Here is a 50,333-nt window from a genome sequence, read left to right as displayed (position 1 = left end):
GTTTCACCAACTCCTGGTCCTGTTGGACCTGTTACTCCCGTTGCTCCAGTTGCGCCAACTCCTGGACCTGTGGGACCTGTTACTCCTGCTACGCCCGTTGCTCCAGTTGCGCCAGTCGCTCCTGTAATTCCAACTCCCGTAGGTCCTGTGACTCCTGTGGCCCCCGTTGCACCTGTAGCACCTGTCGCTCCTGTCGCTCCTGTGGCTCCTGTGGCTCCTGTGGCTCCTGTGGCTCCTGTGGCTCCCGTAGGTCCTGTCGCCCCTGTGGCTCCTCTAGTAAATAACCCAAGAGCTAAAGAAATAGATATCTGAATGAGTCTGATTTGTTCAACTAGCTCATCCTTACAAGCTCGGTCTACACACAATTGAAGAACAAAAGCTAACAATTGTGCCAGTAACTGTTGTAGGTTTGTTCCAACACTTATAACTGAGAATGGAGTTACCTCCGTGGACACAATAGTCATTTCCAATATTGATAGAAGTTCTGTTGGATCTGGTTCTTCACATTTTGTTTTTTTCAAGAACTTTCTAAGTCGTTGCAACACTCTTTGTAGGTTAGCAATATTGAATGGCGTTGGATTCGTAAGCGCAGGAGGTACCACCTCACCGAGCTTAATTATGATGTGTAACAAATCTTTAGCTTCTGCATCATCATGACATGGTTCACATTCTTTCATATGTCTGTATCTCCTCCTATGTTTTTTTTAAAATCACCTAGAAGATTGAGTCATGCCAAATCTTCAATAGTATCAACATATTCCGAGGAGAATTATTTGGTGTGTGCAAACAAGCTAAATATTTTGTCGGTAATATAATTATTCAAAAAAACATACAGTCTATATATGTTTATATTCGGAGGGATTTTATGATAACGATAAGTCTCTGCTTAATTGTGAAAAATGAAGAAAAAACCCTTGATCGTTGCTTATCTTCTGTATCTAATTTAGTAGACGAAATCATCATTGTGGACACGGGTTCGACAGATCTCACCAAGACGGTTGCAAGAAAATATACGGAAAAGCTATATGATTTCAAATGGATTCAAGATTTTGCAGCAGCACGTAATTATGCGTTCGCTCAAGCCACAAAGGACTATATTCTGTGGTTAGATGCAGATGATGTCGTGAAAGAGGAAGATGCCATTCGATTTAAAGTATTAAAGGAAACTCTGGACCCTTCTGTAGACTCCGTTACCATGAAATATCTTTTAGGTTTCGACTCTTTTGGAAATGTCACATCTAGCAACAGACGCAATCGACTTGTTAAACGGAGTAACCATTTCCGCTGGATTGGCGCAGTACACGAATACCTCGAAGTAAGTGGGAACATCTTCAATAGTGATGTTGCAGTAACGCATAGTAGCATTCATCATGACAGCGATAGAAACCTTAATATTTATGAGCAACGTTTATCTAAGGGCGAACAATTCTCTCCACGCGATCTTTATTATTTCGCCAACGAGTTATTAGACCATCGTATGTACGAACGGGCAATTACGTTCTATGAGAAATTTCTGGATACGAAAGAAGGATGGATTGAGGATAATATTTCAGCATGTGGGAAATTGTCGGATTGCTACAATGGTCTAAATAATAAGCAAAAGGAATTAGAATCCGCCTTAAGATCATTCCAGTATGATTCGCCTCGCGCTGAATTCTGTTGCAGAATAGGTTATCATTTCTTACACAAAGGCCAAATAAACAATGCTATTTATTGGTATGACACGGCAACTAAGCTTGAACCGGCTAGCAATAATTTAGGTTTCCAAAACCTTTCTTGTTCGACTTGGCTTCCTCATTTACAGCTGTGTGTTTGCTACGATCGAATCGGTAATTATCAACTCGCCTATGAACATAATGAAGAAGCTCGGAAATACCGTAGTGACGATCCTAGCATACTTCAGAATAAAACGTATTTAGAAGCCATTCTTTGCAAAACAGAAGAAGCTCCACCTGGTGAATCACTATGAATCAACCCAAAATACGTGTATTAGTCGGTAGTCCTATTCACCAAAAACCTGCCATTTTACAAGAATTCCTCTCCTCTCTTCTTCATTTGAAGCAGCATCGTATTGAACTGAACTATTATTTCATCGACGATAATATAGATCAGGATTCATCCCTTATTCTTCAACAATTCTCCCAACAATCCGAACACGTAACCCTTCAATCCTCTGGAATTTCTGACGACTATATTCGAGATGATACGACACACCTTTGGAACACCAATCTAATTTGGAAAGTAGCCAACTTCAAGAACACAATAATTCAGCACGCCGCCAAATTGAATTATGATTTCTTATTTCTCATCGATTCCGACCTCATTCTCCATCCGGATACCATTGAGCATTTAGTTGCGACGAATAAAGATATTATTTCTGAAATATTCTGGACACAGTGGCAGCCTAATGCCATGTTCCAACCTCAAGTATGGATGCGCAACGAATATGATCAATGGGAACAACAACTTGGTGAACGACTACCTGATCAAGAGATCGCTATCCGATTCGCACAATTTATAACGAAACTGAAAGAACCAGGATTATATGAAGTGGGCGGCTTAGGAGCCTGTACTTTAATTAGTCAGCAAGCGATACAAGCAGGCGTCAATTTCAATCCCATTCATAACATCTCCTTTTGGGGGGAAGATCGCCACTTCTGTATTCGTGCCGTAGCATTAGGTATCCCACTATATGTAGACACACATTATCCTGCACTCCATCTATATCGAGATTCAGATCTTGATAAAGTATCATCTTTCAAGAAAGAATCTGGAATCATTCTAATTGAAGAGCCAGATTCTGTCACTGTCATTCACAATCCTCCCCATATAGAGGTAATTCATGAACACCCGAAATTAACACTAACGATGGTTGTGAAGAATGAGAGTACCCGCTTTCTTAGACAAGTACTAGAGGAACACCGTAAATACATTGATGAAGCGGTTATTATTGATGATGGCAGTAGTGATGGAACAATCGACCTATGTTATGAAGTTCTTGAAGGTATTCCTGTACGCATGATTCGAAACGATGTCTCTAAGTTCTCGAATGAAATCGATCTCCGTAAGCAACAGTGGGAAGAAGTTATCAAAAGTAACCCCGATTGGATTCTTAATCTGGATGCGGACGAAATGTTCGAACCCAGATTTGCAACCGAAATCCGTTCATTGCTTCGAGATGCCGATGTAGATCTATTCTGCTTTCGTCTCTTCGATTTATGGAACCAAGATCATTACAGAGAAGATCAATATTGGAAGGCTCATTTCAATTACCGCCCCTTTCTCGTTCGATATAAAAAAGACTTTGTATTCCAGTGGAAAGAAACTGCTCAGCATTGCGGCAGACTTCCAGAGAATATCTTCGCATTACCACACTCTTTATCCGACCTGCGATTGAAGCATCTTGGATGGTCACGACCTGAATACCGTCTTGAGAAATATTTAAGATATCTTGCGCTAGATCCTAATGGCGAATTCGGTTGGAAGGAGCAATACGCCTCCATTCTAGATGAACAACCAAATTTAATCCCTTGGATAGAATAAGAATGAATTCTACTCGTCTGGAAAGGAGGGTCTAATGAGAATCATTCATACGATGCCTTTGCTTATACGTAGTGAACCTTTAAACATTATAGAGGATATGATGATGGCTTCTGCATGCTTTGAGAGCTTAGCTTTATCTGAGGATGCATTAGTCATCATCTACAATCAAGGCGGACTGAGCAATGACCAATTGAAACAGATGTGTACCACCTTCAAACTTACTGCCGTCATACTTGGTGAGGGGGAGAATGTCGGGATTGCTCGTGCACGACAGCGTTGCTTCGAGTATATTTGGGAGCATTATTGCGATACATCTTATGTATCTGAAATTCATGTCGATATGGTATTTACTCCGAACTGGCATACACCTCTAATAGACTATTTAGAGAACTCTGATGAGCCTATGATTTCTCCCGGAATTATTACAATCACTGGGGAGTTACAGCCCCTCGGACAATATACGACCATTCCTTCGACCTATCGCGAATTAATTACACACTTGGAGAGTTTAAGCGTAGATGAAGTTCATTTGGGATTTGTACACCCCGTGATACACCGAGCGAATGCTCTACAATCTGTCGGTGGGTATGACACACAGTTTTTAAGTGGTAAACAAGGTTATGAGGATGACAGTCTACTCATTGGTTACGTCTACTACATGGGAACTAAGAACAACTGGCGTCCTAAGTGCTACTTAAAATCATGGGTATATCATGCCACCCTGGCCCAGCGTATGTCTCTTCCTGACAGACATATAGATTTCGCCATAAACGAGAAAGGGCTGTTTCAACAGTATGGAGCATACGGATTGAAGCAATTATCCGAAATCCATTCAAATTCCGCTGATTTTGAGCAGTTGATCCATAGATATATTCTTGAGGAGGAGTAATATGGTCGATAAACAAAAAGAAGTATGGGATAAATTATGGTCACATAAGGTTTCTTATCGCTGGGATCCACTCAGTCAAGTCATTTACGATACCATCCACAGATGGGTTAATCCAATTCAGAATTTAAATATTCTAGAAGCCGGATCTGGCACCGGCAAGATTTCATTACGACTCGCCTCAGAGGGGGCTCAGGTAACACTAGTAGATTATTCGGAGAAAGCACTGGAGAATAGTCGCGAGGCATTCGGACAAGAAAGTTGCCAAGGAACGTTTATTTTGTCAGATATACGCAATATCCAAGCACCTGACCATAAATATGACCTCACATGGAACGCTGGAGTATTAGAGCATTTTACTTTTGATGAGAAAGTAGACATCTTAAATGAAATGGCGAGGATCACGAAACCAGGTGGCATCATTCTTATCTTAACGCCCTATTCAAAGTGTCTACCTTATCGTGTGGGTAAAGCTTTTGCCGAGAAACAAGGTGTCTGGATGTATGGTGTAGAAGATCCAGTAACCACCCTAGCTCAAGAATTTGAAAGTAGTGGTATTCCTCTACTTGAGGAAACGGACATTGGCTTTGTGAACAGCTTAGATTTCCTTGACTTTATTCCCCAATCTGACATCATCAAACAAGCCATTATTCAATGGTATCAGGAGCTTTCAGATGAGGAACAAAGCTTCTTTCCTGGGTACCTGCTTGTCAGTGTCGGTAAAAAGGAAGGCTAACTACATCCTTACTAATAGATTCGTATCCATGATCCATAACAAGCCAAATATAGTGTGCTGCTGTAGGGTTACTGCTACCCATTGCTGCACACTATTTTTCTTTTCAAATTCTGAATATATGATCATTAAACTTCCCACCAATAAAAATTCAAAACAGACGTCATCGTCAATCCAATCGCAGAACTTGAGGAAGAAACCGTTGCGGAAATAGCATTACCCGGTGGAATTATTATGCTTCCTCTAAAATGTTGTGCGAATGGACCTGGAGCTAGTTGGAAAGAAGCCACGGTTGTACCGCCCGTTATGACCGCTGTAGAAGATTGCGTTGTCGACGTACTGGTTGTGGTGTTGCCAAGATTATTATTAGCAGGCGTTAAGGTCGTTGGAGTTGTTAATGTTCCCCCTTTTACAATACTCATATTTCCCGTTAATGAAGATAGTAATGATGAACCACCAATACTCCCATTGATCTGAGATAAATAGACGGTCCTACCACTCCCACTTGGATTAGATAATAGAATTGAGATGGTCGCGGAGGTAAGACCAAGAACCACCAATGACGAAGTAGAGCCAAATATTGAAAAAAGTCTTCCAGAATTACTAGCATTGTTCTCGGGAGGTGCGATAATACCTGGGTTCTGATACGTATTCGTCATTTGAACATTTACAGGACTGGTGTTTGTATCAAATACATAATAGTTCGGCATATTCGTTATCCCTTCTTATTGAATTAGTATTCCCACCAATTAATGCTTGCTGTTGACGCAGAAGTTCCTGATGAAATAGTCGCGGAAACCGTTAATGAATTATTCGGGGGTACTATGATACTGCCAGTATAATTAATAAGAAATGGACCCGCAGACAATAACATGGATGCAACCGTAACAGGAGTTCCTGTAATGGCTGTCGTAGCACTCTGTGCTGTCATCACACTTACCGTCGCACTACCAAAATTTAAATTCACCTTCGTCACTACTGTTCCACTTACTGTTCCATTCTTTATAATTGTTAAGATGACAGCCGCTGCTGCTGCACTACCTGCAACACGAGAAATATACATATTCTTACCACTGCCTAATGGGTTGGTTACTTGAAGAACTAACGGCGCTGTTGTAGTTACTGTAGATGCAAAATTCACACCAAACAATACTCCAGCTTTGGAAGCAGCTCCTTCCGGAGTAGAATCTATTCCCGGCGCGATATAAGTATTTACCTGCTGTGTATATAAAGGATTCTCTATCTGATTAAATACAGAATAGTTCGCCATCATCTCTGCCCCTCTCTTTACATTTACTATAGTAATTAAATTGTATATTGCATTCTCCTACACTATATGCAAATTTATCGTACAGGTTATATAGGAGAATGCGTATTTAAATAGCCTCTTCAGCCTTCTTGAGGTTGGAATATAGTATAAATGACCAATTATATTACGTGTCCAATCATGAATAAGCTCTCCTCATATATTGTTATCAGCAACAAACTCATACGAACTCAACATGATACATCTTGCCTGCGTGTGGCCGCAGAGAATCTGTAACCAATGTATATATGAATGTTGGCCCCGCCGATGGCAAGGGCCTTTTATTTATGCGTATATTCCGATTGCAGCGACCTGCGTAAAAACAACAAAATCACAATAAAATGGATTTACTTTTAGGAGGTGAATGAACATCTGTGATAAGCAAATCCAAATTAAAACAAGAAAAGTCAAACCACGTAAGCTCAAACCATGTAAACCTAAGAAATGCAAACTCAAAAAGAGAAAAAAGACATGCCTTTCCATTAAAAAAACATGTTTCGTCAAACAAATTAATTACTACAAAATTATAAAACCTGTACGTATTGTTCGACCTGTCCGGGTCGTTGCAAAGGATTTAGATATAAGAAACTTAAACCCAGTAAGAGATAAGGTAGAAATATTCGGGTCAGATGGCCAAGAACTATTACCTATACGAACCGATGCCATGGGACGACTTGAAGTCATATCTAGCTCGAGTACCAGCACCATTTTTATGGAAGAAGAATTCTTGAATGTCAATGTTTCACACGCTACTACATCACTTCCTGCACAGGACTCTAGAACTAAATCTATGACCTCTTATGCCGTTGCAAACCGTGGAGATGAACCCATAATCGTAAGAGTAGAGATTAGTCCCAATGCCCTTGATTATGCCAAAGACATGCAAGAAACTGTCCCCCCTCAATCCATGCGTGTATTCGTTCCCAACCGATTTCTTAAATGGACACGGGTATCCATAAATACAGAAACACCAACAAGTGCAAGCATTGTCGATGTATATTTCCAATCCCAAACTACAGGAAGCGAATACAACAATCCAGAATGAAAGGAAGAGATGTCTTGCCAAACTTTAGCGCTTTTCAATCAGATCCAGATAATCTACGAACCCTTATTTTTGGTCGAGATTCAACATCTGTTGATAGAGCAATAGCAACAGATTCTAGCGGTAATATTTCAACCAATATCTTAAACGGGACCATTACTAGTGTACTTGGCGCTACCATTACTGCAGGTACTTTGTCTTCCGCCGGTACTGTAACTAACATCTTGAACGGGACCATTGACAGTGTACTCGGTGCCACCATTACTGCAGGTACTTTATCTTCCGCCGGTACTGTAACTAACATCTTGAACGGGACCATTACGAGCGTACTCGGTGCTACTATTACTGCCGGTACTTTATCTTCCGCCGGTACCGTAACCAACATCTTGAACGGAACCATCGATAGTGTACTTGGAGCTACCATTACTGCAGGTACTCTGTCTTCCGCCGGTACTGTAACTAACATCTTAAACGGGACCATTGACAGTGTACTCGGTGCCACCATTACTGCAGGTACTCTATCTTCCGCCGGTACCTTAACTAATATCTTGAACGGGACCATTACCAGTGTTCTTGGAGCTACCATTACAGCAGGTACTCTGTCTTCCGCCGGTACTGTAACTAACATCTTGAACGGGACTATTACGAGCGTACTCGGTGCTACTATTACTGCCGGTACTCTGTCTTCCGCCGGTACCGTAACCAACATCTTGAACGGGACCATTACGAGCGTACTCGGTGCTACTATTACTGCTGGTACTCTGTCTTCCGCCGGTACCGTAACCAACATCTTGAACGGGACCATTACCAGCGTACTCGGTGCTACTATTACTGCCGGTACTTTATCTTCCGCCGGTACCGTAACCAACATCTTGAACGGAACCATTACCAGCGTACTCGGTGCTACTATTACTGCCGGTACTTTATCTTCCGCCGGTACCGTAACCAACATCTTGAACGGAACCATTACCAGCGTACTCGGTGCTACTATTACTGCCGGTACTTTATCTTCCGCCGGTACCGTAACCAACATCTTGAACGGGACCATTACCAGCGTACTTGGAGCTACCATCACGGCCGGTACGTTAAGTAGTGTCACTTCTATTTCGCAACGAAGCTTTATTGAACAGTCTACGCTAGGTGTTGCAACGAGTAATGTTCTAACCGCTTTACCAGCGATCACCACAAGCGTACTTGGAACATATTCATTCTTTATACAGAACACCGGTGCCAACCCTGTCAATACACAACTTCAAATCAGTGCAGACGGAACCAATTATTACGTTGATACTAATGGTGATAATCCACTAGCAGCAGGTGCCATCGATGTACTTGTCCCTTCTCGATTCTTGAAATATACTCGCGTCGCATACGTTTCAGCGAATCCAGCAACTGCTTCAACCATCAACGTTATTTTCAACGCACAGGGAACCTAATTAGGAATAATTTCATAATATATTATGAGTCTTTAGAGTACATGGTCTTCCATGTACTCTTATTCGTGCATCCTAAACGTTATATCTCTTTTCAATAAAGACTCATATTTCTCGCAGAAATTGCTCCTAATATGACCGGTTAGAGCGTGAGGAGGAACAACACCCATGAATGAACATTCTATTGGCGTTCATATCATTACAAAAGATGAAGCCGAATTATTACCACAATGTCTAGAAAGTGTGCAGCATGCAGATGAGATCATCGTAATCGATACCGGTTCGAAGGACTCGTCCGTTCTTATCGCTCAGTCTTATGGAGCCCATGTCATAACCATGGATTGGGAGAATGATTTCTCCAAGCCCCGTAACGAAGCGTTGCGCCATGCGCATACGGAATGGATTCTGATGTTGGATGCAGACGAACGCCTTTTAACCCCACTTCATATCGTAGAAGAACAGTTGACTTCCATCGATTCTCATATTCAAGCCATCACGGTTATTGTTGATAATTTGGTTAGTAAACAGCCTGAGAATCGAGTTACACATCAAGCACTTAGACTATTTCGAAATAACGAGAATTATGAGTTCCGAGGGATCATTCACGAGCAAATCGAAGCATCTATTATTGAGAAACATGGACTCTCTTCCATATCTAACTCAGATATTCAAATCATACACTTGGGTTATTTACCCAAATACTTATACAATAAGAACAAAGTAGCACGTAATCACACTTTACTCCAACAGGCTTTAAAGGAAATGCCCGATGATCCCTTTCTTCTTTATAATATGGGTATAACCCATTGTCAGGCAGGTCAATTAGAACAGTCACAACATTATCTCGAACAAAGCTTATTACTTGCTCCCCTTAATCAGTCTTACCGTGCAAACTTGATCCGTGATCTATGTAAAATTTATCTAGAACTGAACCTAACACAACCTTTGGATATTCTGTTGATTCATGAATTGAATCGTTACTCTAATTATCCCGACCTCCACTTCTTACTTGGTCAATCTCTCGAACGTCAGGGTTTACTTGAAAGAGCAAACGATGCTTATCAGAATGCTACTTCTTGCACAATAGGTACACTGAACCCGCGCTACATCACCGAAATGGGCGTGGCACATTTCCTTCCGCATTGTCACATGGGAATGATCGCGCAACAATTAGGCAGAATGGAAGACGCTGCCCGCCATTTCCATCTATCTCTTCAATTCAATCCATTATATATTCCCTCACTGAAAGGTATTACTTCAAGTTTTCATCAACTAGACGTGCCCGATAAGGACATTCACACTTTACTACAACAGCTTGTGAATCCCCAGACAACAGAAGATCACCATCTAATTATAGAGGCACTGAAAGAAATACAAGCACATCAGTCTATTGTAAATTACTCACAACAATCATATATCTCTAACCCAAGAATCCTATTAGATGTTTGCACCTCACTCATAACAACTTCCCGCTTAGAAGAGGCATCCCATCTTTTCAATCAGCAAATGCCTCATCTTTCGTATGATGATCTTACAGTGGCAAGTCAGATGTGGGCTATTTGTCAATGGCAACAAGATCCGGGCGATCTTCAAGATAACTTCTACGTAAATATGCCCCTAGATATGTGTAAAAGATATGAGTTTGTGGATCAAATCTTACAAGTACCTTCAGATACGACCAAACATCATTACCCAACAGACATATTAGAACTTGTTATCTCTCTTGTTCGCCATTCCGTATTATTACACCAACTAGAAATAGCCCAGCATCTTATCGAACATTTCCCAGAGGCGAAACTTACCTATGCTTCAACGTTGTATGCGCAGGGAGATACGATGACTGCGGCGGATATACTACTATCTTTATTACAACAAGATCTACTTGATGATGAAGCTCGCATTTACTTAGGCGAAATTCTGATTGATAAGGGCCATTATTCGCAAGGTGCTGCATGGTTCGAACAACTTCTTCAGACTCATCCTAGAAATGAGAAAATAATAACCGCGATATCCATCTGTTACCTTCATCTCGCAGAGTCATATATTACAGAAGCACTCGAGTTAACTGATAACCAACACAACAGTCCTCTACAAGAAGATCTTCACTCTATCCGATCGGCTATTCTTATATTGAATCGTACAGGATGGCATACCACAATAAATCTCAATAGAACGACAAAAGAGGTCAGCCATGATTGATACCCATCATCCTCTAATATCCCTATGTATGATTGTAAAGAATGAAGCTGAGCATTTAGCCACCTGTCTGGAAAGTGTTCAAGAGGTTGTTGACGAGATCATCGTCGTAGATACCGGATCTACGGATTCTACCATTCAAATTGCACAGCATTATGGAGCAAACGTCATCTCATTTCCCTGGACTTCAGACTTTGCAGCTGCACGTAATGTAGGAATTACCCAGGCACAAGGAACATGGATTCTTATCTTGGATGCGGATGAAGAACTGGATCATAGTAGCAAGGAAGAGTTAAAGCTATGTGCTATACATTTGGAATATGAGGGGTTTTTCTTACGAATTCATAACCATACAGGAAAAGAAAAATCATCACCTACAGCAACCGTTAATCCCATTCTAAGAATGTTTCGCAATCGACCTGAGCATCTTTTTCGAGGCATTATTCATGAACAAATTGCGGCTTCCATTACTGAATTTCGTCCGAATGCTGCCCTTCACCTCTCAACAGTCATGATTCACCACTATGGATACGCAGATCATACAGTCAGCGAGAAAGATAAAATACAACGTAATGTGACATTGCTTACGAAAGAGCTTCGTCGATCTCCGAACGACCCTTTTCAACATTTCAATATGGCCGTTGAATATATGCGATTGGGTGAACATCAGAAGGCATTGGATCATATTCACAAGTCGATGGCACTTATCGTGCCAGATACGAGTTATGGTCATTTACTGCACAAGTATGAAATTCGATGCAGATATGCATTAGGTCAAATCGATGAAGCACTGAATTGTTGCAATCAAGCGATAGGTATTTATCCTGAATACACCGACATATTTCATCTCAAAGGAGCTATATTTTTTGCGAATCGAATGCTCTATGAGGCTAGATCAACGCTAATGAAAGCAATTGTATTAGGCCCCGCTCCCACGCACTACCACACAGAAACTGGGCTTGGGACCTACCTTTCATGCAATATGCTAGGTCAAATAGCCGAAGAAGTGGGTCATGATTCGGAAGCCATAACATGGTATACGAAAAGTGCTTTATTTCAACCAGACTGGGTACAGACTTCGAATCGAATATTGCGAATGATGAAATGTGTAGATCGAGAGCAAGATATCCCAGAATTATTAGCTAATCATTTCCCACTTCACATTCAAGACACTGAGATAAGGAACGAGGTCATCAAATGGTTAGCCTTAGATGGTTCCTATCAAGCAGCTCAGTCATTAATCTCACAATTGGATACGTTCAAGACAGATGAATCTGAGGCGTCATGGAGAAGTCTAATTTCTTCTGACCACCCGTTTATTTCGGACATTCCTCAGGAAACCCTTACCTTAGCCATTCCCTACGCATATCAATTCGGACAGGAGAATAAAGCATTTAATCTTCTTCGACAATGGGAACATCGCTATCAGAATGAATCACGTAACAGTACTGATATATTACATTCTACGGAACAGATCCAAGATGAAGTTCTCGAACCTAAGCAACCTACGGAGTCATTAATGAATGAAGCTTATCATCTCGGTCGTACTTGGATCGCTCTTACAGACGCTATACTTAGCCGAAATGAACCAAGCTCGCCCCACTATTCGGCCATCCACCGCGTGCGACTCATGCTACCCTTACCACGAATCAAGTAAAAGGGGACCTCATCACATGCCAAAATTAGATATTTCCCTATGTATGATTATGAAAGATGAAGAACTTCATTTAGAGCGATGTTTATCTTCTATTCAGCATCTCGTCTCTGAAATTATTATTGCTGACACAGGCTCCCATGATAAAAGTGTCAGCATTGCTAATAGGTTCGGAGCACAAGTCATTCAGATTCCTTGGGAAGATGATTTTGCGAAAGCAAGAAATACCGTACTGAAGCAAGCATCCTGTTCATGGATTCTGGTGTTGGATGCTGATGAAGAAGTGGATAACTGGCAATTAGAAGAGTTACGTAATTTGCTTAACAACCCTGATAACCAGGGGTACTTTTTATCTTTGAAAAATTATGTAGGTGAGACAATAGATCACAGCTATGTTACCGATGCGGTATGCCGATTATTTAGAAATGATAAACGTATCACTTTCTGTGATCGCATTCACGAAAGTGTAGCTCCGAGCATATGGGAAATACCTGATGCTAATATTGCATTCTCATCGTTACGTATTAAACATTATGGCTATTTACAGCATGAGCTTGTTCGTAAAGAAAAAGGTACCCGTAATTTAAATATCATTCAACATAGCTTACAACAGCGGCCGGGTCATCTACCACTCCTATATGCACTCGGCACAGAGTATTATCAATTGGCAGATTATGAATCCGCCTCCACAATCTTGATCCCACTTTTACACCAAATCCCTGCCACATCTGGGTTTACATCTGACTTATATTTAAAATCTGCTTATGCTTTATACATGTGTCGCAAGCTTAAGCAATCAGAAGCGATCCTACTAGAAGGTAGCATTCTGTTCCCTGATTTCACAGATTTACTTGAAACTTATGCCATCCTTTTAGCCGAACAAGGTCGCTTCTCTCCAGCATATGAATATCTTCAAAAGGCACTAAATGCCGGAGACGTGTCCATCAAGTATAGTTCAACTTCTGGGAGCGGTACCTATCGAACTCATTGGGTCGCTGGGACGATATGTGAACAGATGCTTTTATTTGAAGAAGCATTAAGACACTATGAACATTCTCTGGAATTTCGCTCTGATTATATGCCTACTTGGAGAAGCATCGTCCCTCTATGTCTGTTATCTAACCAAATCCCTCGTCTATTACTCATCACCGAGAGATACCATACATCACTAACCTCTGATATTCTAATGTTCCTTACCCCCTCCGCACTTAACAGCAGGTCTTTGCCTTGGTTATCTCAGCTGAGATCATACCTTCCAAGTGAACCCGCAACCATTGTTGATGCCATGCTGTTTCAACAGACAGGTGATCGTCATGAAAGTGCCCAGAGGCTAGAAGTATTACTTCACACTTTTCCTAATCATCCAATGATTCTCTCCTATCAATGGGCAGTAACGCACGAATCGGAGGTGTCTCAATCCGCTATTCGATGGATGAATGAATTAATACATGTCAAACCTGATATGAACACCATACAGCAACGATTAGAAGATCATCCTGACACTTCCCTCAATCCACCCAACCCACAGATGCTTGAATATGCTTTACAATTATTTATCCAGACAGGTTCTTGGAACACATTACTAACCTTATTCCGGCATTCAAGTGCTGATATTCGTTGGTCTGCGCTCCCTCAATCCACGCTGGCAGGTTTACTACAATCGCCACACGCTGTTCAACAACAATGGTGTCATATCTTCTTGCAGCAACAAGAACACCATTTTTCCGACGATCAATCCCATGAAGAAACAATAATATCCTATGATATATCCGAATGGTTATACTATGCTTCTATTGCACAAGCCTGTGGGGAATTACCTGAACTGAATGAGCAAATGGAAGAACGATTATGTCACTCCGGTGAACCGATTCCACTTGTAGCTCTCGCCTACTATCAACTACTTCGTGTCTATTCACTTCATACGTCACATACTCCGAAAAGTTCAATCTGCTGGCCTCTGCTCTTTCGATCCTATATCAACATCTGACATACTTTGGAATAACTTCATCCATTGCCGCTTCCACACGTTCTTATCAAAGGCACTAGCCGTTCTCCGCGCATTAGATCCCAAATATCGTCGTACATCAGCATGATCTAACAATCTAGATATTCCATTAAACAAAGGATCTTCGAACGGATCAACTAATACACCGTTATATCCATCCACGATAAAATCGTTAATCCCACCGCGATTACCAGCAATTACTGGAATACCACAACTCATCGCTTCAAGACAGGAATAGGCACTCCCTTCCTTAACAAAAGAAGGAATCACAACGATATTAGCCTTCCGATAAGCTTCAACCATTTTACGAAACGTGTATTTTTCATTAACAATACGTTCTTTATATGGATGATCCTTCAGCCAGAGTCTAAACGCATGGGTGTATGCATTCTCTTCTTCCGAGTCATTCGCAAATTCAACGATTACTTCAGGATACGCTTGTAGAATTCGATCAATCAAGAGAAGCGTGTTAACGACCTCACGACCTTGATCCAGTGCCCTTGGAAATACAATACGTAAAGCGTTTCTTAGCTCAGACCAATGCAGAACTGGTTTGAATTTCAATATATCCACGCTCTGACGAATAACGATACCTTGAGTCCGCTCATTCGAATGCTGATAGCAACGAATCCCACCGAGTGCGAGAGTACTCACTACTACGATTTGCTGTAAACGATCATAAGTAGTGTGCTTAAGTTCCTCTTCTAATGAACAGTCAACTACACTTCCTTGAGCAAATGACATACCATAGCTAATCCCAATACTTCCGATTTGATATGGAAATGCAGGGCCTAACTTCTCTATCCCCGCATAAACAATAAGTCCATCGATCGTATCTGACATCTGCATTATCTTATTAACTCTCTCTTCTTCCTTTACTTGATGTCCTATGATCTCTATATTTCTTATTTGCTTGTGAAAAGAGCCTAAGGGTGTCAGTTGATGAACCGTTACCTTCATTCCTATCTCTTGGATCGTCTCGCATAATTCCCATATGTAACGCTCCAATCCGCCTCCTGGGATCACATACGGGCCATCACTATTCAAATTAAACAAATGAGATGTGAGTATACTGATCACTTTCATAAGGGATCCTCTTTCCATTCGATCAATGTTGGATACTCATCGAGAATCGATTGGTACTGTTCTAGACTTCCCCATTCTCCATTGGGGTCGCTTGACATATAGCGTAAATATTTCTCATATCGTTCTTCTTTAGACACCGCCCATCCATAATGCTTCACCCTAAGTTCCGCTTGAAATCCAGGTAATACAGCATAAGAAAGCGGCAGTCGCGGAACATGATGATCCATTCGCGGATAGAAATAATAGAAATCAGGTAAATATCGCACGAGTAAACGTGTATGCCGCTGATGAATCATCCAAAGTTCATCCTCTCGATAATGGGTCAACCCTCCCCAGAAATCATAGATACGAAACCCTACCCAATCATACTGATCCTGATTAATTAGATCCCTCATGTGTACCTTGGCAAGATCTTCGTAGAATTCATCTGCATCAACAGCTAAGAGCCAATCAGGATCTGTAGAAATGGCTAATTCCCACAATCTTTGTCTTAATTGCCACTCATGGATGAATTCAGACTTTTCCAGCTTTATAAGTCTTGTTACCTTGGCAAAAGATTGACATAATTCAAACGTTCCGTCGGTACTGGCATCGTCAATAATGACAATTTCATCTACGAACTCGCTCAAATCGTGTAACACAGATTCAAGATAACGATTCGCCTCGTTACGAACTTGCAACATGGCCGTTAGTCGATTACCCGACGTCTTACGAATAGGCTTATGATTCATAGGCTATACTCCTCAACATTCGCTCTGCAGACTCTTCATACGAAGACATTTCAGATAGCCATCGCAAGGCACTCAGCTCTACTGTCGTTGCTGTAAGGATAGCCGTTACGGCTTCATAAGGTCTGTTATGAAGCATATGGATCGTCCCTCGTATCAACAGGCTATCGACCAAACTTATTTCACTGTCCTTCTCATGGCTTAAAGACCCTTCCTCTTTCAATCTCAGAACATCCTCATAACGATAGGTCTGCACATAATTGTCCCTTAATAACGATTTCGATTCAGAAGTATTTAATGGCTTTAGCGTCCGAATCGCGGATGCATAGTCTTCATTCAGTCTAAATATCTCAGCTTTTACTAAATCGTCTTTTCCATGTTCTAGCCAGTTCCTCATCTCAATCACCTTCATTTGGTCCTCTTCAGAATATACTGAAACAGCATATATTCGGATTGCTTTCTCCAGATCACCCACTTGAGCCGCCATGCTGGAGAGAAATCGATAATGGGATTCTAAACAGTCTAAATAATCATGAAGAACCATCTGTTCAAATGAATTGACTAAATACATACCCGCATCTGAACTTCTTCCTAACAAATACAGATAGGTTGCAGCCAGATAACTAATCGTGGCATGGAAGGGATACGTTGCAACCAAATCAACGTAATACTTGCAACGTATTTCCCATTGCACAGAAGTCCATTGTTCAAACCGTTCTCCCTTATTCATACTCGACAAAGCTTCGAACCAGATCATCTCATAATCGTTGAGAAATAACGTATCGTGCCGATGATTTACCATGCCATAAGTGAGTAGGCTTTCACCACTTAACAGGAATATCCCCTCTCTTCTAAGACACTGCTCCAAATATATCCGCTCCGAGGCCGTACCTACGATATCTGCCTGGGCTGCCAGTAGTTCACTATATTTATTCCACATCTCTGCATCTTGGTCATCAGGGCACCTTTCTAGAAGCGCAATCATGTAGCGGGGATGAAGCGAGTTGACCGTCTTCAACCAATAAGGAGAACACACGATAGTCGTATACTCCGTTAGATCTAGTGACAACATGTTGGTTAAAGATATTGAACAGACATCATAATCTTGTTCATCCTTCTCCATCACTTCACCAACAACGAGAACCTCATCACGGTCAGGTAATAGTTTCAGCATTCTTTTGTAAGAGAAATCACCCCAACCATTATGACAAAATATCATATATTTCATGCCGAACCCCCCATTCTTCGGAAATCCCTATCTATTCATCCTCCGTTCCTTTTGTCCAATACACCGCTCGAAGTGAAGCGCGAGGGATGAAATAATACTCTTCAAGTGACCTCACGTAAGATCCCACTTCTTGTATACGGCGATGTGCAGTTAGTGAAAGAGGAACGGGTAATGGCTCCTTGGGAATGTGAACCTGGGCTTCTAAGTTCGGAATATCATGTCCTGTATTGACAACAACATCAGCGGATTCACGATACATGAAGTCCACCACCCAGGTTACATAGTCCGATTCGTAAGTTCTGGTATCGAACATAAAAGTGATAACTTCTCCTTTGACTAACATGAATGCCGCTTCTAATGCCTCATGCCATTGTTCTACTTCACGTACCTTAATCAAGGCGTCCAACCTACCCCAGATTCCTTGTTCATCACAAGGGTGTTCCTCATGCTCTCCTATTAGAATGCCAATCCATTGGATTCGACTGTACGACTGTTCAATCTGTATTGGATATCCGGGTTCTAATGTGGTATCCAATCCCTCACTGACTACAACTAGCACAGTTATAAACACTGGTTCATGGTGGATCGATATGAACGGTTGAATTAAACACTGAGAAATATCCAGTTCAGATATGCTCGTTAATGGATATGAATCCCTCTCTATTCCCCATTTCGAACAAAATAGATGCCATTCATCGGAGAGAATCTTCTCTCCACGTCTCGGTTTCAAAGAATGAAGGGCTTGCACATACACATCTTCACACAACGCTAACTGTGCTGTAAGCAGCCGGGCTCTCAGACACCAGTCTGCAACTTTCAATTCACGTGAGCGAAGAAGTGGGTCGAAACCCCCTACATCATCAAGCAACTCTCTACGAAACAATAGACAGGATCCAGTGAGCATCGTAACTTGGCGCCACAACCCTTGATTTCTTGGGTGGTGCTCCTCAGCATAACTTACGAGGTCAGCATGAGATTGAAACCATAAGTCAAGCTTTCCATCGAATTGTTCCGTAGATGACATGGGGGACACGATCATGACACGTTCTTCATCCATACATGGCCAGATAAGACTAGACAACCACCTTGGTGTTACCATGATTCTATCTTCCATAAGCACAACAAATGGCGTCTCAATCGTTACAAATGCTTGATTAACTCGATCTATTCCTGCCTCGTAAGGCCAGAACTCAATGGGCTCCTCTTTTGCAAAATATTGCTGTATCGAGGGGAACTCTAAGCTACCCGGGAGTGCGATAATTCGAATTGGATGTTCTGAATGAAGCAGTAGCAGCTGTATACTATGAACCGCCCATACTGGATCAGTCATTTCCAAGATGATCGTTACTTTATCAATACTTGGCAAACCAATGAGCCCTATGTGATCCAAATGCGTGAATCTCTTCGCAAGATGCTCCGTATTTTTTTCGATGTTATCCCTGTTAGACATGATCCGTCACGCCCCATCGTCATACTATTCTATATGTATTGTATGATCGCTCTGGATTCATATCCCATAATTATCCTCTTGTTTGTCCTTTATGAGGTGAACACAACAAAGGACTGAACCGATGATTATCATCAGGTTCAGTCCTTTGCCTTAAATAGAACTATTTTATGGAATAAATTGTTGAACAATTCGTACAACCACACCATCTTGTATCGTCAAATGATAAGGGAACTGACTGAGATCCATCATTTCTGTGTTCGCGAACACTTTTTGGAATTTATCTAGTGAAATAGGTTCATTCCAGTTGACGTCCATACCTTCGTAGGTACCATCACGATCATAAATTTGCATCAATACTTCCACATTGTCAGACACTTTGTATGTTGTTAAGTCTTCGTTGTCATTGACGATGTAATATCCATCTGGTGGACCCTCTAAGTCCCCAATATCTTGTTCACGTTCTAAGAATATCTTGTTAGCAGCTTCACCTTCATACCACTGAATATCATCTGCCTGAATGAATAGCTGTCCATCTTTATGTTCAAGCTTTGAAATATAAGCCGTGACTGTTTCATTGTTAACTTGTACTGGCTCATACCCCACTGCACTTGCGGATGTGATAAAAGTTAAAAGTACAACCATCATAATCGTCATGATTAAAGCTGATTTTTTTCTCATGGAAATTCTCCTTTTATTACGTAATCATTACGCAACATTCAACTTCTATAATATACAATTACCCTTTGGAAAAGTGATTCAATCACTTCTTATTCCCTTGAATGACTCTTTCATAACTATAGACGATTCTTACTGGCAAAACGTTGCAATAAAGTTACAACAAAATTTAAATTTTGTACTTTTATTCGGCGAATGATTCATCACATATAACCCTCCATACAGTGGAGGGTTTGTGAAGATTACTCTATTTTTTCACGATAGGTAACGTGATGTCTAATGCAGGGAAATAAAACCTTTTTATTTCACCATTTGCCTCAAACTCAAATTTGCTTTTGTCTCTTTTATCATGAATATATTTGAATGTCTTAATCGTAATCGATTTAGGCATCGTTGCAAATGGTTCATAACCGTAATCACTTGATATAACATTACCACGGCCCGTTGGATACGATCCGGTACCACTAATTTGCTTCAGCTCATTACCTTTATCATCATAAATAGCATAGCCTAAATCCGGTTGCGAAGATCGTTGTCTCATCGTTTCTGGAAACTTAATAAGTGTGGTTATACTCGTTGTAATCGGTGTGATTTCAACCTTCTCAAGTGTCATGCTAATACTTTCATATTTCCGTGTCATAGAAGGAGTCATATCCACGTTATCCTCAGGTATTTTATTCACCGGGATATTAAACTTAAACGGTTCCGAAATTCCTGACACTGTCATCGTTAATGTTAATTCAAATTGATCAGGGAAAGCCTTTCCTCCTTGATTACGTAAATCTGAAATGTGTAAAAAGGATGTATTATCATTTTCACCCGGATTCATAATTGAATCAATGGATTTGCCATACGGGGCAAAAGATTGGGTAGACTTCCCGTTAATCAATAGGTCCCAAACGATTAAATTTTCTGTTACCGTATCCTCTAACAACTTTTTCTCTGAAGTCTGACGTTCTATACCAACGGATACACGAATACCATCGTATACGACAACGGGCACCTTCAATGTAAAACCCTCATGAGTAACACTTCTATTAAGTGTTGTAACAAGACCTTTCTCATCCGCATTTTTCAAGCCATAGTCACTTGAATACTTTAAAATTGTACCCATTACTGGACCCTGTTGTATGGAAGCAGTCGTTGTTGGAGAAGTAAACTTTGTACTACCTATAACCAGAGTAATTACCGCAGCTGCTGTTGCCAAAGTTATCATTATTCTACGCAGTACATTTCTCCGATGAGAGCGATTGTATAAGGAGTCTTTCATGCTGGTATTCTCAACTAGCTTCATTGTCCGTTCAACCGTATCAACACTTGTGTCTTTCAAGTTGCTGCTTTCGACCCGCTTCATCGTCTTCTCAACCAAATCAACTCGTAAATGCGTTTCCCTGATTAACTTCTTCAAGTGATTGAACTCTTTATCCTCCAATTCTGAACGGTTGTTCATATACTTTCCCTCCCTTATTCATTTGCTTTATTAGTTTTTTACGAAGTCGTTCATATTGTTTCCGAACCGTTGCTGGTTTGAGATCCATAATGGCTGCGATCTCCTCAAAACTGTATTCTTCAAGGGATCGCAACAAGAGTATTTGTCGTTCTTCCACATGTAGATGTTCTAATAAGTCATGAATCATATCCGTATATCCGTGATCCTTCTCCTGCTCTCTGTTAGCTTTATACGCCATTAAAGATTGATGATTCTTATTTCTTTTCTTAATGAGATCTACACAATGATTGTGAGCAATTTTATATAGCCATGCTGACAAAGAGACCGTATGGGAGTAACGATGGATATGCTCCAACCCTTTTATAAATATATCCTGAGCAGCATCTTCTGCCTCTTCTTGACTCTTAAGGAGATAATAGCAGTACACAAGTATCCGTCTTTGGAACCTTTGAATAATGAGGGCATACGCCTGCTTGTCCCCTGTTTGTACCTTATCCACCAAATATCTTATTTCTATATCGAAGTCCTCATCTGAACAACGTGATTCATTCATTTAATCCCCTCCTTTCTGCCTATATAACTGAAAATAATAGGGCTTTGTGACAGATGAGATGTTTTTATTTTCCACTTAGTTAACTTAACAAATAAAAAGCTATAATACCAAAAAAAGAATAAGCAAAAAGAGCCTAGCTCTGGCAGTAGGCTCTACATGTGGTTCATATGAATCAACACATCACGTATATACTCATTATGATATCAGAAAGGGTTGCTCATCTAACGAGATTCCTAATTTACAATCATTCATTAATTTATCGTAAATTGCATTAACCGTGCGCGAACTCGGCATACATTGATTGCATTTATCCGGAATAAAATACTCAGAGAGAGAATCAGCAACTTCAGAAAGTGATTGCTCTTTGAGATTTCCCAAATTGTAATTACTCGAAGCAAACCGAGGTTCAGCTTTTAAATCACAAGGAGCAAATATGCCATACGGACTAACGGTGGGTCTTGTATATTTCACATAACATTGACTCACTCTTGATTTGTTTGGCATAAGACCATCCATCCATGCCACAAGTTCATCCGAAATATCTATTGTTGTATTGCCATAGAAACCGTTATTATTTCGTTCTCGTATTTGTATAAGTTGATTACGAATAATTTCAAATTCTATCTGCGAAAATCCCTCTGTAACGTCTACTTCGTCTTTTCGAATGCATAGAAAATCAACGCCTAGATCTCTTGAAAAATCACACATTTCTAATATTTCACTATAATTCATAGGTTGAATAACAAAGCCAATTCCTATTCTGAGCAAGGACCCTTCTTCTCTAGCATTTCTAAGCTTCGCTACATTATTGCTAACGTTCTCTAAGGCTTGTACTTTCTCTGGCATACCGGTGATTTGGTTATACGTAGTGGGTCTAGGTGAATGTATGCTGAATCTAAACTGTTCCGCTTTCTTCAAACTTTCCCAGATATTATGATTTAATTTCTCTAAATTAAATCCGTTAGAATAGATATGGATTGTCATTCCTAGACTAGATACGTAATCAATCAGATCACCCGCATCACGATTCTGAAAAAACTCTCCGCCCCCAGAGAACACGATCGTCTTTACCCCTAGTATGTTAGCCTCGTCAAATAATTGTTTCCATTCGTCAAATGTCATCAGTCCTTGAATATCCAAGCCTTTGGATGTATACGTTAATTCATTCTTATCAGACCACAAACACATGGTACAAGAATAATTACAAGTGCCTTTCGTAGAATGAACTTCTAGAACGTCAGGTACAATCGGTTGGCCCGAGATCAACTTGCTAAAGTTGTCTGGGTTAGTTAACCAGCCCTTAATGATTGTATTCGCGCTCTGATAGAATAGCCGTTTATGATAATACAAAGAATGGATATAGTCTACAATTGCTGTGTCTTCCTTAATTAACTTATAGGCGTGTTTCACTTCTTCAAGAGATACATTTAACTCTTTCATTAACACTTCCGAACTTTTCTCAGGCGATGTTAGATGAGTATAGATCACAACTCTTTGTGATTCAGAAATTTGTTCTTTCATAAGCAGCTCATTCATATCTGGTAGTACTGAAGTTAATGCATGATCTTTCATTGCTATCAGCCTCCTATTTTTAGAATAATATATGCTCCTACTGAAGCATTTATATCAATTGGAGAACTAATAGGAAAATAAAAAGAGAGTATGAGTTTCCTCATACCCTTTTAGGCAAGTTCATTATTTAATGATAAGAATTCCGCCACATGATGACTTCTGAATATATTCGACCTCTAGTCCCTGTGCTTCTAGTTGAGGAACAATGCTATCCGCAACCATGTAATATTCATCATGATCCCAATGGTCTCCAGATACAATCTTGCATTGATCATGATCTTCCTGAGTTCTAAAGGAGACATCGGCTATAACAATGACACCGGAATCCTTCAAGTTACCTTTCATTTGAACGATGAAGTTAATCTTCAATGGGTCTTCAATATGATGAATGGCATAAGACGACACGATATAATCATACTTATGACAACCCACTTCACTCGGAAGTCCATGTTGAAAATCAACTAAGAAAAACTCCCCATTCGGCATCTTTGCCTTTGCTAACTCAATCATTTTAGGTGAAAAATCTAGCCCGTGTATTTGCACCCCTTTTTTGTAAATTTCATAAGTTAGCGCTCCAGTACCAATTCCGATATCCAAAACATAAGTATCTGGATTAATCTCGACGATATTCTGCACATAAGCCAGAAGATCATAGTAACCATCGAATGGGTATCCTGTACTATTTAATATGGATTCTTCATAATCCCCAGCCCAAGTATCAAATCCTTCGCTTGTTAACATCTTATTCCTCCATATATATCATTTTCGATAATGTCTTAATCATCTCTTCATATAAGAAAAGCAATATACAACGCAGTAACTGATCAAAGTAACCGCAAATATCATTCCCGTAAATGGCAAGACATGCTGTAGTTGTTCAGGATCTGTTAGCAGAAGTAATGTATCTTGAAAGATCTTAGATGGTTTCAACAGCACATCCCAGCTATTCCATCGAACAAATCTCCCAATATATATCCCCAGACTACTGAGCATTAGAATTATAAGAGCGAATATCCATCCAGTGATCTCACCAAATGTTCTACGCACTAGCCCATGAACTGAAAATAAGGAAACAATACTTAGTAATAATCCTATTAAGGCTGCTGAGAAGAATAGGATTAGATGGTACCAAAATTCAAGATCCTGTGTAAAACGTTCCCCTGCTTCAGGTTTATAATGTACGAACGGGTGCAACATATCGGTAATTAAGTACGCTGAATTGGGATAGAAGAATAGCCATGCCAATCCTATCAAAAGTAATGATATCCATCTAAACGTACGATTCTTATTCATATATACATATACAATGTTCATCAACAGGGTTAACCCAACAGGTACCCAAGCAAGGAACACATCCCAGTTCAAATATAAATATAGTTGCCTATTCGTATATTCTCTTAGATACACCGCTAATGATAGACATCCTATCGTTGCAATCAATAGTAGAACTAGAATAGCGATATTAGGCTGTACATTTCGTTGTTTTAACCTTCTCAAGTTGCCACCTCCTCGATCAAGCCAATTTCAACTCACAACGTCGTAGTCATATAAATTGTCGCAATCTCACCATATCTCTACACTGTAGTCCATTCTCGAATATCGGCTCATCATAATGCTGTATGAAATAATCCTTATCGATGCCTACGATTCTAAACCCACATTTCTGGTACAGATACAACTGTGGAATACTAGAATTGCCTGTGCCAATCTCGATACTTGTATAACCTAATTCCTTTGAAGTATGAATCGCATGTTGAATTAATTGTTGGCCGATTCCCTTGCCTTGTAAAGACTCTTCCACAGCAATATTCATAATCTCTATCGTGTGAGGCCGGGTTGGAAGTATGACATAGGTTCCTACAATCTTCCCATCAAGTTCCTTTACATAACATTTACTTCTTGTGATATAAGCTTGTATGGCTTGTTCCTCTGGATCAGCAAGTAATAATAAATCCATCGGATACGTCGTTACTTCGGTTATGGTCATTTTATTTCATCCTTACTTCTTCGCAGAAATGATACTTTAATTCTTCTACCGTCTTAACAATATATGTTGGTTTACTCTCCGTCAGTTCCTCTTGACTTCCATATCCATATTCAACAGCTATGGATGAAATGCCGCTCTTATGAGCCCCAATAATGTCGTGCTTACGATCGCCGATCATAACCGTTTGCGACTTGTCTAAGTTATTCTCTTCAATAGCAGCTTGAATGATCTCGCCTTTATCTGACCGCGTACCGTCTAGATTACTACCATAGATTTGTTTGAAATACGAGGTCATTCCGAAGTGCTGAATAATCTTATCTGCGAACACTGTTGGCTTCGATGTAGCTACAATTAATGTCCTACCCTGATTAATTAATGACTGTAGCAATTCAGGAATACCTGCATACACCTCATTCTCATACAAACCTCGATCGGAGAAGTATTCTCTGTAATATCCAACGGCTTTCTTACAATCCGATTCTGAGAATCCATAAACCTCTGCAAAAGAAATAGCTAAAGGAGGGCCTATGAAAGGTTCAAGATTGTCTAAATTATCTTCGAAAATGTCAAATCTGGTCAAAGCATATTGTACGGCTTGTGTAATACCCATCTTAGGATCTGTTAGCGTACCATCTAAATCAAATAGTATATTTTTAAATTCCAATCTCAGCACCTTTCCGTCTATACTTCCAGAAAATAATGATAATACACTTCATCTTGTACATAACCATTCTGCTCATATAATCTTTGTGCTTGTATATTATCTGATGCGGTAGCTAGCTCAATTCCCTTAGCCTTCGTTGTACGTGCAACATTCGTTGCCTCATCTAATAGTGACTGGGCGATACCCTGTCTTCTGTATTTCTCAATGACAAACAAGTCGTTAAGAATCCACATTTTCTTCATCGAGATCGACGAGAATGAGGGGTACATTTGTGCAAAACCTACCGCCTTACCTTCCTCTCTTTCTCTGGCTAACAAAATAACCGATTCATTGTGTTCCAATTTATCAGAAATAAAGATACGCGCATTCACTATGTCTGTGGCTTGCCCATAAAAAATTCGATATTGATCAAATAATAATGTAACTTCTTCCAAATGTTCTGTCGTAGCTTGAATCGTATTCATACCTTCACGCCCCTTCATACCCATAATATATCATACCGAGAATCTATTTCCATTTGAATTCATTATACTAATGCATCCTCTGAGAGACCATTGAATTTTGTGCTGTTTATTTGTATCTTTATCCAATCACTTCCTACTCTCTCAACATATATTGTTTGGAGAAAGGAGGTTGATATAAATGGTTGATTCAAAAAAAGTAGTTGCGCAAGTCGTCTACCCACGCCTTACCGTCTATTCTGAAGAGAATTTCCGTGGATTACGCAGAACTCTCAGAGGCAATTTAGGTATTCGAAATCTGGAAAATCTTCTAGGTGGAGTGGATAGTCTTAGATTCTTCTCTACAAATCCGAATGCAACGTTAGTATTATTCTCACGCACAAGATTTCGTGGCGAATTCCGCGTCCTTCGTGGGAACCGTAGCATCCGTGATTTAGATGATTTACTTGCTGGACGTGATGTAGAATCCTTAATCTCATCTAATCAAAGATTAACCTTCGCACAAGTTCGAGAAATTCGCAGAACTGGCATATTACCACGCGGATATAGAACAATCTAATCATTTGATTCACCATGATTAAAGAGGCTGCTATTCTGTGAAATTTAACAGAATAGTAGCCTCCTTTTGTGTGATAGATGATGTTATGTAACCCATTATTCTTAATGGCGTGCAATAAAGTCATTCAATTGGCTTATATGATGCTGATCATGCCATACGAAATCTTGTAGATATTGTGGAATATGAAATGGTTCTCCACTATCCATATAACTTGCGAGATAGGCCTCTTCAGATAACTTACGAATATGCCGAATGATCTGTTCTCTAATGTCGATGGATTGTGCACCTAATTCCTCGATGCTCGTTCTCTTCCCATATTCCTTTGCGTTGTCGTTAAATTCATCGAAATCCTGATGTGTTATCGTCAGTGTCTCTTCCTTATAAATCTTCTCAATGGCTGCTTCGAAGAAATACTTATCCCATAACATCATGTGGCTAACGATTTCACGTAGTGACCATTTGCCCTTTGCTATTTCTTCATTCCACACCTCTTCATCATACTCATTAAGTTTCTTTACACAACTTATCCACTCGCTAAATTGTTCTAATAATTGGTCTTTACTTTCAATGACGTCCGACATATCCAACCTCCTAAATTTATTGTCCTCGGAATGAATGTATCTGAAATGCATCTCGACTCATATGCTGTATTTCACTTCTGAAAAGTTATGTACAATAAGTTCAGCGTTCCTTGTTAATCCTGTTCTCTTATCTACTTCCTTTCTCCATATTTCATTTTCTCTATAATTCTTATTCTTGCTACAATGAAATTGATGATTTCTTTCTTCAATATGATAGGAATATGGCCATTCATGATCACTTAGGATAGAACCTTTTAAATGAGTATCCGTTAACCATACGTTAAGTTGGAACTTCTGTGATGTAGGATTATGAAACCGAAGATCAACATAATTAAAGAATACACTTGCCCCACTCCCAAATGGAAGTACGCGTTGCTCATCTGGAAATGGATCAAAACTATGATGATGCCGTTCTGTAATTTTCATTGGCGTATGTATAGCTAACCAAAACAATAAGTTCGCTAATTGACATAACCCACCACCAACGCCAGTCTTCACTTCGCCCTGCGATAATTGCATTCCTTCAATATATCCCTTTCTCATAGTAGGCTTCCCTACCAAATCCCAGAAAGAAAAGGTCTCTCCTGGGTTAATTTCAATCTTATTAATTTTCTTTAACGCTATACTCAAGTTGGTTACTTTATTTTCTTGAAGTTGAGGATCAGAGGTTCCTAGTTTCCTTCTAAGAAGAGATTGATGCCGTTTCAATGAATAGGGTAAATCAGCGCTCGATTGATGTCTTGCAAATTTCACAAACACGTTGTTAAATCTTCTTTTTGTCCTCAGCTGACTAACTCTTATTTTGTAAATGAACGGTATTCGGATTAAAATCGTTTTGATCACATTCATCCCACCTAGTACATAATAATTCTAATTTCCATTCCTTTACGGGTACCTATTATACAGTCCATTGATTATGAAGAATAGCGACTAAGACCCAAGTGTCAGCTTCCTTCTCAAACACAAGACGTAAGCTCTTCCAATCCATTCCATCATACACTGGATCAAATCCATTGAAATAGTATTCAACAACGATACTTTCCGGATAAATCATACGCACGTTGTTAAGTGAATTTCCTAATCCTAACGTCTGATTGTACCCAACCTTAGGAGCACTTGCAAAGTCTTTACTATATACGAATCGTTTGTAGTAAGATTCAAATGTCATAGAAATAGGATCTCCAGTCCCATCTTCTGTTCCCCATAAATAGGTCTTCGTGTTATCGAATCCTTCGGCAATCTTCTCATGAGGTATTACGATGTTTCGCTTCTGATCAATATAACTATAAGGTGCGAATAGAATTCCTTGTTCTCGACTCGACATCTTAGAGAGCTTTGTGAAATCCTTATTCTTAATAGCCAGAATTGTCTTATCAGCGATTGACGCAATTTGCTCTTTAGCATCTGTTGGCGAAAGGAATGACTCAATCGCAGCGGTATGATTAGGTGCATCCCATCGGATGGTTGCCCCCATACTTTCTATGGCGATTCGAAGTGGTATGAATACTTTTCCTTCTCTAATCTCAGGTCCCTTTGGCATTTCTTCTTCATTATTATTTATCAGTGCTTGTTTACTTCCAACTAGAAATTGTACATTGCGTTGTCCCTTGTTCACAATAATCTTTTGCTCTTTAGGATCCAGCTTACAGTAGCCCCGATAGCTTCAGCTACGACTCGAATAGGTATCATTATGGTCCCATTACGTTGAAAGGACGTTCCTTCTCCCTGAATCCATGCACCATCTACTGTAATTTGAAAAGGTTGGCTGGTCGTATCCGCATGGACTACTGAAGTAGCTGAACCCATACTAACCAGCAATAATAAGCCTAGTGATGCTACATTTCTTAAGCATTGGCGAAGATGACTATATTGTTCCATTGATAATCTCCTCCTTAACACCATATTACGCTATTTATAGTGTGATATGAGTTAATATTTTGTCACTTTAACTGTATATCCTGCGTGATCAACAGATGGCTTTTTGAATAAATACATATACAAAAGAGAGCCACAGAATAAACTCCGGGCTCATTGTTCGTCTAGCACTATGTTAAATTGTTAGGAGACAGCTTTACATTCCTCACTGGTATGTTTTGCTTTACAGGAATGACATACCCCCTGGAAATCAAGTCGATGGTCCTCCACAGTAAATCCAAATTCGAGCAGAACTCGATTCTCTAAAGGAAGTAACCAATCCTCCAAAATTTCCTGCACCGCCCCACATTCCGTACAGATTAAATGATGATGGAAATGAGCTTGATTCTTTCTTCGTAGATCAAATCGATACACCCCATCACCAAAATTAACTTTTTCAATGACATGTAGCTCTTTTAATAATTCTAATGTCCTGTAGACGGTAGCAATCCCAATTTCTGCAACTCTATTTTTAACAATCATATAAATTTCTTCAGTCGTTAAATGATTATCTTCATTCTCAAGCAATACCTTGACCGTTTCTTCCCGTTGAGCAGTAAGCTTAAATCCTTTGGCCGTCAATTGCTTTCTGATCTCATCAATACGTGCATCCATCATTTCATTAACGCCTCCTTCTATTCTCTTTGTAACCTGTGTTTTTTTATTTTCTTATTTATAATTATTATCATTAAATAATAACTTAATTTATGAATAAGTTCAAGTCGAAAATAGCTGTAAGATCTATACATTCGATCATTCAATACTCCGGATTCTTTAGCCTATACCTCATCACAAGTTGAATAAGGATCGCAGCAAGCAAAATAGCTAAATTAAAATAGAAGGCAACATACAATGAAAAAGACGATACCAACATTCCTGCAATAACGGGAGATACAATAGCACCAAGCTCAGAGAAGGAAATCACATTCCCTATAAATGAACTTCGTTGCTCTTGACGAACAGTATCCGCAATATGAGCAAAGAAAGAATCCAGATAACATGCCCCTCCAATTCCACCAATCAACATACCCATGTAAACGATCCAATGTTGATCAAATGCTAAGAATAGAATAACCTCTACTGCAATCAGAGACAATCCAATCATACAAATCATTAATCTATCCTTTAATCGATCTGATATCATCCCCACAAATGGTGCTGAAATAAACGTAGATACACCCACCACCGTAAAGGCGGCACTCGTACTAAATGAGCTCCAGCCCATAATATGAGTAGCATACAAAGCAAAATAAGTAAGGAAAACAGCAAAAGCGCTCATTTCCAAGAAATGAACTGTCGAATAAAAAGCTAATTTGTGATTAACGTTGATATTTCTACGCTTCTCCTTTACAACGATCTCTTCAGAACGCTGCTCAAAATATTTGTCTTTTATTTGTATTAACGCAACTAATGCTATTCCCGAACAGAGGGCAACGAAGTAAAAAGGAACATTCAAGGCTAAATATATAGACATCCAGCCACTAATAACCGGTCCTAGAACCATACCTGCGCCATCACTGCTACTAATATAACCATTGAAAGTTCCGCGATTGTCTTCCGTACTCCATTCATTTATAGTACTTCTAACAAATACAGTCAATCCTGTTGCAATGGCTCCTTGAATAAACCGCAATCCACATAGGAACAAATAATTTGTTGTCAATGCAAATCCAATCATACTGATAACCTGCAGAGCTAATAGACTGACACCTACGGACTTGCCACCCCATTTTTTCAGCAAATATCCCGTAGGTACACCTCCACATACTTTGCCCACATAAAATATCGCAAAAATAACACTCATCGCAAACACCGAAAATTTCATTTGCTCTATAAATAATGGGAACAAGGGTATGATCATATACCCTCCCATATTTGTAAAGAAACAAATCATAACCATGAGCATTACATTGTTATTCAGCCCATTTGTTCTCATCAATCATCCCACCTTGGTTTGGCTTCTCCGCACTAGGATATGCACAGATACCAAAAAAAGATAAAGGATTTCTCAGAAGTGATGAGAACCCTTTACCTAGATATATTGATAGCCATTTCAACTACTATTCTAATTCATTAGAACTCGTAATGACACGCCAGTTGTTATTCAACGTAGCCGTGATTACACCTCTACACCTTATATAATCTGCCAGCAATTCCACCATATCTACCCGTATTTCCTTGATGACCTTCTTCCCCTTGAACATAGGGTACTCTCCACCCCCACTAGCGCGGTAATTATTCATGACTACATCATATTCGCGGCATAGTAATATCGGATTACCTTCACATTCTAATCGTACAATTCGATCACCACGGACTCTCGATACGTCCATAATATATTCAATACCTTCCCACATATCGTAATTGAAGTGCTGCGGTTTTGGCAGTAAAAAATCCTCGCTCACTTCAATCTCCCCCAAATCATTTAGCTGAAAATATTGAGCTGATCGTTCAAGTGCATCCTTTATATCTTGTCCACTAACCCGCAACACCGTTAACGTATTGGGGTATTTATAATTAATTATAATATCTCTCATCGTGATATTACGACCAAATCCAGGTGAATGATTATCAAATATGGCCGCACAAGAAATCATAACCCCACTTAACGCCATTTGTACGGTGTTGATCCACTCCATAAATGGATGATCCGTCAGTCTAGTCTGTAGTGGATTTGAAATACGCATATCTTCACCAACAACAGATCCAATAGATTGATTCAACCACTCTGCCACAGCATTCTCGGCGGGCTCAGCCAACTCTAATATGGGCTGATCCGACTTCGTGTTCTTCGAAGATAAAAGTTCAGATTGCTTATCCACAACCAACCACTGATCATTAATCCGCTTCATATGTAGCGTTACCTTGCCTAAGTAGCTTCCTTCACTACCAGGCTGAACCACACAAACACCATTCACGGTTTCACCTGCAATACCTCTATGCTGATGACCTGTTAATAGCACATCAATCCCGGGCACTTCATGACAAAGTGCATACCCCTGATTCTCGCCTGTTAATGTTTCAGTGGCTTCTCCGGTCAATAGATCCCTCTCTAACCCTCCATGATAAGATACGATGACTATATCTGCCCTCTCCTGATCTCGTAAATACGGAATCCAGCGTTTAGCTGCATCTACAGGATCGATGAACTTTATACCCCGAATATGATCTTCTTGTTCCCAGTTCGGAACATAGGAGGTTGTCAGACCTAATACAGCAAGGCGAAGCCCATTCTCCCATTCCCAAATACGATAGGGCGTTCCAAATAACGGCTCCCCTGTTGTTTCTGATATTACATTCGCAGATAACCAAGGGAAATTTGATGCAGCAACTTCCTCTTCTAGATAGTTTCTCCCGAAATTAAACTCATGATTGCCAGGTACAGCAGCATCATAACGAATAGCGTTCATGCATTCTATGACCACATTAGGATGAGATCGATCCACTTTTGCCTGATGATAAGCTAGCGGAGACCCCTGTAGGCAATCACCATTATCTATTAATAGAATCTCTCCCCCATCTTTACGTTGTTCAGCAATTAAAGTAGATATGATAGATAGACCATGATCCACAGAACGCCCATCTTCATAAGAATAGGGAACGATGTAACCATGGATGTCACTTGTCTCTAATATGATGATCTTCATTTCGCTCATCTGTTCTTGCATTTAGATTACATCCCCCTTTATACATTCGACACGTTGATAGTATAGTCAACGATTGTATGTAGAAAGATTATGATTTGTAATCAACATATTAAACACTTCCTACTTCATCAACATAAGATAAACCCTCTTTATTTTTTACATCTATTTCACAAAACCTAACATCCAATTTGATCCTTAGTTTTACATATTCTGATAGGATAAATCTTGTTAAGAGTCCTAAAAAAATTCAGATCATTAGGGGGAATTGATTTTGTTTAAAAAAACATCCGCACTATGTATGACTCTACTACTAGGGGTTAGCCTAACGGCATGTGGTAGTAATAACGCTACGACTAAGAATGCAGCAGCACCCGATGCGAATACCACCAAACCAACAACGGAAGTTGCCGCAAAACCTGCTGAGACTGGATACATCCCGAAAGAATTAGAAGTTCAATTTGTTCCATCTCAAAATGCAGAAACACTTGAAGCCAAGACCAAACCTCTCGAGAAACTCCTAGGAGATCAACTCAAAATCCCCGTTCATGTGAGCGTTTCTCCAGATTACAATACGATTGTTGAAGCGATGTCTTCCAAACAAGTTGATATTGGTTTTCTTCCTCCCAATGCCTACGTACTTGCTCATGATTTGAGAAAGGCAGCTGATTTACTTCTTCAAGCCCAACGTTTCGGTGTGAATGACGAGACTGGACAACCTACGGAAGAGAAAGTGAATTTCTACAAATCTATGATTCTTGTTAAAAAAGATTCCGATATTAAAACACTTGCAGATTTAAAAGGCAAAAAGATCGGATGGCAAGACGTTACTTCATCCGCAGGTTATGTATTTCCAGCAGCTGAACTAAAAAAAGCTGGCGTTGATCCTGAGACGGATGTACAAGGTGTAACCATTAAAGGGCATGACGCTGCCATTATGGCATTGCTCAACGGTCAAGTTGATGCTGTTGCCAATTTCCAAGATGCTCGTAATGTTGTGGTAAAAGACGTTCCAGACGTATTCGAACAGACTCGTGTACTTCACTTCACTGCTCCGATCCCGAACGATACGATCAGTGTTCGTTCCGACATGAATCAAGAATGGCGCGATAAGATCGCTCATGCCTTTATCGCGATTACTGAAGATCCAGAAGGAGCTCAAATCGTAAAGGATATTTACACACATGTAGGTTATGTAGCTGGGGATGATGCTAACTTTGCTCCGGTTCGTGAATATGCAGAGGCCGTAGGTCAGAAAATCAAGTAATCATTAAGTATACGTCAAATAAATCCTCACTAGTGTAGGAGTTAACTCATTCACGCCGCTCACGTTGTAGTAACGTGGCGGCGCTGTGTGCTTTTATGTATAGGATAATATTTCTTCAAGAAGGAAGGGTTAATGATGATTGAATTACGGCAAGTCTCTAAGACATTCCCCAATGGAACCATTGGATTAAAGGACATTAACTTAAAGATACAGACAGGTGAATTTGTTGTGATCGTAGGATTATCAGGTGCGGGTAAATCGACGTTACTGCGTTCAATTAATCGACTAATTGATGTCACATCAGGTGATATTCAGATACATGGTCAATCCATTACCTCTGCATCCGGCAGCAGGTTACGTGCTATAAGACGTAATATTGGTATGATTTTTCAAAGCTTTAATTTAATTAAACGTACCACCGTACTCAACAATGTTCTATCTGGACGTGTAGGGTACCATTCCACCTTAAGAACTTTGCTCGGTTCTTTTCCCAAAAGAGATGTTGAGATTGCTCTAACTGCACTTGAAAGAGTAAATATTCGAGAAAAGGCTTATATTCGTGCAGATCAACTATCTGGTGGACAACAACAACGTGTATCTATCGCTCGTGCATTAGCACAGGAGGCCACCATTATATTGGCAGATGAACCCGTTGCTTCATTAGATCCCCTAACGACACGGCAGGTCATGGATGATCTACAACGAATAAATCGAGAATTAAATATTACGACTATTGTGAATCTTCACTTTATTGATTTGGCACGTGATTATGCTACGCGAATTATCGGACTTCGTGCCGGAGAAATCGTATTCGATGGAAGTGTAGGTGAAGCGACCGATGAGATACTTGCTGAAATCTATGGACGCCCAGTGAAGGCAGACGAGTTCTTGGATACATCAAGGGAAATGCAAGTCGTAGGTGTAACATGAGATTAGACATCAAGTCAACCAACCCTACATCTACCCCATCGATACCATCATCTCCAAACGATTCAATCTCCAATGCACTGGATAAACCTAGACGAGGCAAGCGTATCGCGACATGGATGTTGTTCATTGTCATCCTCGTCGTTTGCTCCCTATACATCGATGTTACCCCTTATCAGCTGTTTGTCGGATTACCAGAAATGGGTGTTCTACTTAAAGAAATGTTCCCACCTGATTGGAGCTATCTTCCAACCATTTGGGCTCCTACCCTACAAACGATAAAAATTGCCGTTGCAGGTACAATATTAGGTGCCATTCCGGCTATTCCTGCTGCCCTTTTCTCTGCGAATAATATTACGCCTTTTAAAAGTGTATCGCTCCCTATTCGAACCCTATTAAATCTTGTAAGAACCGTTCCGGATCTACTATTTGCAGCCGTCTTCGTCGCCGTATTTGGCATTGGTCCGTTTGCTGGGATGTTGGCTCTGCTATTCTTTTCGTTCGGGATCATTGCCAAATTAACATACGAGACAGTGGAAGCGATCGACCCCGGTCCACTGGAAGCGATGACGGCAGTAGGTGCTACTCGTATTCAACTCATTGTATTTGGCGTAATCCCACAAGCACTACCAGCCTTTATCTCCTATCTACTCTATACTTTCGAGATTAATATCCGCGCTGCTACCGTGCTTGGGTTCGTCGGTGCGGGTGGCATTGGGCTACTACTTAATCAATCACTTGGACTATTCCGATACGATCGGGCTGCAACGATCATTATATTAACACTTGCTGTCGTCCTAATTATCGATAATGCAAGTACTCGTATACGGAGGAAGCTATTATGAGTCGTGTACATCACTTACGAAAATGGATGATCGCACTATTTATTCTTGTCATATTTATTTGGTCCATGTTGGGATTAGATTACCAAGGGTTTCAATCTACATCTAAGGTCGTCTCTTTATCCATCTTAAAAGGCTTCATGCATCCTGATTGGGCATATGTTTATCTGCCTGAAGGAGAAGACTTACTACGTGAACTACTAGAAACCTTAGTTATTTCAATTCTAGGTACGTTTGTCTCAGCTATTCTATGTATACCATTTGCCTTTTGGGCTGCAGCGAATATGAGTCGGCTACGCGTCTTCCCAGGCGTGGGTAAGTTCACATTAAGTGTGATCCGGGTGTTTCCTGAAATGATTGTCGCTATTCTATTTATTAAAGCTGTTGGACCTGGATCTTTCGCAGGCGTTCTCGCTCTGGGTGTACATTCTATTGGTATGTTAGCCAAATTATTCTCTGAAACGATAGAAGGTGTTGACCCAGGACCACAAGAAGCTCTTATCGCTTGCGGTGCTAATAAATTACAAATAATCCGTTTTGCCGTAATACCACAGGTCATTCCTCAAATCCTGTCATACACCTTATATCGTTTTGAGATTAATATTAGATCTGCCACAACACTCGGTCTGGTTGGGGCAGGCGGTATTGGGACGCCATTAATCTTCGCCCTTCAAGTTCGTAATTGGAACCGCGTTGGTGTAATTCTACTCGGCATTGTACTTCTTGTTGTTATTACAGACTTTATATCCAGTCGCTTACGCAGAAAGATTATATAGCCGTTATATATTAATCAATAGAACGGCGCTATCAGATAAGTTCATCTGAGCGCGCCGCTTTAAATTCTCTATTAGAAATCTAATCTAACAAAATTTCTTTCTCTGGTTCTCTCAGAAATTTAAACATTTCTTTAACTTGCTTCTCTGTAACTCTTTCTTGCGAAAGCTCAGGTAATTGATTCTCTTTAAAGAATCTCACATCAGAAGTTTCCACGCTTTCCGCGGCCTCTCCACCAGTTATTTCACACAAAATATATATTTTATAAACATGTTGGGCAGACGGTGGATGATCGTGAAATTTCGTATCCAGTATACCAAGTAATCTAATTGATCTGACATCAAACCCAGATTCTTCTTTTATTTCTTTCTCTACGACCTCCCGTGGTGAAAGCCCTATATCTGCCCATCCCCCAGGTAAAGACCATGCTCCATCTAGACGTTCCTTTACAAGTAAAATTTCATCATTCTGAAAAACAACCCCACGTACATCCACCTTTGGTGTTGCATATCCACTATCACTTGCAAATAGAGTTCTGATCTTCTCAATCTCCACATCTGTATATTCGTTACATATCGTAATGCTAAGATCTCTTAACTGTTCAAAGCGTTCAAGATCATAGACATCCTTTGAATAAGCAAGTCCCGTTTGACTTATGGCTTGGATTTGTTTTGCCCATTCCAACCATTTAAGGTTCATTTCAAACACTCTCCTTGATTTCTTCGATTAATTCCTTCAAATCATTTCTTACGTTCCCTACCGAATGTGATACACGATAGGCGTGCATCTTACTAGATTCAAATGGACGAAGCAACTTCAATAGTGTTGATTCATCATGATGATCTCGGTTCAGCCAGTCTGATTCATCTTCACGATGCAGAATAACGGGCATGCGGTCATGTATATCAGCCATTAGGCTATTAGGTGTTGTGGTGATGATCGTACAAGTACTCAGCTTCTTTCCGCTAGGGTCGATCCAAATGTCATATAAACCAGCCATTGAGAAAATATCGCCGTCTCGCATAACAATTCGCATAGGCTGTTTACTTCCTTCTTGCTTCCTCCATTCATAAAATCCATCAGCAGGGATGATACATCGCCGGTTACTTACAAGCCGTTTGAACGAAGCTTTCTCTAGTAGTGTTTCAGCTCTCGCATTAATCATATTGCTGCCTATTTTCTGATCCTTAGCCCAAGATGGAACAAGGCCCCAGCGAAGTTCCCCAACACGATTCTCTAACCCATTATGTATGACAGCAGGTATCATTTGCATGGGTGCCACATTATATTTCGGGGCGTACTGGATCATTGGAGAATCACTCGTCAGATACCTAATCAACAACTCTTCCATAGAGACTGTTATTGTATAACGTCCACACATATTCAACACCCCCCAATAATAATTATCTCGCCATATTTGTCCCTTTAGATGTTCTATCTACAATCTCTTTCTAATTAGTCGCATCTATCCTCGATGATTGACCTCGACTTCAAATACGTGATACCACTTGAAATAGTTGTTAGCAGGCTTGTTATACCAGAAATCCTCATCCCTATGATTGAGCCACTCATCATCTACCGTTGCCAATAACTCTATTTGTTCCATGTTTATGTATTCGCGCATTAGAATGCTTTCCCTTTTTATGAATCCAAACCTACATCAATAAAACATATTGATAAATAATGTATCAACGAGTTATTATATAACCAACGGTTACTAACCAGTGGTTATAATTTTCTTATTATCAAAAGGAGTGCTACTCAAGAATGTTAACTAAACAGGAAATTCGTTCACAAGCGACTAAGAAAGAGATACTATCTGCTGCTGCACAATTGTTTAATACAAAAGGATTCGCTTCAGTTACGATGCGAGAAATAGCCAAGGTGGCCGGTTGTTCACACACGACCATTTACATCTATTTCAAGGATAAGGAAGCCCTTCTACATCAGCTCTCTATGCCTCCTCTTGAAGAAATAAAAACACAGATGGAGCATATTTCTTTACAACTTGATCTATCCCCAGAGGAAAAGCTTAAAATGATTAGTCTTGATTTCATTCAATTTTGCCTGCTTCATCGGAACATTTATGCGACTTTCATAGGAGAACAGGCATCACGTGTGGATATTGAGGTATCAGATAATGAAATCAACACCATGCGGATATCATTGTTTAAACTGCTGGAGCAATCACTTCAACATTGTCTTGTCATTAAGGGAAACGACGAACTTCTCTTAATGTACACTCGCATCTATTTTTACACATTGCATGGCATCGTAAGTCTTTACACTCGTTCTGACGAATCACTTGAAAGCATGATCGAAAGACTGTTACCCACTTTCGAAGAATCTATTGAGGTGTTATTGATAGGATTTAAAGAACGATTAAAGGGAGCGAACTAATATGAAAATCACACAGATCTCAGAACACATTTGGAGTTTGAAAATATGGATCGTCATTCCGATTCATGTGTGCGTTGTTGTGGAAGAGGATGGCGTAACTTTGGTAGATGCTGGATTGCCTTTCATGGCCAAAGGTATTCTTCAATTTATTGAGAATCTGCAAGCAGGTCCACTAACTAGAATTGTCTTGACTCATGGTCACGGAGATCATGTCGGTGCCATTGAAAAGATACTAGAAGTAACTCAGGTTCCCATTTTCGCACACCGTATTGAGATCCCTTATATAGAAGGAGAAATGCCCTACCCTCGTAGAAAAAAGGCAGCCATTAGCGTGGCTAAACAACGAACCCAACCACTTCCCGAGAACGAACACGGTGAACTTCAATCTATGGGTGGATTAACTCCTTATCTTACACCTGGTCACTCACCAGGTCATGTCGCGTATTATCATCAGCAGGATCAAGTATTATTGGTTGGAGATCTTTTCACTGCTAAAAAGGGGAAACTCCGTAAGCCAATGGCCATCTTTACCGGAGATATGGAAGAAGCCATCAGAAGCAGTGCCATTGTGAGTCAATTGAAACCGCTACGTCTTGAGGTATGTCATGGTACATCCGTTCTCCAACCTGCCAATCAGTTAGATACATATTTGAAGTCATAATAGGGATCTGATCATTAATTACGATCATAGCTAGTCTTATGCACATATAAAAGCTACCATAACATCATGGTAGCTTTGTAATAATACTTTATCGTACATTCTTATTTGAGCGCAACGACTCGTAATCTCTTATAGTCAGCAATCCAAGACTCCCCATTAAATAATGATGCTCTAGCCTTGTTAGTTATTTTTGTGAATATATCTTTCTTTTCCAACTCGGAGAAATCTTTGAAAAACACATCGGCTGCTAGCCCATTTAACCAATGCATGAGTCCATTCTCTCCATCTTCCAGTTGTGTAGGACGGTCGAAATGGACCGCATAGGTTACTCGAAAACCTTGTTGTTCTAACAATTGGCTATATTCACCTATACTCGGAAAATACCAAGGGTTGAGCTCATTCGCATCAACAGCATAATCTTGCGCTAATACGTCAGTTATCGATTTCACAATCATCTCAACGTTACCTTTGCCACCAAACTCCGCAACAAAACGGCCACCATCCTCTAAAGCATTCCAGACACTTGCTATGACACCTTCTGCATTCTTAACCCAATGGAGTGCGGCATTCGAGAATACAGCATTTACAGGTCCATTTAAGGTGAAACTCTCTGCATTCCCACGGACGAAGTTAATTTCAGGGTACTTATTTCTCGCTCTCGCCATCATCTCTTCGGATAAATCCATCCCGATAACGGAAGCACCTAATTCTCCGATTTCATGACTTAAATCCCCTGTACCACATCCCAGATCCAGGACTCTCTCTCCTTGTTGCACATTCAGAATCTCCAGAATTCCTCTTCCGTATTGTGACACGAATCCTAATTTATCATCGTATAATTCTGCTTTCCATTCATGAATCGATCCCATACTTTATACCCTCCTTCAATTCCATTATTGATGTTGAAGGTATTATTACATATATTCACTTATTGATGAAATATATAAAACAAATAGAGCTTATAGTTAATATCTATATAACTGCTAAGCATTTTGTTGGAAAAAGGCCTCTTTCACATAAATTGAATATGTCAAAACGATAATTGACCAAATCATATTTCCTATGAATGGTTGTGCGGTATATGTTGTCGCCAATGTTAAACTTACCATTCCAAAAAGTATGGAATATATAATCATTAACCAAAATCCCCATTGTTTAAGATTTCTATATCCATAGACCATTACAAGGGATAAACCTGCGACTAATATCCTTACTAGCTGTTCAGGTGCATTTGGTACACCAAATCTTTCTGCTATCCCGATTGCATCAGCATTAGCATCATAAAATACAGAAGTAAAAAGTAATAGAATCGCACCAAAAAAATAGAAAAAACTAATCAATGAAACACCTAAAGGTCTTCTCAATGCACTCACCTCCATTTTGATAATTTTACCACATATGTAAGCAGACTCATAAATTAATAACTTTGATCAACAGACAGTCCATAATCAATACTTAGCGAAAAGCAAAAAAAGCTACCGTAACAATCACGGTAGCATCAATTATTAGTCAACGATGATATTCAATATCCGTCGAGTCCTTTGATTACATTTTCTCAGCAACAATTGTAAATGTCTTAGGAATACCCTTGTCAAATACTTCTGATGATAGGTTAGGCAATTCTTCTAAGATCTTAATGAATAACCCTTCGCTTGCGACAGCAGTCACAATTTCTCCAATGGTCCACTTTCTTAAGCGCACTTTTTGCACATCTGGTTCTTTGTTCTCATAGGATGTGAATTTGGAGAATGATATTTCCTTTTCCTCAAGAGAGGTGTCGAAATAATCACCCGTTACTTTATGCTTTCTGATGTTTGCTGTAGTGCCTTTGGATGAAATTAGTTTGGTTGAAATCGGATGGAAATCCTGTAGGATTAATCGCCCGCCCTGAGTAAGCAACTCGGACACAACATTGAACAATGGATGCAAATCCTCAAAGTAATGAAGAATTCCAAACTCCATAAATACAATATCAAATTCCCCAGACAACTTGTCCATTGGTAAGCTTAGTACATCAGAAACGATATAATCCACCTTCACTTTAGCTGCATCAGCTAGTTCTAGAGCGTAGGTTTCATTCTCAACTGAGAAATCGGCTATCGCCACATCCGCACCTAGTAAGGCTAACGCTACCGCTTTATTTCCATTTGAGCCTAGTAGATTAATAATTTTTTTACCGTTGACTCCGTCCATATGTTCATACGCATTGCCGATTCTTTTTATAGGGTCTTCTATGATTTTCAGTGCTGCTTCATTCGGCGTACCAAAACGATTAACCCATGCTTGATATGCTCCCGTATTCCAAGCACTTTTATTTTGTTGAAATGGTTCCACTTTCATTCCTCCATACCCTTATGCTGGGATTCAATAATTAAGATTTCCTTCCCTCACTAGAAGGACACGTCAAGAAATCATACCATGTTCAACACATGTCTTCAATTTATTATTTAATTATAATCGCTTTTTAGAACAGCATACATTTTTTGGTCGATGAAATCTCCCTTTATCTTTAACTGTTGGCGTAATACGCCCTCAAATTTCATTCCGATATTCTCCAAGACGCGTGCCGAACCTATATTATTATAATTGCATCTTCCTTCAATGCGATTCACATCTAGTTGTTCAAAACTATATCTAATGATCTCTCTTGTCGCTTCTGTCATGATCCCTTTATTCCAGTATTGACTCGAAAGAGCAAAGCCAATCTCTGCTCTTTGGTGTCGTACATCCCAACTAATTAATCCAGTTCTACCTATTAATTTATTGAGAGGCTTATACACAATTCCCCAGCGATATGCCCGTCTTAGCTCAAAATTCTTCAATACATATGCCATATCATTGATCGTATCTTCAAGCGATTCATGCCGGTCCCATAACGTATTCGCAGATACAATGGGATCAGAGGCGAATTCATAGTACTCTTGTATATCATCTAAACTTAACTTTCGAAGTAGAAGACGTTCGGTTTCAAACACAGGCATTTCATTAAATAGTATTTCTACCTGCATGACCAACACCCCTTATCAGATCATTTCCCTAAAACCTTGTACCTCATCTAACTTATATCCTAGCGACTCATAAAATTTATGAGCATCCTTACGATATGCGCTTGATACGAATATAATGTAATAGCAATCTGCATGCTTCGCGATATTCTCCATTTCGTTCATGATCTTTCTTCCCAGACCCAAGCCTCGAAACTTATGTGATATCACCACGTTCTCAATGACCATGAAAGGTCTACAGTCTCCTACGAGATCTTGGCAAACAATCCCCATCACCGATCCCGCTAATTCACCATCAACTTTTATTCCGGTCAGACGATAATCTGCGTTACTCTTCATGATAGTAAATTGTGCCTGCATCTTTAATAGATCAGACGGACTACCAATTAGTTCTTCATATAATAAACTAAGTTTCTCTAGATCTTCATGTTCAATAGGATCTATACTAATCACGCATAATCAACCTCTTTCTAATCCACTGATACTTTAGTATGACTAATCAAACCAAGCATGCGTAGGAATTTCAATCATCACTTTCCCGATCAACTTATCATGATCTATAAATGGATAATTCCATGCATGAGAATCAAAACTTACGTTACGATTATCTCCTAAGAACAAGTATTTATTTGCCGGTACGATGACAGGTCCAAAGTTATAATTCATTTTTTCTTGAATATAGGGTTCGTTAACGATTGTTTTATTTCTATATAATTCTCCATCTTTCACTTCGATTTCATCTCCAGGTAACCCAATCAGTCTTTTTACGTATTTCTTGTCTTCTTCTGGTGCTTGAAATACGATGATGTCACCATGATTTAAGTTAGTCATCCACATCATTTTCTCTACAATAAGATGATCGTTGATCTGAATCGTAGGGATCATAGATCCCGTAGGAACTTTCATAGCTTCTGCAACATACGTCCGAACAAATATGGATACGACAAGTGCAATTAGAATGCTCGGTAGATATTGTTTCATTATTTTCATCATCATAAATCCTCCTCATTACACATCATATAAACTAAAATTGTTCATTAAGACAACAGACGCTTGTGCAACATCATTAATAATATCATATATAGACTCCACATCGTATTCAACACATAACCCATTCACGAGTGCCCAACCCTATTAATTTATTTCACTATTCTCATCTCAAAAATAACCTCATCATCCTCAATCTCCCCAGTATCCATGAATCCCATCTTTAGGTACAATGCTCTTGCTGAGTCATTATCCGGATCAAATGAAATCCGAATGGCTGTCGAATTGGGCATCGATTTAATATGTTCGATTATTGTTTTCATACTAGCTTTCCCATATCCTTGTCCTTGGAAGCAAGCATCAATCATAAATCGTGGAATCCAATGGCACAAATCCTTCGGATCTGGCTCACTATCGATTAGAGTAAATCCGATCATTTCGTTATTCGCATAGATAGCGTACGGCAATAAATTGGGTTCCACCTTCGATTGTGCAATCGAATAAAGATTCGGAGCAATAAATTTCGTCTGATCTTCTTTTAACTTTAATCGGATACATGTACCCCAGTTATTCCTATCTACTACCTTCAATTCAATCGTTGGTTCTATCATAGATATTAACCCCTTAGTATTCTCTCGTATTATGAATCGGGCGGGTCACACATAAGTAAAACACCCGTTTTAAATATAACAAATAATGGGATCATCTGCATGGAAAGATCGTAATACAAAGAAGTCCAGCAGTCATACCCCTCTGGACTTCACTTCATATTAGAGAATAACTGTATCGGTTATAAGAACAAGTTTCCTTCCATTGGGCTACTAGCCGAAGCATACCGTTTCTTCGGAATTCTTCCCGCGTCGAATCCTAATCTACCCGCTTCAATAGCAAGCTTCATTGCCAGAGCCATCTTCACGGGATTCTGAGCTCCCGAAACAGCTGTATTTAGTAATACCGCATCGGCTCCGAGCTCCATGGCGAATGCCGCATCAGATGGACTACCTATACCAGCGTCTACAATAATCGGAACGATTGCTTGCTCAATAATAAACGATAAGTTCAACGGGTTAATGATTCCTTGACCTGATCCAATCGGGGATGCGCCCGGCATGATGGCATGAACACCTAATTCTTGTAGTCTTTTGGCTAACAACACGTCGTCCGATGTGTATGGGAGCACAATAAATCCTTCTTCTAGTAACATCTCAGAAGCTTTTAACGTCTCCAGTGGATCTGGCAACAACGTCTTCCAATCACCAATCACTTCAACTTTAATCATGTCACATAAGCCTGACGCTTTCGCTAATCTCGCAATACGCACGGCTTCTTCTGCTGTGGAAGCACCTGCTGTATTCGGTAGTAATGTATACTTACTCACATCTAGCATTTCTAGAAAATTAGGCTGATTGGCCTCAAAAATGTTCATACGTCGAACTGCAAACGTCAAAATTTGCGCCTCGGATACATCAACAGCTGTCTTTTGGATCTCAAAGCTTGGAAACTTACCCGTTCCTAGTAATAATCTCGATTTAAATTCATATGATCCTATCTTTAACATCTCAGCCACCTCCTACAAAGTGAACAATTTCAATACGATCTCCAACTGTTATACATGTCTTGTCATGATTTGTTTTCTCTAAAATTTGCTTATTCAACTCAACAATCAGAATTTTGGTCTCCAAGCCATAATGCATGAGCAAGTCTGTCATCGTCTTACACTGACTAGGGATTTCAACTTGTTCGCCGTTAATCTCTATATTCATGATGGAACACCTTCCTTCTCACAATGAACATTGTCATGACGATCTACGCGATAAGATTCAAGTGAAAGGTTCTTCTCTATTTTCCCTTCAGCCCAATCTGCTACAAGATTGCCCGTCATAGCACTAAGTAGAATTCCATTACGATAATGCCCTGCTGCGACATATAATCCTTTCCAATGTGGATGTGCACCCAAATAAGGTAAACCATCTAATGTCTGTGGACGAAGCCCACACCATGCCTTCTCCCACTCTGTGTCTACAATACCTGGTATGAGTTGCTTCGATGCTTCTAAGAGCTGCGCAATCCCACCTAACGATACCTTTCGATTATAACTATGTGAAGTCGTGGTTGCTCCAACAACCAAACGTCCTCCTTTCTTAGGAACTAAGTAACAACCATGACTATAAATCGTGGACTGCACTAGAGGTACATGACTCAGAACAGAGAAACACTCCCCCTTTACCGGATAAATGGGACATGTTAATCCAGCCTGTGCAAGAAGTGATCCACTCCACGTTCCAGAAGCAATAATGACCTTATCGGAGTAGATAGCTCCAACATTAGTCATCACGCCACTAATCCGTCTTTGTGCAAAGAGCAGCGATTTCACTTCAGTGAACTCCACTATTTGTGCTCCAAGAACTGCTGCAGCTTGTGCGAATGCAGAACATAGTTCAGGAGCGTCCACTTGACTATCTTCTTCGACTAACATAGCACCAAGTATTTCCGAGGAAATACTTGGCTCTTTGTATCTTACTTGTTCCGTCGACAACCACTCCGCTTGCTCTCCCGCTGTCTTTTGAAAATCCAATGTACGCTGAATTTCTATCACATCTGCCTCTGTTACTGCCACTCGAAGCAGACCTTTACGCTTCAGCCCTATATCTATCCCAGTTAAATCTCTTAAATCAGTAGCAAGTTGAGGAAATAATGCTCGACTTGCCCGGGCAAAATCGAACATTGGCCCAGCCTCTGTTATTTCTGCTTGCGCTGCAAGCATTCCAGCTGCGGCAATCGTTGCTTGGCTTCCAACACGATCACGCTCTAAGAGCATGACCTTCATCCCTCTTGCGGACATGTAGTACGCAATGGCACTTCCGATAACTCCCCCACCTACGATAATGGTATCTATTGGCTTCATCTGATCATTGACCTCCTAACAATTTTGAGCATAGGGTCCTTGATTAGCATCGAAATAACGAATCTCGGAAGATCCCTTAGCGATCTAATGCCTCTCGGTAGTCTTTTACCGACTTTAATGGATTGTCGCTTTCTGTAATCCCCGACAATATGGCAATTCCTGCTGCTCCAGTTGCAACGGTCTGATGCACATTCTCAGGGATAATACCCCCAATCGCAATCACCGGAATAGGAACCTTTTTCACCAATTCTTCTAAGACTTTCGTTCCTCTAGGTTGTTGGCCCGGCTTCGAATTCGTTGGAAATATATGCCCATATACTAGATAATCAGCACCTTGCCTACACATCTCAGTTGCTTCTTGAACATCATGAACGGAACGCCCTACTCTCAATCCGGGAAATAATCGCTTGACAACCTGCACCTCTAAGCTATGGTAACTTAGTTGAATACCTCTAACGCCAGCCGCGCTAGCCACATCAACTCGATCGTTAATGATTACTTTACTGAGAGGTACTCCACCAGTCTTCAAGGCCAGCACTGCCAGCCAAAGTTCTTTCGCATTGCATGATTTCTCCCTCAAATGAAAGGCTGTAACATACGGATGTATAAGTGACGCTATCCTTGCAAAACGTTCCAACTCAGACTGACCATTCGAGATCACATGTAACTCTCGACCGCACATACCATTCCCTCCAATTCTTCATGCAATCTATATAAAATAAGATTCAACACAAACAAAAAAAGCCACCCTCAGCATAGAAGGTGGCTCTATAACAATAGTCAAAAGAATGCAGACGTATATACGTATACAGACCTATCTCAACCAAAGCTTTCAAGCTCACTTCCCTACGCTGGTATAATCCAGATCAGGTTCAAAGGGTTTGGAATCACATACTTCCGTCTCAGCTAAATAGCACCCCTAGTGATCTAACGTATTCAATTGGATATATCCTAACATAAATATTAGGAAAATTGAACCCTAGAACTATTTCATCATAGCATTCTTTCCGTTCTTATTAGATAATAGAAAGGAAAGTATTGGTTATAGTGGAAGGGGTAATTACATAATGAGGTTTACAGTAAAAACAAAGTTCATTGCAGTATTCGCCAGTCTGATCGTTATGATTGGAGCTTTTTCCTGGTCGGATATCGTTAGGATGCAGAAGCTTACAGCAAATAACGAACAGACGGTCCAAGTATGGTTGAAGGGAATTGAAAACATTCAAGCCATCAACTATCACGTAGAACATATCGATTACGCGAAATATCAAATCCTAGCTACAAAAGTTCTACAGGAGCGTACTGACCTACTCACGGATATCTCCAACAATATAGCTAAAGTTGATAATTTATTATTAACCTATCAAGATTCCCTTGTGAATGACGAAGCCAAAGCAAATTTCACGAAGCTAAACGCAGACTGGAAGATATTCAAAGAAGCATTCGCTACATTTGAAAAGGCTGAACTTTATTCCGTAGAATTAAGGGAAGCTACAACAAAAATAACTGAATCACTTAACAATGTGGAGCAGATGGTTACTCCTATTGTGCAATATAATCACGATGGTGCTCTAGTCGCTGAACAAGACAGTAAAGATTTATCTAAATCAAGCATGATCCAGTTATTAATAGGTCTTGGTATTATGGTCGTGTTCATCATTATTTGTGGTTCACTTCTTGTTCGGAGTATTTCTAATCCTGTCAGAAAAGTGTCGGATGCACTCAATCGTATTGCAGATGGGGATTTAACTGTAGAGACCATCGTCGTCAAAAATAATGATGAAATTGGAACGATGGTACTTGCTGTGAATCGAATGGTCGAACATTTGAGAGATTCAGTTAACCAGATGTTAACCGCATCTACTATAGTGGCTTCATCTTCGGAACAGCTACTCATGAACTCTAAAAGTAATGCTGACGCCTCCAACCACGTGACCCTCTCGGTTCAAGAAGTAGCTACCGGTGCAGAAATTCAAGCCCAAAGTTCCTTGGATTGCAACCGAGCTATGGAGGAAATGACCTCAGGGATTCAACGAATTGCAGAAACAGCTTCTGATGTATCCGAGCTTTCACTATCTGCAACCGATCATGCAAAGATAGGAACGCAAGTTATGCAACGTGTCTCACATAAAATGCATGCAGTCAGCACAGCCGTGGATCATGCCAACGACGTATTGAAGGAATTGGAGGTTCACTCCCTTAATATTAGTCAAGTCTCCACATTAATCGGAAATATTTCAACCCAAACGAATCTACTCGCATTAAATGCAGCTATCGAAGCAGCCCGTGCTGGAGACGCAGGTATGGGATTTGCTGTAGTGGCTAACGAAGTACGTAAGTTGGCCTCTCAGACTGAAGCATCCGTTCAGAATATTTCAGAATTAATTAATAGTATCCAGACGGATTCAGCAATGGCCGTAAAAGTGATGAATGAAGGTCTAATCGAAGTTAATGCAGGATTACACGAGGTTGGTGAAGCAGAGAAAGCATTCCAACAGATCTTTAAATCTTCTGAATTGGTTGCTCTGAAAGTTCAAGAAACAGCAGCTGCGGCTGAACAAATGGCGGCTAGTACGGAAGAAGTTGCAGCAACTGTTACTAATGTAGGTGCCGTAGCCCAGCAAACATCGGCTACAGCTCAGACCGTAGCCTCCGCCGCTGAAGAGCAGTTGGCATCTACGGAAGAAATTACAGCTTCAGCTAAAACCTTGCTGGATATATCTCAAGATTTATTTAAAGTTGTAAACACCTTCAAGACTAACAAGACAAATCTCTAACCTCTTATACTATATATTAAACAACCCAAGCTTCTACAGTTGGGTTGTTTATATTCTTAAGACAACGGCTCTATTCCTCTGCCCACTCTTTAAAAATCTGTAGCATCTCTTCTAAATTCTTCAGTCCACCTGCACCTTCGAAATATCCATCCTTTATCCAACATCTTACCCAGTCATTGTCATCACGATCGATGATAATTTCATTTAACAATTTACCTTCGAGTTCAGTTTCAAGTAAAGGAATCGTTACTCTCCACCCTGGCGTATCGATAGATTCAATTTTCAACACATGGGTTTGCTCCCATTCATCATCACAATAGCTTTCGTACCAATTTTCTAACCATTTAAGGTAACTCATTCATCTCATCCTCTTTTTTTTCATATGATTAACCCATAACCAATCCACCACAAAAGAAATAACAATCCCCACCGTATATC

At 40.1% G+C, this 50,333-nt stretch carries 57 protein-coding genes and 1 riboswitch (1 of these 58 only partly in view); of the genes, 17 read left to right on the top strand and 40 right to left on the bottom strand.

Annotated features, from left to right (window positions below):
* Positions 1 to 677, bottom strand: a 677-nt coding sequence (locus BW961_RS30935; protein WP_139331735.1) for a collagen-like repeat preface domain-containing protein, incomplete at its 3' end; no start/stop codon positions are given.
* Between the two features lie 188 nt (positions 678 to 865).
* Between BW961_RS30935 and BW961_RS24050 the strand changes: the two genes are divergently transcribed.
* From BW961_RS24050 to BW961_RS24035, 4 genes are read left to right on the top strand one after another with little or no spacing between them, the layout of a single operon-like run.
* Positions 866 to 1,969, top strand: coding sequence for a tetratricopeptide repeat-containing glycosyltransferase family 2 protein (locus BW961_RS24050; protein WP_068592428.1), 1,104 nt, complete (start codon positions 866 to 868; stop codon positions 1,967 to 1,969).
* Positions 1,966 to 3,543 (top strand): glycosyltransferase family 2 protein, encoded by a 1,578-nt coding sequence (locus tag BW961_RS24045; RefSeq protein WP_068592430.1) that lies wholly within the window; start codon positions 1,966 to 1,968, stop codon positions 3,541 to 3,543. The genes BW961_RS24050 and BW961_RS24045 overlap by 4 nt, the downstream gene beginning before the upstream one ends.
* Before the next feature lie 34 nt (positions 3,544 to 3,577).
* Complete coding sequence (locus tag BW961_RS24040; protein ID WP_068592433.1) at positions 3,578 to 4,432, top strand: glycosyltransferase family protein; 855 nt, start codon at positions 3,578 to 3,580, stop codon at positions 4,430 to 4,432.
* Position 4,433: 1 nt separating this feature from the next.
* Positions 4,434 to 5,165, top strand: coding sequence for a class I SAM-dependent methyltransferase (locus BW961_RS24035; RefSeq protein ID WP_068592435.1), 732 nt, complete (start codon positions 4,434 to 4,436; stop codon positions 5,163 to 5,165).
* Here BW961_RS24035 and BW961_RS31635 read toward each other — a convergent pair whose 3' ends face one another.
* The 3 genes from BW961_RS31635 to BW961_RS24025 are packed head-to-tail and all read right to left on the bottom strand — an operon-like array spanning position 5,166 to position 6,435.
* Positions 5,166 to 5,291, bottom strand: a complete 126-nt coding sequence (locus BW961_RS31635) for a hypothetical protein (RefSeq protein ID WP_280175222.1) — start codon at positions 5,289 to 5,291, stop codon at positions 5,166 to 5,168. It abuts the gene before it with no gap.
* Positions 5,291 to 5,872 carry a hypothetical protein gene (locus tag BW961_RS24030; protein WP_068592437.1) on the bottom strand — a complete coding sequence of 194 codons (582 nt, stop codon included), beginning with the start codon at positions 5,870 to 5,872 and terminating at the stop codon, positions 5,291 to 5,293. Before BW961_RS24030 ends, BW961_RS31635 begins: the two co-directional genes overlap by 1 nt.
* A gap of 23 nt (positions 5,873 to 5,895) precedes the next feature.
* Positions 5,896 to 6,435 carry a hypothetical protein gene (locus tag BW961_RS24025; RefSeq protein WP_082867721.1) on the bottom strand — a complete coding sequence of 180 codons (540 nt, stop codon included), beginning with the start codon at positions 6,433 to 6,435 and terminating at the stop codon, positions 5,896 to 5,898.
* Between the two features lie 397 nt (positions 6,436 to 6,832).
* Here BW961_RS24025 and BW961_RS24020 point away from each other — a divergent pair, with 397 nt between their 5' ends.
* The 5 genes from BW961_RS24020 (at position 6,833) to BW961_RS23995 (ending at position 14,780) form a co-directional block, all read left to right on the top strand.
* Positions 6,833 to 7,513, top strand: a complete 681-nt coding sequence (locus BW961_RS24020) for a DUF6385 domain-containing protein (RefSeq protein WP_068592438.1) — start codon at positions 6,833 to 6,835, stop codon at positions 7,511 to 7,513.
* Between the two features lie 14 nt (positions 7,514 to 7,527).
* On the top strand, positions 7,528 to 8,946 hold the full coding sequence (locus tag BW961_RS31330; RefSeq protein ID WP_244556045.1) for a DUF6385 domain-containing protein: 1,419 nt from the start codon (positions 7,528 to 7,530) through the stop codon (positions 8,944 to 8,946).
* Positions 8,947 to 9,111: 165 nt separating this feature from the next.
* The gene (locus tag BW961_RS24005; RefSeq protein WP_068588401.1) at positions 9,112 to 11,142 is read left to right on the top strand and encodes a tetratricopeptide repeat-containing glycosyltransferase family 2 protein; all 2,031 of its coding nucleotides are present in this window, start codon (positions 9,112 to 9,114) and stop codon (positions 11,140 to 11,142) included.
* The gene (locus tag BW961_RS24000; protein ID WP_068588397.1) at positions 11,135 to 12,796 is read left to right on the top strand and encodes a tetratricopeptide repeat-containing glycosyltransferase family 2 protein; all 1,662 of its coding nucleotides are present in this window, start codon (positions 11,135 to 11,137) and stop codon (positions 12,794 to 12,796) included. Before BW961_RS24005 ends, BW961_RS24000 begins: the two co-directional genes overlap by 8 nt.
* Before the next feature lie 16 nt (positions 12,797 to 12,812).
* Positions 12,813 to 14,780: a glycosyltransferase gene (locus BW961_RS23995; RefSeq protein ID WP_068588394.1), complete on the top strand. Its 1,968-nt coding sequence runs from the start codon at positions 12,813 to 12,815 to the stop codon at positions 14,778 to 14,780.
* On the opposite strand, the gene BW961_RS23990 is transcribed toward BW961_RS23995, so the two are convergent.
* The 13 genes from BW961_RS23990 to BW961_RS23930 all read right to left on the bottom strand — a co-directional run bounded on the left by BW961_RS23990 (position 14,736) and on the right by BW961_RS23930 (position 26,655).
* Positions 14,736 to 15,884 carry a glycosyltransferase family 4 protein gene (locus BW961_RS23990; RefSeq protein WP_068588391.1) on the bottom strand — a complete coding sequence of 383 codons (1,149 nt, stop codon included), beginning with the start codon at positions 15,882 to 15,884 and terminating at the stop codon, positions 14,736 to 14,738. The genes BW961_RS23995 and BW961_RS23990 overlap by 45 nt on opposite strands.
* The gene (locus BW961_RS23985) at positions 15,881 to 16,615 is read right to left on the bottom strand and encodes a glycosyltransferase (protein WP_068588388.1); all 735 of its coding nucleotides are present in this window, start codon (positions 16,613 to 16,615) and stop codon (positions 15,881 to 15,883) included. The genes BW961_RS23990 and BW961_RS23985 overlap by 4 nt, the downstream gene beginning before the upstream one ends.
* A complete protein-coding gene (locus BW961_RS23980; protein ID WP_068588387.1) occupies positions 16,605 to 17,840 on the bottom strand; it encodes a hypothetical protein in 1,236 nt (411 codons plus the stop codon). The genes BW961_RS23985 and BW961_RS23980 overlap by 11 nt, the downstream gene beginning before the upstream one ends.
* 31 nt (positions 17,841 to 17,871) lie before the next feature.
* Complete coding sequence (locus BW961_RS23975; protein WP_068588384.1) at positions 17,872 to 19,290, bottom strand: glycosyltransferase; 1,419 nt, start codon at positions 19,288 to 19,290, stop codon at positions 17,872 to 17,874.
* A gap of 165 nt (positions 19,291 to 19,455) precedes the next feature.
* A complete protein-coding gene (locus tag BW961_RS23970; RefSeq protein WP_068588380.1) occupies positions 19,456 to 19,968 on the bottom strand; it encodes a hypothetical protein in 513 nt (170 codons plus the stop codon).
* A gap of 244 nt (positions 19,969 to 20,212) precedes the next feature.
* Positions 20,213 to 21,415 carry a DUF4179 domain-containing protein gene (locus BW961_RS23965; protein ID WP_068588377.1) on the bottom strand — a complete coding sequence of 401 codons (1,203 nt, stop codon included), beginning with the start codon at positions 21,413 to 21,415 and terminating at the stop codon, positions 20,213 to 20,215.
* The gene (locus BW961_RS23960; RefSeq protein WP_068588375.1) at positions 21,387 to 21,968 is read right to left on the bottom strand and encodes an RNA polymerase sigma factor; all 582 of its coding nucleotides are present in this window, start codon (positions 21,966 to 21,968) and stop codon (positions 21,387 to 21,389) included. Before BW961_RS23960 ends, BW961_RS23965 begins: the two co-directional genes overlap by 29 nt.
* 195 nt (positions 21,969 to 22,163) lie before the next feature.
* Positions 22,164 to 23,540, bottom strand: a complete 1,377-nt coding sequence (locus BW961_RS23955) for a radical SAM/SPASM domain-containing protein (RefSeq protein ID WP_068588373.1) — start codon at positions 23,538 to 23,540, stop codon at positions 22,164 to 22,166.
* Between the two features lie 123 nt (positions 23,541 to 23,663).
* A complete protein-coding gene (locus BW961_RS23950) occupies positions 23,664 to 24,281 on the bottom strand; it encodes a class I SAM-dependent methyltransferase (RefSeq protein ID WP_068588369.1) in 618 nt (205 codons plus the stop codon).
* 39 nt (positions 24,282 to 24,320) lie between these two features.
* A complete protein-coding gene (locus BW961_RS23945) occupies positions 24,321 to 25,037 on the bottom strand; it encodes a DUF1361 domain-containing protein (protein WP_068588366.1) in 717 nt (238 codons plus the stop codon).
* Between the two features lie 46 nt (positions 25,038 to 25,083).
* The gene (locus BW961_RS23940) at positions 25,084 to 25,527 is read right to left on the bottom strand and encodes a GNAT family N-acetyltransferase (protein WP_068588364.1); all 444 of its coding nucleotides are present in this window, start codon (positions 25,525 to 25,527) and stop codon (positions 25,084 to 25,086) included.
* A 1-nt stretch (position 25,528) separates the two neighbouring features.
* Positions 25,529 to 26,191 carry an HAD family hydrolase gene (locus BW961_RS23935; protein WP_068588361.1) on the bottom strand — a complete coding sequence of 221 codons (663 nt, stop codon included), beginning with the start codon at positions 26,189 to 26,191 and terminating at the stop codon, positions 25,529 to 25,531.
* Positions 26,192 to 26,208: 17 nt separating this feature from the next.
* Positions 26,209 to 26,655 (bottom strand): GNAT family N-acetyltransferase, encoded by a 447-nt coding sequence (locus BW961_RS23930; RefSeq protein WP_068588360.1) that lies wholly within the window; start codon positions 26,653 to 26,655, stop codon positions 26,209 to 26,211.
* Positions 26,656 to 26,833: 178 nt separating this feature from the next.
* Here BW961_RS23930 and BW961_RS23925 point away from each other — a divergent pair, with 178 nt between their 5' ends.
* Positions 26,834 to 27,211 carry a hypothetical protein gene (locus BW961_RS23925; protein ID WP_068588356.1) on the top strand — a complete coding sequence of 126 codons (378 nt, stop codon included), beginning with the start codon at positions 26,834 to 26,836 and terminating at the stop codon, positions 27,209 to 27,211.
* 101 nt (positions 27,212 to 27,312) lie between these two features.
* On the opposite strand, the gene BW961_RS23920 is transcribed toward BW961_RS23925, so the two are convergent.
* The 7 genes from BW961_RS23920 to BW961_RS23890 form a co-directional block, all read right to left on the bottom strand.
* A complete protein-coding gene (locus tag BW961_RS23920) occupies positions 27,313 to 27,792 on the bottom strand; it encodes a DinB family protein (RefSeq protein ID WP_068588352.1) in 480 nt (159 codons plus the stop codon).
* Positions 27,793 to 27,849: 57 nt separating this feature from the next.
* Entirely contained in the window at positions 27,850 to 28,635 is a 786-nt protein-coding gene (locus BW961_RS23915; protein WP_068588349.1) for a VanW family protein, read from the bottom strand.
* A gap of 55 nt (positions 28,636 to 28,690) precedes the next feature.
* Positions 28,691 to 29,407: a stalk domain-containing protein gene (locus tag BW961_RS23910; protein ID WP_068588346.1), complete on the bottom strand. Its 717-nt coding sequence runs from the start codon at positions 29,405 to 29,407 to the stop codon at positions 28,691 to 28,693.
* Positions 29,404 to 29,670 carry a stalk domain-containing protein gene (locus BW961_RS32125; RefSeq protein ID WP_068588342.1) on the bottom strand — a complete coding sequence of 89 codons (267 nt, stop codon included), beginning with the start codon at positions 29,668 to 29,670 and terminating at the stop codon, positions 29,404 to 29,406. Before BW961_RS32125 ends, BW961_RS23910 begins: the two co-directional genes overlap by 4 nt.
* Positions 29,671 to 29,850: 180 nt before the next feature.
* Entirely contained in the window at positions 29,851 to 30,321 is a 471-nt protein-coding gene (fur, locus tag BW961_RS23900) for a ferric iron uptake transcriptional regulator (RefSeq protein ID WP_068588432.1), read from the bottom strand.
* Positions 30,322 to 30,463: 142 nt separating this feature from the next.
* Positions 30,464 to 31,642: an MFS transporter gene (locus BW961_RS23895; RefSeq protein ID WP_244556044.1), complete on the bottom strand. Its 1,179-nt coding sequence runs from the start codon at positions 31,640 to 31,642 to the stop codon at positions 30,464 to 30,466.
* Between the two features lie 124 nt (positions 31,643 to 31,766).
* Positions 31,767 to 33,374, bottom strand: coding sequence for a bifunctional metallophosphatase/5'-nucleotidase (locus BW961_RS23890; RefSeq protein ID WP_244556043.1), 1,608 nt, complete (start codon positions 33,372 to 33,374; stop codon positions 31,767 to 31,769).
* A 250-nt stretch (positions 33,375 to 33,624) separates the two neighbouring features.
* Here BW961_RS23890 and BW961_RS23885 point away from each other — a divergent pair, with 250 nt between their 5' ends.
* The 4 genes from BW961_RS23885 to phnE (BW961_RS23870) all read left to right on the top strand — a co-directional run bounded on the left by BW961_RS23885 (position 33,625) and on the right by phnE (BW961_RS23870) (position 37,162).
* Positions 33,625 to 34,617: a phosphate/phosphite/phosphonate ABC transporter substrate-binding protein gene (locus BW961_RS23885; protein WP_068588336.1), complete on the top strand. Its 993-nt coding sequence runs from the start codon at positions 33,625 to 33,627 to the stop codon at positions 34,615 to 34,617.
* A gap of 135 nt (positions 34,618 to 34,752) precedes the next feature.
* Positions 34,753 to 35,547, top strand: a complete 795-nt coding sequence (phnC, locus tag BW961_RS23880; RefSeq protein ID WP_068588425.1) for a phosphonate ABC transporter ATP-binding protein — start codon at positions 34,753 to 34,755, stop codon at positions 35,545 to 35,547.
* Positions 35,544 to 36,389 carry a phosphonate ABC transporter, permease protein PhnE gene (gene phnE, locus BW961_RS23875; protein WP_082867570.1) on the top strand — a complete coding sequence of 282 codons (846 nt, stop codon included), beginning with the start codon at positions 35,544 to 35,546 and terminating at the stop codon, positions 36,387 to 36,389. Before phnC ends, phnE (BW961_RS23875) begins: the two co-directional genes overlap by 4 nt.
* Complete coding sequence (phnE, locus tag BW961_RS23870) at positions 36,386 to 37,162, top strand: phosphonate ABC transporter, permease protein PhnE (protein WP_068588333.1); 777 nt, start codon at positions 36,386 to 36,388, stop codon at positions 37,160 to 37,162. Before phnE (BW961_RS23875) ends, phnE (BW961_RS23870) begins: the two co-directional genes overlap by 4 nt.
* 79 nt (positions 37,163 to 37,241) lie before the next feature.
* Here phnE (BW961_RS23870) and BW961_RS23865 read toward each other — a convergent pair whose 3' ends face one another.
* From BW961_RS23865 to BW961_RS30055, 3 genes are all read right to left on the bottom strand, one after another.
* Complete coding sequence (locus BW961_RS23865; RefSeq protein WP_068588330.1) at positions 37,242 to 37,859, bottom strand: NUDIX hydrolase; 618 nt, start codon at positions 37,857 to 37,859, stop codon at positions 37,242 to 37,244.
* Between the two features lies 1 nt (position 37,860).
* Positions 37,861 to 38,541, bottom strand: a complete 681-nt coding sequence (locus BW961_RS23860; RefSeq protein ID WP_068588327.1) for an SOS response-associated peptidase — start codon at positions 38,539 to 38,541, stop codon at positions 37,861 to 37,863.
* An 84-nt stretch (positions 38,542 to 38,625) separates the two neighbouring features.
* Entirely contained in the window at positions 38,626 to 38,784 is a 159-nt protein-coding gene (locus BW961_RS30055; protein WP_212568139.1) for a hypothetical protein, read from the bottom strand.
* 143 nt (positions 38,785 to 38,927) lie between these two features.
* Between BW961_RS30055 and BW961_RS23855 the strand changes: the two genes are divergently transcribed.
* Together BW961_RS23855 and BW961_RS23850 are read left to right on the top strand one after the other, a co-directional pair.
* On the top strand, positions 38,928 to 39,560 hold the full coding sequence (locus tag BW961_RS23855; RefSeq protein ID WP_068588324.1) for a TetR/AcrR family transcriptional regulator: 633 nt from the start codon (positions 38,928 to 38,930) through the stop codon (positions 39,558 to 39,560).
* 1 nt (position 39,561) lies between these two features.
* Positions 39,562 to 40,221 (top strand): MBL fold metallo-hydrolase, encoded by a 660-nt coding sequence (locus tag BW961_RS23850; protein ID WP_068588322.1) that lies wholly within the window; start codon positions 39,562 to 39,564, stop codon positions 40,219 to 40,221.
* Between the two features lie 101 nt (positions 40,222 to 40,322).
* On the opposite strand, the gene BW961_RS23845 is transcribed toward BW961_RS23850, so the two are convergent.
* The 11 genes from BW961_RS23845 to BW961_RS23795 all read right to left on the bottom strand — a co-directional run bounded on the left by BW961_RS23845 (position 40,323) and on the right by BW961_RS23795 (position 47,800).
* On the bottom strand, positions 40,323 to 41,090 hold the full coding sequence (locus BW961_RS23845; RefSeq protein WP_170878605.1) for a class I SAM-dependent methyltransferase: 768 nt from the start codon (positions 41,088 to 41,090) through the stop codon (positions 40,323 to 40,325).
* Between the two features lie 114 nt (positions 41,091 to 41,204).
* Positions 41,205 to 41,585: a hypothetical protein gene (locus BW961_RS23840; RefSeq protein WP_082867569.1), complete on the bottom strand. Its 381-nt coding sequence runs from the start codon at positions 41,583 to 41,585 to the stop codon at positions 41,205 to 41,207.
* A gap of 181 nt (positions 41,586 to 41,766) precedes the next feature.
* Positions 41,767 to 42,555 (bottom strand): class I SAM-dependent methyltransferase, encoded by a 789-nt coding sequence (locus BW961_RS23835; protein WP_082867568.1) that lies wholly within the window; start codon positions 42,553 to 42,555, stop codon positions 41,767 to 41,769.
* 113 nt (positions 42,556 to 42,668) lie between these two features.
* Entirely contained in the window at positions 42,669 to 43,229 is a 561-nt protein-coding gene (locus tag BW961_RS23830) for a GNAT family N-acetyltransferase (RefSeq protein WP_068588311.1), read from the bottom strand.
* Positions 43,230 to 43,244: 15 nt separating this feature from the next.
* On the bottom strand, positions 43,245 to 43,679 hold the full coding sequence (locus tag BW961_RS23825) for a GNAT family N-acetyltransferase (protein WP_068588308.1): 435 nt from the start codon (positions 43,677 to 43,679) through the stop codon (positions 43,245 to 43,247).
* Between the two features lie 42 nt (positions 43,680 to 43,721).
* A complete protein-coding gene (gene lepB, locus BW961_RS23820) occupies positions 43,722 to 44,222 on the bottom strand; it encodes a signal peptidase I (RefSeq protein WP_068588305.1) in 501 nt (166 codons plus the stop codon).
* Between the two features lie 143 nt (positions 44,223 to 44,365).
* Complete coding sequence (locus tag BW961_RS23815; protein WP_068588303.1) at positions 44,366 to 44,824, bottom strand: GNAT family N-acetyltransferase; 459 nt, start codon at positions 44,822 to 44,824, stop codon at positions 44,366 to 44,368.
* A gap of 179 nt (positions 44,825 to 45,003) precedes the next feature.
* Positions 45,004 to 45,771 (bottom strand): thiazole synthase, encoded by a 768-nt coding sequence (locus tag BW961_RS23810; RefSeq protein ID WP_068588300.1) that lies wholly within the window; start codon positions 45,769 to 45,771, stop codon positions 45,004 to 45,006.
* A gap of 1 nt (position 45,772) precedes the next feature.
* A complete protein-coding gene (gene thiS, locus BW961_RS23805) occupies positions 45,773 to 45,976 on the bottom strand; it encodes a sulfur carrier protein ThiS (protein WP_068588298.1) in 204 nt (67 codons plus the stop codon).
* Positions 45,973 to 47,118, bottom strand: coding sequence for a glycine oxidase ThiO (thiO, locus tag BW961_RS23800; protein WP_068588295.1), 1,146 nt, complete (start codon positions 47,116 to 47,118; stop codon positions 45,973 to 45,975). Before thiO ends, thiS begins: the two co-directional genes overlap by 4 nt.
* 76 nt (positions 47,119 to 47,194) lie before the next feature.
* Positions 47,195 to 47,800 (bottom strand): thiamine phosphate synthase, encoded by a 606-nt coding sequence (locus tag BW961_RS23795; protein ID WP_068588292.1) that lies wholly within the window; start codon positions 47,798 to 47,800, stop codon positions 47,195 to 47,197.
* Between the two features lie 144 nt (positions 47,801 to 47,944).
* A riboswitch (TPP riboswitch) is annotated at positions 47,945 to 48,049 on the bottom strand.
* A 136-nt stretch (positions 48,050 to 48,185) separates the two neighbouring features.
* Between BW961_RS23795 and BW961_RS23790 the strand changes: the two genes are divergently transcribed.
* Complete coding sequence (locus BW961_RS23790) at positions 48,186 to 49,895, top strand: methyl-accepting chemotaxis protein (RefSeq protein ID WP_068588289.1); 1,710 nt, start codon at positions 48,186 to 48,188, stop codon at positions 49,893 to 49,895.
* Between the two features lie 70 nt (positions 49,896 to 49,965).
* Here the strand turns inward: BW961_RS23790 and BW961_RS23785 are convergent, their stop codons facing one another.
* Positions 49,966 to 50,253, bottom strand: coding sequence for an immunity 53 family protein (locus BW961_RS23785; protein ID WP_068588287.1), 288 nt, complete (start codon positions 50,251 to 50,253; stop codon positions 49,966 to 49,968).
* A protein-coding gene (locus tag BW961_RS23780; RefSeq protein ID WP_244556042.1) for a ribosomal maturation YjgA family protein crosses the window boundary here: on the bottom strand, positions 50,254 to 50,333 show its final stretch. 328 nt of this gene lie beyond the right edge of the window; only the last 80 of its 408 coding nucleotides appear in the window; its start codon lies beyond the right edge, outside the window; the stop codon is at positions 50,254 to 50,256.

This window comes from Paenibacillus macquariensis (assembly GCF_900156375.1).
Lineage (GTDB): Bacteria > Bacillota > Bacilli > Paenibacillales > Paenibacillaceae > Paenibacillus_AQ > Paenibacillus_AQ macquariensis.
Note: the sequence above shows the minus strand (reverse complement) of the source record. Positions and strands in the feature narration are given on the sequence as shown.

What these genes read in the sequence shown, in the direction of transcription:
- BW961_RS24050 (WP_068592428.1), top strand. Translation starts at nt 866, where the DNA reads ATGATAACGATAAGTCTCTGCTTAATTGTGAAAAATGAAGAAAAAACC.
- BW961_RS24045 (WP_068592430.1), top strand. Translation starts at nt 1,966, where the DNA reads ATGAATCAACCCAAAATACGTGTATTAGTCGGTAGTCCTATTCACCAA.
- BW961_RS24040 (WP_068592433.1), top strand. Translation starts at nt 3,578, where the DNA reads ATGAGAATCATTCATACGATGCCTTTGCTTATACGTAGTGAACCTTTA.
- BW961_RS24035 (WP_068592435.1), top strand. Translation starts at nt 4,434, where the DNA reads ATGGTCGATAAACAAAAAGAAGTATGGGATAAATTATGGTCACATAAG.
- BW961_RS31635 (WP_280175222.1), bottom strand. Translation starts at nt 5,291, where the DNA reads ATGATCATATATTCAGAATTTGAAAAGAAAAATAGTGTGCAGCAATGG.
- BW961_RS24030 (WP_068592437.1), bottom strand. Translation starts at nt 5,872, where the DNA reads ATGCCGAACTATTATGTATTTGATACAAACACCAGTCCTGTAAATGTT.
- BW961_RS24025 (WP_082867721.1), bottom strand. Translation starts at nt 6,435, where the DNA reads ATGATGGCGAACTATTCTGTATTTAATCAGATAGAGAATCCTTTATAT.
- BW961_RS24020 (WP_068592438.1), top strand. Translation starts at nt 6,833, where the DNA reads ATGAACATCTGTGATAAGCAAATCCAAATTAAAACAAGAAAAGTCAAA.
- BW961_RS24005 (WP_068588401.1), top strand. Translation starts at nt 9,112, where the DNA reads ATGAATGAACATTCTATTGGCGTTCATATCATTACAAAAGATGAAGCC.
- BW961_RS24000 (WP_068588397.1), top strand. Translation starts at nt 11,135, where the DNA reads ATGATTGATACCCATCATCCTCTAATATCCCTATGTATGATTGTAAAG.
- BW961_RS23995 (WP_068588394.1), top strand. Translation starts at nt 12,813, where the DNA reads ATGCCAAAATTAGATATTTCCCTATGTATGATTATGAAAGATGAAGAA.
- BW961_RS23990 (WP_068588391.1), bottom strand. Translation starts at nt 15,884, where the DNA reads ATGAAAGTGATCAGTATACTCACATCTCATTTGTTTAATTTGAATAGT.
- BW961_RS23985 (WP_068588388.1), bottom strand. Translation starts at nt 16,615, where the DNA reads ATGAATCATAAGCCTATTCGTAAGACGTCGGGTAATCGACTAACGGCC.
- BW961_RS23980 (WP_068588387.1), bottom strand. Translation starts at nt 17,840, where the DNA reads ATGAAATATATGATATTTTGTCATAATGGTTGGGGTGATTTCTCTTAC.
- BW961_RS23975 (WP_068588384.1), bottom strand. Translation starts at nt 19,290, where the DNA reads ATGTCTAACAGGGATAACATCGAAAAAAATACGGAGCATCTTGCGAAG.
- BW961_RS23970 (WP_068588380.1), bottom strand. Translation starts at nt 19,968, where the DNA reads ATGAGAAAAAAATCAGCTTTAATCATGACGATTATGATGGTTGTACTT.
- BW961_RS23965 (WP_068588377.1), bottom strand. Translation starts at nt 21,415, where the DNA reads ATGAACAACCGTTCAGAATTGGAGGATAAAGAGTTCAATCACTTGAAG.
- BW961_RS23960 (WP_068588375.1), bottom strand. Translation starts at nt 21,968, where the DNA reads ATGAATGAATCACGTTGTTCAGATGAGGACTTCGATATAGAAATAAGA.
- BW961_RS23955 (WP_068588373.1), bottom strand. Translation starts at nt 23,540, where the DNA reads ATGAAAGATCATGCATTAACTTCAGTACTACCAGATATGAATGAGCTG.
- BW961_RS23950 (WP_068588369.1), bottom strand. Translation starts at nt 24,281, where the DNA reads ATGTTAACAAGCGAAGGATTTGATACTTGGGCTGGGGATTATGAAGAA.
- BW961_RS23940 (WP_068588364.1), bottom strand. Translation starts at nt 25,527, where the DNA reads ATGACCATAACCGAAGTAACGACGTATCCGATGGATTTATTATTACTT.
- BW961_RS23930 (WP_068588360.1), bottom strand. Translation starts at nt 26,655, where the DNA reads ATGAATACGATTCAAGCTACGACAGAACATTTGGAAGAAGTTACATTA.
- BW961_RS23925 (WP_068588356.1), top strand. Translation starts at nt 26,834, where the DNA reads ATGGTTGATTCAAAAAAAGTAGTTGCGCAAGTCGTCTACCCACGCCTT.
- BW961_RS23920 (WP_068588352.1), bottom strand. Translation starts at nt 27,792, where the DNA reads ATGTCGGACGTCATTGAAAGTAAAGACCAATTATTAGAACAATTTAGC.
- BW961_RS32125 (WP_068588342.1), bottom strand. Translation starts at nt 29,670, where the DNA reads ATGGAACAATATAGTCATCTTCGCCAATGCTTAAGAAATGTAGCATCA.
- fur (WP_068588432.1), bottom strand. Translation starts at nt 30,321, where the DNA reads ATGGATGCACGTATTGATGAGATCAGAAAGCAATTGACGGCCAAAGGA.
- BW961_RS23895 (WP_244556044.1), bottom strand. Translation starts at nt 31,642, where the DNA reads ATGAGAACAAATGGGCTGAATAACAATGTAATGCTCATGGTTATGATT.
- BW961_RS23890 (WP_244556043.1), bottom strand. Translation starts at nt 33,374, where the DNA reads ATGCAAGAACAGATGAGCGAAATGAAGATCATCATATTAGAGACAAGT.
- phnC (WP_068588425.1), top strand. Translation starts at nt 34,753, where the DNA reads ATGATTGAATTACGGCAAGTCTCTAAGACATTCCCCAATGGAACCATT.
- phnE (WP_082867570.1), top strand. Translation starts at nt 35,544, where the DNA reads ATGAGATTAGACATCAAGTCAACCAACCCTACATCTACCCCATCGATA.
- phnE (WP_068588333.1), top strand. Translation starts at nt 36,386, where the DNA reads ATGAGTCGTGTACATCACTTACGAAAATGGATGATCGCACTATTTATT.
- BW961_RS23865 (WP_068588330.1), bottom strand. Translation starts at nt 37,859, where the DNA reads ATGAACCTTAAATGGTTGGAATGGGCAAAACAAATCCAAGCCATAAGT.
- BW961_RS23860 (WP_068588327.1), bottom strand. Translation starts at nt 38,541, where the DNA reads ATGTGTGGACGTTATACAATAACAGTCTCTATGGAAGAGTTGTTGATT.
- BW961_RS30055 (WP_212568139.1), bottom strand. Translation starts at nt 38,784, where the DNA reads ATGCGCGAATACATAAACATGGAACAAATAGAGTTATTGGCAACGGTA.
- BW961_RS23855 (WP_068588324.1), top strand. Translation starts at nt 38,928, where the DNA reads ATGTTAACTAAACAGGAAATTCGTTCACAAGCGACTAAGAAAGAGATA.
- BW961_RS23850 (WP_068588322.1), top strand. Translation starts at nt 39,562, where the DNA reads ATGAAAATCACACAGATCTCAGAACACATTTGGAGTTTGAAAATATGG.
- BW961_RS23845 (WP_170878605.1), bottom strand. Translation starts at nt 41,090, where the DNA reads ATGGGATCGATTCATGAATGGAAAGCAGAATTATACGATGATAAATTA.
- BW961_RS23830 (WP_068588311.1), bottom strand. Translation starts at nt 43,229, where the DNA reads ATGCAGGTAGAAATACTATTTAATGAAATGCCTGTGTTTGAAACCGAA.
- lepB (WP_068588305.1), bottom strand. Translation starts at nt 44,222, where the DNA reads ATGATGATGAAAATAATGAAACAATATCTACCGAGCATTCTAATTGCA.
- BW961_RS23815 (WP_068588303.1), bottom strand. Translation starts at nt 44,824, where the DNA reads ATGATAGAACCAACGATTGAATTGAAGGTAGTAGATAGGAATAACTGG.
- BW961_RS23810 (WP_068588300.1), bottom strand. Translation starts at nt 45,771, where the DNA reads ATGTTAAAGATAGGATCATATGAATTTAAATCGAGATTATTACTAGGA.
- thiS (WP_068588298.1), bottom strand. Translation starts at nt 45,976, where the DNA reads ATGAATATAGAGATTAACGGCGAACAAGTTGAAATCCCTAGTCAGTGT.
- thiO (WP_068588295.1), bottom strand. Translation starts at nt 47,118, where the DNA reads ATGAAGCCAATAGATACCATTATCGTAGGTGGGGGAGTTATCGGAAGT.
- BW961_RS23795 (WP_068588292.1), bottom strand. Translation starts at nt 47,800, where the DNA reads ATGTGCGGTCGAGAGTTACATGTGATCTCGAATGGTCAGTCTGAGTTG.
- BW961_RS23790 (WP_068588289.1), top strand. Translation starts at nt 48,186, where the DNA reads ATGAGGTTTACAGTAAAAACAAAGTTCATTGCAGTATTCGCCAGTCTG.
- BW961_RS23785 (WP_068588287.1), bottom strand. Translation starts at nt 50,253, where the DNA reads ATGAGTTACCTTAAATGGTTAGAAAATTGGTACGAAAGCTATTGTGAT.